Origin of the sequence: Streptomyces swartbergensis (genome assembly GCF_002148965.1) — a bacterium.
GTDB classification, from domain to species: domain Bacteria; phylum Actinomycetota; class Actinomycetes; order Streptomycetales; family Streptomycetaceae; genus Streptomyces; species Streptomyces swartbergensis.
This window is the reverse complement of record NZ_NGFN01000017.1, coordinates 1-48,653: the sequence shown is the minus strand read 5'-3', so window position 1 is coordinate 48,653 and position 48,653 is coordinate 1. Positions and strand designations below refer to the sequence as shown.

The following is a 48,653-nucleotide window of genomic DNA, read 5'->3' as shown; positions in this document are numbered from 1 at the left end:
GCAGTGGCCCAGGCCGTGCTGGGCTTCCACTGCGAGGCCCGCTGGCTGCGCTTCGCCCACGCCCACCTGCACGGGATGTTCCCGTACCTGCCGCAGCGCCCGGCCTACAACAAGCGGCTGCGAGCTGCTTTGCCCCTGGTCAAGCGGGCCATCCGGTCGCTGGCCGCAGATACCGACCTGTGGCTGGACGATGTATGGATCGTGGACTCCACCCCCGTCGAGTGCGCCCGCTCCCGCGAGACGGTCAAGCGCTCCGACCTGGCCGGCTGGGCCAACTACGGCTACTGCCGCTCCCACTCCCGCTTCTACTGGGGCCTGAAGCTGCACCTGGTGTGCACTCCGGCCGGCCTGCCCGTCACCTGGGCCCTGGCCGACCCCAAGATCGACGAACGGCAAGTCCTGGCCGCTCTGATCGACGACGAACCGCATCTGGCAGCCGCCCGGCCGGGCCTGCTGATCCTGGCGGACAAGGGCTACATCGCCGCCGACCTCGACCGCTTCCTCACCGCCCGCGGCATCCATCTGCTGCGGCCCTCCTACCGCAACCGCGGCACCCCACAGCCCGCAGAAGCCCTGCTCAAGACGGTGCGGCAGCTGATCGAGTCGGTCAACGACACCCTCAAAGGCCAACTCGACCTGGAACAGCACGGCGGCCGGACCATCGAAGGCGTCGGCGTCCGTGTCGCCCAGCGGATCCTGGCAATGACCTGCGCGATCTGGCACAACCGCACCATCGGCGCACCCATCACCAGGTCACTGACCGCCTACGACCACTGAGCCACATCGGAACTACTCGTCTAGTGCTGTGTCAGGCGACGTTCGCCCTGGTGACGATCCAGCGTAGGCGCTCGTCGGCGGGATGCGCCATCACCGCACGCGGCTCCACGGGACCGAGGCGCCATCATGGGGGACATCCGGGATAGTGGACCCCGGATAGTCCGTACAGCCGAACCAGGCAACGAGCAGATGCGGGCGGCGACCCCGCTGCTGGGTGCGCACCGGGACGGGTACTGGCTGCGGCGCTTCATGCAGGAGGCAGAAGCTGACGGCCACCCTCGAAATGACGAGAGCCGACGCTGATCGACCGCAGGGGCACTCATCCGTCGGTTGACTGGAACACGGTCGGGCTGCTTCTGCCGGACACACCCTGGGTGTTCCGGTGCTCCGATAGCGAGCCGGCCGTGCTGCAGTACGCGGCCCTTCTGGTCGGCCGGTGCTCACTCCATCTGCAATCGGCGTCATCCTCCCCCTGGACGACGCCGATTTCCGGCTCGCCGTGCGGGCGCTGCAGGAAGCCGCGTACGGCGAAGCGGGCTGAACCTCAGCCATCCTCGTGGCGCCACGCGCGGCATCCGGTGCACGACCTGTTGCTGGCGCTGTTCGGCGTCGGCGCCAAGCGGGCGACCTGCTCGTGGGCCGCCTGGCCGACCACTCCCTGCGGGACACGCTGTTCTGCGGCCTGACGTCGCTCGTCGCGGTGCGCTGTTTCCCTCCTGATGAACACGCAGTGGACCGCGGCTGTAGCAGTGATCCTCCTGGGCACGGCGTTCGTGACCGGTTCCCCGCTCCAGCTGATGGTCATGGAGAAGGCGCCGGCGACCCCGTCCCTGGCCTCCTCCGCCAACCAAGGCGTTCAACCTGGCGAACGCCGGGGGCGCGTGGATCGAGGGTCTCGCCCTGGCGGCGGACCTCGGGGCAATGTCCCCGGCGGTCGCCGGCGCGGGCCTGGCGGTGCTCGGTCCGGGGGGCGGGTACGACCGGCTGAGGTGGACCGGCATCGGGTTACTCCGGAAGGTGCACGGGAGTCGGTCGTCGCGACACACGTGCCTCAGCGGTCTGAGTCGCTGCGGTCCTGAGTGGCGTCCACGTCGGGACCGGTCCCGACGTGGACCTCTACACGGCACCCGTGGTGGAGCACAGCGGCCGCACCGAGTGTCGCCGTCGTCTGCTCCCCGGACGGGCTGCCAGAGGAACCGGCGACCCGTCATGAAGAATCAGACGAGTGGAAGCGGGAAGCACTCGAGGCCCGTGTTTGCGCCAAGCTGGAACTTCGTGCCACCAATCGTGGCATCTACCTCAACCTCGCCGTTGATGCAGGCGACATCCTGCTGGACGCGGACTTGTGTGTCCGGTCCCGTCGGGGCAGCGGCAGCGGTGGAGACGGACCCCAACGTGAACAGCGCGGCCATGAGCATGGTGGTGGTCACGGCGGCCGAGTTGCGGCGAGTGCGCATGGAGCCTCCCGGAATGGGTTGATGTCTGTTCTCCGGGCATGCCCGCGCGACTCGTAGGAATGTCGTGTGACCTAATAAACCAGCAGATCGAAGGAGACGTCGCACCTCTGTGCCCCCAACCCGCGCATGTCTGGGCTGGGGGCGGACGTCATCGACTCCCGGGCCACTCATGCGCCGGCCCGGAGCTGATCCGGCGAGGTGCTATGGGGGATCGCTCGGCGTGTGCGGCGCGGACGACCGGGCGCGGCCGCGCACGGTGAGGCAGGGCTGGCTCCGGCCCCGATCGCTGAGGGAACGGAGATGCCCGGTGACGAAGGTCGTGGACGACAGGACGGGCGAGCAGCTTGCCGAGGACCTGCTGCAGGGCGTTGGTTGCCCAGATCCGCGCGACGCTCGGGTGGATCTTCGAGTGCGGCGCGGCCTAAGGGGGCTGAGGGCCGGGTCCGGGCTGGACCGGCGCGTCTTCTCTTCGCCGACGCTCGAACCGGAACCAGCGCAAGGGAGTTCGGCCTCATGGGCACGCTGATGGACCTGATGCGCGACAGCGGCATCGGAGTCGTCCTCACCGTCCACGGCACCTGGGAGCCGCACCCGGCCGCCCGCTGGGAGGACGCCTTCCTCAGCACCCTGGTGCGGCCGGGCGGCGATCAGCCTCGCTGAACAGCAATCACTCGCAGAAGAGGAAGGAACTCTACGAAAAAGTCTCGGATTTTACCCCTGATCACGCTTGTCTCCGACACGCTCGGGCTGACAGCGGCAGGTGTGGCCCCTGCCTCCGCCGCATCCGACACGCCTTTGCGGGTCATGCCGTTGGGCGACTCGATCACCTGGGGTGTGGGAAGCAGTACGGGCAACGGCTACCGGGCGCCGTTGTGGGACAGGCTTGCGGCGGACGGGCCATCCATTGGACTTCGTGGGCACCGGGCGGACCGGTTCGATGTCCGACCCCGACAACGAAGGCCACTCGGGGTACCGCATCGACCAGATCGCCGCACTCGCCGACGCCTCGCTCATCCGCTACCGGCCCAATGTCGTGACGCTGCATATCGGCACCAACGACCTTCACGGAGCCTCCGAGGTCAACACCGCCATCGCCCGGCTGAAGTCGCTGGTCAACCAGGTCACCGCCGATGTCCCCGACGCAACCGTCCTCGTGGCCTCCCTGGTCGTGTCCACCAGCGGCTCGGAGGAGCAGTACCGTGCCGCGTACAACCAGGCCCCCCGCCAAATCGTCAGCGAGGCACAGGCCGCGGGAAAGCACGTCGCACACGTGGACATGAGCGGCCTGACCACGGCCGACCTGGCCGACACCCTGCATCCCAACGACTCGGGCTACCAGAAGATGGCTGACGCCTTCCACCGCGGCATCCAGGCCGCGGATGGCGCCGGGTGGCTGAGGAACCCCGCCCCCGCCCCGGCACGCGTGCAGTCCGGCATCGCCGGCAAGTGCCTGGACGTCAACGGCGCCGCCACCATCGTCGGGACCGCCGTCCAGACGTGGAGCTGCGGCGACACGGCCAACCAGTTCTGGTCCGCCTACACCGACGGCACCGTGCGCTCCATGGGCAAGTGCCTCGACGCCGCCGGCTGGGGCACCACCAACGGCACCAAGGTACAGACCTGGTCCTGCCACGGCGGCGCCAACCCCCTGGGCGTGGGGAAGGGGCCGACGTGCACGGCGAACATTCGAACACGGCCAGGGGACGGGCGAGGTCCACCCCGACCAGCCGAGCCATCGGCGCAGCTGCAGCCCATCAGGCGATGTCGTGGACGTTGCACTCGGTCAGGTCGGACGCGTGCCGGGCAACAGCACGGTGGTCGGCACCGCCGTATCGGGACAGAGGTCGGTGAACACCTTCGCCATCTCGTCGTACTCGTGCCCCTCCGGGCGTTGTTGTCGGATCTGCGATCGCAACGGCCACTCCGCATCAGTCCGGCAGGCGATGCCCGCTGGTCGGCGCGAAGCGCCGCGCGGTATGGCTCAGCCGCTGGTGGTTCGCGTGCCCAGAGCGTGCCCGTAGACACGGACAACCCCGGTCAACAGTGGTGCGAACGGGCCCGCGCAAACGGTACCGACACGACGAATCCATGCAGTTCAGCGGTCATTCAGTCACCCAAGCGCCGTCGCTTCCCAAGCTGAGAGCGCGGGTTCGATTCTCGTCACACGCTCGGTCGGTGACTGGGCGGCCCAGGCCGCCCGGCTCGGGGCCCTTATGGGCCACGGCCGTCGACGCCAAGGGGAACAGCGTCACCCAGGGCGCTACAACTCCTGCCGCACCACGAGGTGACCTGGAAAGAGTTCCAGGCTCACGGCAACCCTTTGCGCAGCCTGTGACCACAAGGAATGGGATCCGGCCAGTTCCGGTGGCCGGGATCCGAGTTTCCACGTTGCACAGCATGCAAGGAGAACGCCTCCCCATGAACAACCCCACGAACGGCGGGCGCCGCGGGCGTCACCGCCGCCGCTGGACCGCCACTGGTCTGGTGCTCGGCGTGCCTGCCGTCCTCGTGCCGTATCTCCTTTTCGCGCAGGAGGACTCGCAGGCCGCGACGGTCGACGACGATGCCTATTACCGGCTGGTTTCCGTGCGCAGCGGCAAGGTGCTGGACGTCAGTAGCTTCTCCACCGCCGACGGCACCCGTATCCAGCAGTGGACCGACGAGAACACCGCCAACCAGCAGTGGAGGCTGCGGCCCACGGGGGACGGCTACTACGAGCTGGTGAACCGCAACAGCGGCAAGGTGCTGGGTATAGCGGGCAATTCCACCGCTCAGGGGGCCGCCGCCGAGCAGCAGACCGACAGCTCCGCCACTTCCCAGGAGTGGCGGATCAGCGAGGTGAGCGGTTCCGACGCCGTCACCCTCACCTCCCGCAGGAGCGGCCAGGTCCTGGACGTCTCCGCGGGCTCCACGGCCCAGGGCGCGGCGGTCGTCCAGTATCCGAGCCGGGGCAGCTCCAACCAGCAGTGGAAGCTGGTGAAGACGGACCGGACCCCGGCGTCCGGGTCCGGCACCGCGCAGACCACGGTCGCGGCCGGACCGTACGTATGGAAGAACGCCCAGGTGGTGGGCGGCGGTTACGTCACCGGCCTGGTGTTCAACCCCCGTGAGAAGGGTCTGCTGTACGCGCGCACCGACATGGGCGGCGCCTATCGCTGGGACACCGGGGCCGAGCAGTGGATTCCGCTGACCGACTGGCTCGGCGAGAAGGACTGGAACCTGCTGGGCATCGATTCGGTGGCCACCGACCCCGTCGACCCCAAGCGGCTCTACCTCGGGGCGGGCACCTACACCAACGAGTGGGCGGGCAACGGCGCGATCCTGCGCTCCACGGACCGGGGCCGCACCTTCAAGCGCACCGATCTGCCCTTCAAGGTGGGCGGCAACGAGGACGGCCGCGGGGCGGGCGAGCGGCTCGTGGTCGACCCGGCCGACCACGGCACCTTGCTGCTGGGCACCCGCAAGAACGGCCTGTGGCGCAGCACCGACTTCGGCGTGACATGGCGGCAGGTCTCCTCGTTCCCCGTCAAGGACGGGGCGAGCAGCGGCGGGGGCATCTCCTTCGTGACGTACGGCCCGGCCGGCAGCAAGACGATCTATGTCGGTGTCAACGACAAGTCGACCTCCCTGTACCGCTCCACCGACGGCGGCAGCACCTGGCAGGCCGTCTCCGGGCAGCCCACCGGCCAGCTGCCGCAACACGGCGTGCTCTCCGGTGACGGCTCGCTGTACCTGACGTACACCAACGCCCTCGGACCCAACGGCGTGACGGGGGGCTCGGTGTGGAAGTACACGCCGGCCCGCGGGGCGTGGAAGAACATCTCCCCGTCCGACGGCAACTACGGGTTCTCCGGTCTGGCCGTCGACCCGCGCAAGCCCTCCACGGTGATGGTCACCACCCTCGGCCGCTGGTACCCCCAGGACGAGCTCTACCGCAGCACCGACGGCGGCACGACCTGGAAGGCGCTGGCCGACAAGTCGGTGCGCAACGCCTCCGCCGCTCCTTACGTCGGCACTCACACCGGGCACTGGATGACCGCCCTGGCCATCGATCCCTTCAACTCCGGGCACGTGCTGTACGGCACCGGCAACGGCATCTTGCGCAGCAAGGACGCGGGCGCATCCGACAGCGGCGGTACCAGCCACTGGAGCATGGGCGCCCGAGGGCTGGAGGAGACGGCGCTGTTGGACGCGATCGCCCCTCCCGGCGGCGCCACCGTCATCACCTCCATGGGCGACCAGGGCGGCTTCCGGCACGACGACCTGACCAAGGTGCCGTCCGGGCGGCTGAAGAACCCGATGATGACCAACAGCACCGATATCGACTTCGCCCAGTCCAAGCCCTCGATGATGGTCCGCGTCGGCCGGGGCGGCGCGCAGGACGGCGCCTACTCCACCGACGGCGGCAGCAGCTGGAACGGCTTCAAGGCAGAGCCGGTGGCCGGTGCCCAGGACGGCCGTGTCGCGCTCGCGGCGGACGGCTCCACCATCGTCTGGACCCAGGCCGGTCAGGCCCCGTACCGCTCGACCGACAACGGGGCGAGCTGGTCGAGGGTCAGCGACCTGGGCAACGACGCCGTGGTCGTCGCCGACCGCTCCGCGGCCAGGACCTTCTACTCACTGTCCGGCGGCACGCTCTACGCCAGCACCGACGGCGGCGCGACCTTCACCGCCCGCGCCACCGGCCTGCCCTCCGGCCGGCTCACAGCCGTTCCCGGGATCTCCGGGGACCTGTGGATCGCCGGCAGCACCAAGGGGCTGCTGCACTCCACCGACGGCGGCCGCACCTTCACCACGCTCAAGACGGTGCAGTCCGCCTCCGCCGTCGGCTTCGGCAAGGCCAAGCCGGGCACCAGCAACCAGGCCCTGTACCTGATCGGCACCGTCAAGGACGTCACCGGAGTCTTCCGCTCCACCGACAAGGGCGCCACCTGGCTCCGCGTCAACGACAAGGCCCACCAGTGGGGGGCCATCGGCGGCGTCGGCGTCATCACCGGCGACCCCGACACCTACGGTCGCGTCTACGTCGGCACCAACGGACGCGGCCTGCAGTACGGCGACCCGTCCTGACCCCGACACCCGAGCGGGGCCGCAGGCACAACCGCCTGCGGCCCCGCCACGGCTGAGGGACCTCGCGAGGCGTGGGCCGCGCCTCCCCGATCGAGTGAGAAACCGACGAGACCGTCCTGCCCTCAACCGATCGGGCGTCTCCCTGCGTGGTGGCAGGGCTGGCGGGTTACGGGAGCGTGGTCCACTTCTGGTTGTTCTGGCCGTTGCAGGTCCACAGGATGACCGGGGTCCCGTTGGCGGAGCCGGCCTCGTTGGCGTCGAGGCACAGCCCGGCGTGGACGTTGCGGATCGACCCGTCGGCTCGCATGGTCCACTTCTGGTTGTTCTGGCCGTTGCAGGGCCAGATGACGACCGGCGTGCCGTTGGTGGTGCCCTGGCCGGAGGCGTCCAGGCACTTGTCGCCGTAGACGCGGATCTCGCCTCCGGCCCACGTGGTCCAGAGCTGGTTGGCGGCGGTGTGGCAGTCCCAGAGCAGCGTCTTCGACCCGGCCGCGGTGGCGGCGCCGTCCACGTCCAGGCAGCGGCCGGACCCGCCACCGCGCAGGCGCCCGGTGGTCGAGGCCAGCGGGCTGCCGCCGGTCATCTTGTACACGGCGACCCCGTGGGCCGGGACGCTCGCGGAGATCTGCCCGGACGTGCTCGACGTGCCGCCGGTCCACAGGTCGGTGAGGGTGAACGACCCTCCGGTCAGGCCGACCTGCGCGGCCGTGGTCGTAACGGTCGCGGTACTGCTCCCGCGGTTGAACAGACCCACGGCGACCGAGCCGTCGGACAGGCGCTTGGCGAACACCTCGGTGCTGCCGTCGTCGCGCACCCTGCGCCCGCCCGCTCCCAGCGGGTCCTGGTTCACCGCCAGCAGCCGCGGGTTGCGCAGGATCGCGCTCACGTCGGCGGACATGGTGCGGATGTCGTTGCCGGCCATGAGGGGGGCCGAGAGCAGTGCCCACAGGGCGAAGTGGGAGCGGGACTCGGTCAGTGACAGACCGGGGCGGCCGACGACGAGCATGTCGGGGTCGTTCCAGTGCCCCGGGCCCGACTGCGCCGCCAGGGGCGCGGTGACGTCCAGGACGTTGCCTACGCCCATGGGGTAGCTGTTGGTGTTGCCGTTCTGCCAGATGTCGAGCAGGTCCTCGGTCGTCCGCCACAGGTCGGCGATCTCGCCCCAGTTGTACTTGTCGCCGGTGGGGGCGTGGAAGCTGTTGGGGTTGATGCTGTAGACGATCGGACGGCCGGTGGCGCGCAGGGCGTCGCGCATGGTCGTGAACTGTGCGATCTGCTCGTTGAGAGTGCCGCTGCCGGAGCACCAGTCGTACTTGAGGTAGTCCACGCCCCAGGAGGCGAACGTGGCGGCGTCCTGGGCCTCATGTCCCTTGCTGCCGGTGGAGCCGGGGTAGGTGCCCACGCCCTGGGCGCACGTTTTCTCGTTGGGTGCCTGGTAGATGCCGAACTTCAGGCCCTTGCCGTGGATGTAGTCCCCGAGCGCCTTCATCCCGCTGGGGAACTTGGCCGGATTGGCCCGCAGGTTGCCCGCCGCGTCGCGCTGGGGGTCGAACCAGCAGTCGTCGACGACCACGTACCGGTAGCCGGCGGCCCGCATGCCCGAGGACACCATCGCGTCGGCGGCCTGGCGGACCTGCGCCTCGGTGATCCCGCATCCGAAGCTGTTCCAGCTGTTCCAGCCGAGCGGCGGGGTGAGCGCGGGGCTGCCCGGCGCGGCCTGGGCGGTCGTGCCGGCGGAGGCGGTGACGCAGGCGCTGAGCGTCAGTGCGGTGGCCGTGAGGAGACGCAGCAGTCGTCTGTGCAGGGGAACCATGGGGGTTCCTTCCTGGCCCGCAAAGCGGAAGCCGCTTTGCGGGCCTGATCGGGGGGTCATGAGCCTGTGATCATGTGCGCGGGTCAGCGCTGCAGGGTGAGGAGACCCGGCCGGTACGGCAGTTTCAGGTAGTCGGTGCCGTCCGATGCGGGGGTCCTGCCCTGGTAGAGGAACTGCAGGTTGCAGGGGTCGACGGTCATGGTCTGGTCGGGGTTGGTGCGGACCAGGTCACCGTGGCTGATGTCGTTGGTCCAGGTGGCACCGCTGTTGGCCTTGCCGGCGAAGGGGCTGCTCTCGCTGCCGGCCTGGAGGGTCCACGGGCCGTTCAGGCTGGAGGCCGTGAACGAGCGGAAGTAGCGCCCGTTCGCACCCATCGCCTCAACGATCATGAGGTACTGGTTCTGGCCCTGGACCTTGTAGACCTCCGGCGCCTCGAACAGCTTTTCCTTCGTGTCGCTCATGACCGTGGTGTACGACGAGCCGAAGCTGCCCGGGAAGTTCCCGATCGGCATGGTCGACTTGTAGATTTTGCCGTTGTCATCGGCGAAGAACATGTACATGTTCTGGCCGTCGGCGATCATGGTCGGGTCGATCGGGCCGCCTTCGGGGAGGCTGCCGGTGAACAGCGGCTGCGGCGCGGACCAGCCGTTGGGGTTGGTGGGGTCGCTGGACGTGCGATAGACGAAGGGCCAGGCGGTACCCCACCCGTTCGAGGTCAGCACCCAGATGTTCTTGGGCGCGAAGTAGAACAGTTTGGGCGCCACCGCCGAGCCCTGGCTCATCCCGGTCTGGGTGGCCGTCGCCATGTCCGACCAGTTCGTGAAGGGACGGAACGCCATCGTGCCCCACGACGATCCGTCAGAGGTGGTCGCGTAGACCAGCTGCTTGCCGTTGTACGGCACGGTGGTGAAGTCCTTCAGCGCGACCCAGCCGTTCGACGGCTGCGCCAACGGGCCGGTCGACGCCCACCGGTATGTCGACGGAAGAGCACACGTGCCGCCCGGCGGTGCGGACAGGCCGGTCCACTTCTGGTTGCTGCCGCCGTTGCAGTTCCAGAGCTGCACCGCCGTGGCGTTGGCCGTAGCACCGCCGCTGACGTCCAGGCACAGCCCCGACTGCACGCCGACGATCGTGCCGTCGGAGTTCACCCGCCACTGCTGGTTCGTACCGCCGTTACAGGCCCAGATCTGCACCCGGGTCCCGGCCGTGGTGGCGTGGCCCGGTACATCCAGGCACTTGTTGCCGTACACGGTGAGCTGGTTGTTGTCCGTCAGCGTCCACTGCTGGTTGGTCCCGCCCGTGCAGTCCCAGATCTGCAGGTTCGTGCCGTCGGTCTGGCTGGCGTTCGGCACATCGAGACACCGGCCGGAACCAGCGCCGCGCAAGGCGCCGCTGGTGGCCGCCTGAGCCGGGTTGGCGACGAGCGTCGCCGCCGAAGCGACCAGGGTCGCGAGCACCACAGACAGATGCCTGCGGCTGAAACCACGTCTGCGCATGGGGGGTCTCATTCCTTGAGTAAGCGGTTCCGGCTGGCCCCGTCAGAGGCTGTCCGGACTGTTGATGCGCTGGGACCCGACCTTGACGTTCGGTATATCGAACGATGGTCGAAGTGTCGCGCAAGTGGGAGGGGGGAGATCGACCGCGATCTGCTTCCGGGAGGGCCTCAGTTCCTCACGACACGCCACCGGTTGTCGGCGGTGCCGTCGTCTGAGTCCTGGACCGCGAACGCGCCGACAGCGGTGGAGTTGTTCGCGATGGCGAGCAGCTTGCCGCTGTGCCCGTTGCGGATCTTGTAGGTCCCGTCTCCCTGGTCGAGCAGCGTCCAACGATGGTCGGCGGTGCCGTTGTCCGCCCACTGCAGGACGGTCGCGTTGTCCGCCGTGGACATGTCCTGGACACCGAGCACCTTGCCGCTGTGGGCGTTGCGGAAGCGGAACCCGTTTCCGTCGGGGATCATTTGCCAGTCGTGGTCGGCGGTGCCCGAGTCGTTCCACTGCAGAGCGCGGCCACCGTCGGCCGTGGACATGTTCTGGATGCCCAGCACGAGACCGCTGCCCACGTTGGCGAGACGGACGGTGCCGCTGGTGTTCCAGTAGACGGTGTAGTTGTGGCCGTGCGCGTCGTGGAACGGGCCCAGGTTGACGGTGGAGCCGTTGGCGGTGGCGGTGAAGGCGAGCGACGTGCTGCTGGTCCGTGTGATCGAGGACGTGTCCAGCGTCGGGAGGGAGTTGAGCGCGGAGTTGCCGTAGTTGCCGGACAGGACCACTGGGCCGTAGGTGATCGCGGCGACGTTCGCGTTGTCGTTGGCCGCTCGCATGACGACCCGCATGGGCAGGCGGACGGTGACCGTGTCGCCGGAGGTCCAGGAGCGGGTCAAGGTGGCGTAGCCGCCGGGTGTGGTGGTGATGTTCTGCGCCGCGCCGTTGACGCTGATGGTGGCCCCGGCGGTCCAGCTCGGGATGCGGATGCGCATCGCCCAGGTTCCGCTGACGTTCCCGGTGACCCGCAGGGTCGTGGTGTCGCTGACGGGGTAGGTCGTGGTCTGGGTGACCGTGATTCCGCGCTCCGACCAGTTGAGCACCGAGGGCACGAACATGTTCACGATCAGTGTGTTGTCACTGCGGTAGTAGATGGAGTCCATCAGCCTGGTGTGCATCTCCAGGCCCGTGCCCTGGCAGCACCAGAAGGTGCCGTAGTCGGTGCTCCAAGTGCCGCCGCCCCACGCCGGGCCCACACCGCGTCGGCCTCCCGGGTTGAGCGGGGTGAAATAGGTGACGTGGCCGTGGTCGTCTGCCGGGTTCTGCTGGCCGATCATCTGGTTCAGCCACGCCTGCTCGTAGTAGTCGAACAGGGCGGCCCGGTTCGGGTCCAGTGCGAACAGCTCCCGGGTGAGGGTGAGCATGTTGAAGGTGTTGCAGCTTTCGCACGTGTCGTTGTTCAGGTAGCCGGCGATGGCGTTCGGGGCGCGGAAGTGCTCTGCCTGGCTGTTGCCGCCGATGGCATAGGTGTGGTTGTTGACGCAGAAGGTCCAGGCATTGGTGGCGATGTCCCGGTACCGAGTGGTACCGGTGGCCTTGTACTCCCGGGCGGCGCCGATCCACTTGGGTACCTGGGTGTTGGCGTGCAGTCCGCTGAGCTGGTCCTGGTTGGACGCCAGGGGGTCGAACACCGCGGCGTGGTCGAACCGTTGGGCAACGGTGAGCCACCGCGCGTCGCCTGTCTGCTGGTAGAGATCGGTCAGCACGGTGTTCATGCCGCCGAACTCGGTTTGCAGCATGGCCTGCATCTGCTGGTTGCTCAGCCGGCCGGTGCGCCGGTCGACCCATCCCGCCAGGGCGAGCAGGACGTCACGGGCTTGTGTGCTGCCGATGTGGCGCCACACGTCCAGCAGGCCGGCAAGGGTCTTGTGGATGGTGTAGTACGGCACGTTGCCGTTGCTCAGGGTCCGCTGCTCGAGAGCGGTGAAGTCGGACTCGGGGTAGCCGGAGAGGTACCCGGCGCTGAAACCGGCGGCACTGTTGTTGGCCTGGCATTTGGCCAACTCCGCAACCATATGGGTTGCCTTGTCCCGGCAGGTGGTGTCCCCGGTCACCGCGTAGAGCTGTGCCCATGCCGTGAGGAAGTGCCCTTGGGCGTGGGTGCGGAAGGGGAACGTCGGCGCGTCCCAGCCGCCGTTGGCAGCCGCGCCGTTCGTGGACAGCCGGTGGTTGGCGCGGAAGTTGTACAGCAGCCGGTCGACATCGACGAACCGCAGGTAGCTCCGCGTACGGTCCTGGTTGTCCAGCCAGCGGCTCGCGGTGAGCCGGACCTGGTCGAGCGCGAAGGGGTGCGCGGACACCCCGATGTCGGCCCTTGCGGGAGGGACGGCCGCTTGGGCGGGGGACGCGCCGATGAAGGATCCGGTGGCAGAGGCGACGGCCGTGGCCCCGGCTCCTTGCAGGAGGCGCCGTCTGCTGACGGAGGAAGACATCTTGCACCTTTCGGTGGGGGGAGAGTGACTGCGTGGTCGTCGGTGCGTTCGCTCGCATGTCGGGCGGTCGGGTGCAGCACGTCACGGGCTTGTCTGCTGCCGATGTGGCGCCATACGTGGCAGGTCGGCGACGTCACAGCGGAGCTGTTGGTGGCGGCCACCGTCCCGGCCACCATGCCGGCGGGAACCGATGCGCGTGAGACTCCTCCGGCACTGCAGCTGTTCCTGTTCGCTCGTCGGAACTCCGTCCGGAGTCGGCGACTGTGGGCCAGGCGGCCGCTCTGCTGGGCAACGAGGCGTGGGATTCATAGGCGTCTCGGTCCCATCAGCCTTCTCCACTGACACATGGGATGGATTAACGGATACGAACGTTGCCTCTGTCTAGTCTCGCGACACGAAAGACTTGGATCCTTGTGGATGTGCGTCCGGCCCGCGCTCTGACGCCGAGTCAAACATGGGATTGCCGAGAAGGAGTGTGAGGAGTGCGAGAGCTGGATAACGTCAGCTTGAACTGTCGGCGGGGCTCCCGCCCCGTCTGCGCCGCTCCAGATGAACGCGCGGATACCGACATCAGCCCGTGCCCGCACGGACCATGTGTCCGGGCACTTGAGTAGAACCGAGGAATCCCCTTGTCCTACAGTGCCCGTGCAGGCGGCCTGGAACGGCACACTGCCGAAGAGGTCCTCCGCATCGAGCCCTGGGGACCGGACGCCGTCCGGGTCCGGGCCTCCTCGGGGACCATCGACCCCACCGCCCCGGGCGCGCTGGAGAGCCCTCCCTCGCCTTCCCCGCAGGCCGAAGTGTCCGTATCGGATGACGGCTGTGCCCGACTGCTCAACGGCCGCCTCATCGTCGAGGCCTCGTCCGACGGTCGGCTGAGGTTCCGCCACGCCGTCTCGGGCCGTGAACTCCTCGCGGACAAGGACCCCTACACGCATCACGCGGGCCCGCGCGTCCACGCGGCGGGCGGCCGGACGGAGCAGCACTTCGAGGCGTACGACGGGGAACGGCTGCACGGCCTCGGGCAGCATCTGCACGGGCGCCTGGACCAGAAGGGCTGTGTGATCGACCTCGTTCAGGGCAACACCGTGGCCGCCCTCCCCTTCCTGCACTCCTCGCGCGGCTACGGACTGCTGTGGAACAACCCCGCCACCGGCCGCGTCGAACTCGGCGCCGACACCACCCGGTGGACCGCCGACGCCGGCGGGCGCGTCGATTACTGGGTCACCGCCGGCGACACCCCGGCCCAGATCCTCGATGCCTACACCCTGGTCACCGGACGCCCGCCCCTCCTCCCGAGTGGGCGTCCGGTTTCTGGCAGTCGAAACTGCGGTACCGCACCCAGGACGAACTCCTCGCGGTGGCACGGCAGCACAAGGAGCGCGGACTGCCGCTGTCCGTCATCATCTGCGACTTCTTTCTTCCCTGTCCGAAGATGGGCGACTGGCGTTTCGAGGAGAGCGAGTGGCCCGAGCCCGCGGCCATGGCCGAGGAGTTGGCCGGCCTCGGGGTGAAGCACGCCGTCTCGGTGTGGCCGACCGTCGAACCCGGCAGCGACACCTACGACGAGCTGCGCACCTCCGGACGCCTCGTTCGGGACGCGGACGGCGGTCTGCTCACCTTCGCGTGGCCGTCCCGGGAGGCCGGGGAGGCGCTGACGCTCCCGATGGCGTACTACGACGCCACCCACCCCGGAGCTCGGCCGCGCTGTGGCAGCGACTGAACGACAACTACCGGTCAGTGGGCGTGGGTTGCTTCTGGCTTGACGCTTGCGAGCCCGATCTGTCCCGGCGGTCGCCGACCGCGCCGTCTACGCGGCCGGACCGGCCGCCGAGGTCGCGAACCTCTACCCCCTGTTGCACACCCGCGCGGTGGCCGACGGCCTGCGCGCGGCGGGTGAGGACCGGCCGCTGTCGCTGGTCTGCTCCGCGTGGGCGGGCAGCCGGCGTCACGGGGCCCTGCTGTGGTCCGGTGACATCCCCACCACCTCTTCGACTCCCTCGCGCGCCAGATAAGGGCAGGACTGAACGTCGCGATGAGCGGCATCCCCTGGTGGAACACCGACATCGGCGGCTCGGCGGCGGCGACCCGGACGACCCCGCGTACCGCGAGCTGCTGATCCGCGGGTTCCCGTACGGCACCTTCAGCCCCGTCATGCGGCTGCACGGAGACCGAAAGCCCAACCAGCCCACATTCTCCGCGGACATGGCCGGCGGTCCGACGAAGTCTGGTCCTACGGAGAAGAGGCATACCGCATCCTCCGCGACCACCTGATGCTCCGCGAGCGGCTGCGCCCGTAGCTGATGCGGCTGTCCGAGGAGGCCCACCACACCGGCGCCCCGGCGATGCGTCCGCTGTTCTTCGACTTCCCCGAGGACGAACAGGCATGGGACGTGGACGACCAGTTCCTGCTCGGCCCCGATGTGCTGGCGGCACCCGTGTACGAGGCGGGCGTGCGGGCCCGCGTGTATCTGCCGGTCGGCGCGCGGTGGATCGACGTGGTCACCGGACGCGTGCTGGAGGGCGGTACGCGGCTGGACGCGGAGACCTCACTGGAACGGATCCCCGTGTTCATACGGGAAGGGGCCGACGTCACAGACTGGCTCAGCTGACGTCCTTCGAGTACGGGCGATCTGCGGTTCATCGCGCGGCCGGCCCAGGCCGGGATTCACCGGCCCCGACACGCGTGGGCGGCGCAGCGCGGGCGTGGGCCGCAGCTCCTTCAACCAGATGATGCCGCGAGCGGCATTCCGCGGCAGACTCTGTGGCGTTCCCGCTCCCGCGCTTCCACGGCCGGCGAAGGCCATCCAACTCGCCGTCGAATACGACCCCGAGCCGCCCTTCGGCCCTTCAGATGCTGCCAGGCGGGACACTGACATTTTGCGAGCTGGCCGCCGTGTGATCGCCTGCGCCGCGCTGTAGTGCGGCTCCCTCAGTCGCGGTGAGGGACAGCGGTCCGAGACCTCCGGTGTCAAGGGGCGGGTAAGCAGTTGTCAAGAGTTGCGGACCGGTCGCAGGCCGTTGCCCGGCGCACGGCACCCTGATCACGAGGCTGCGGGCATCGGTTGCGTCCGTCACCGGTGTCTGCGGCGCTTTCTGGCCACACGGTCGTCGCCAGGAGGGGACGTAGCATCGCGGCCGTGAAGGTGAAAGGGCTGGTGCTGGTCGTTGACGATGACGCGGCCATCCGGCGTTCCCTGGAGCGTGGCCTGCGGCTGAACGGCTTCTCCGTTGTGCCGGCCGAGAGCGGCCGTGCGGCTCTGGAGGCGGTGCGCGACCGGGTGCCGGACGTGGTGGTGCTGGACATCTCCATGGATGGCCTGAGCGGCATCGAGGTGTGTCGCAGGCTCCGGGACGACGGCAACGACGTCCCCGTGCTGATGCTCTCCGCCCTCGACGAGGTCGCCGACCGGATCACCGGACTCCAGGCGGGCGGTGACGACTATCTCGTCAAGCCCTTCGCCCTCCAGGAACTGGTGCTGCGGCTGAGCGCGCTGCTGCGCCGCCGCCCGCCCGCCACCGACGACCGGGTACGCGTCGGGCCCCTGGTCCTGGCACCGGCCGCCCGCGAGGCGCACATCGACGGGGAACCGCTGAAGCTCACCCGGCGCGAGTTCGAGCTGCTGGAGGTCCTGGCCCGCAACGCCGGGATCGTACTGACACGGGATCAGCTTCTGGATCTGGTGTGGGGTTACGACTTCGAGGTGCGCACCGACGCGGTGGACACCTTCGTCAGTTACCTGCGCCGCAAGCTGGAGGCCGACGGGCGGCCCCGGATGCTGCACACCGTGCGCGGGGTCGGCTTCGTCCTTCGGCTGCCCCGGGACGGCACGCCATGAGGCTGTCCACGCGGATGGCGATCGCTGTCGGCGTCACGGTGCCGCTGCTGGTCCTCGCCTCGGGCCTGCTGCTGCTGGGACTGGTCGCCAAGGACCTGCACCAGCAGCAGGACGCCCAGCTGCACGACCGGGCCGCAGCCGTCACCCCGGACGCCAAGGCGCTGCTGCGGGCCGCCGCGTCGGACCGGCCCCCGTCCGTCGAGCATGCCCGCGAGCGGCGGCTGTTCGCGGCAGCGCTCGACGTGGGCGTACGGCTGACGGACCCCGCGGGCACGGTGACCGCCGGCGGACCCCAGCCGGACGCGTCCGTGCCGCTGCCGCCGAACGCCGCCACGCCCGTCACCGTACGAGCGGCCGACGGCGCGAGCTGGCGGGTGCTGTCGGTGCCGGTGGCCGTCAATCGCCCAGTGATGGACGGCACCCTGTGGTTGTTCTCCCCGGACACCGCCAAGCAGGCGCAGATCAGGCTGGTGCGCGGCCGGGTGGTGACCGTCGCGATGCTCGCCGCCCCGCTCGCCGGGGCCGTGGGGTGGGCCGCCGCGGCCGGTGCCGCGCGGCCCCTGCGGCGTCTGCAGCGCCGTACCAGCGGCCTCGACCCGAGGACGAGCGCCGCCCGCCTGGATCACACCCCCACCGGGATCGCCGAGGTGGACGACCTGGCCCGGACGATCCGTACCGTGCTGGAGCGCTACGACCAGCAGGCAGCGCGTACCGTGGAGGCGCTGGAGGTGGCCCGCTCGTTTTCCGCGGCCGCTTCGCACGAGTTGCGCACGCCGCTGATGAGCATGCGGACCAACCTGGACATTCTCGCCGAGCATCCTGATCTGGCGGATCCGGACCGCGCTGAGGTGCTGGCGGACCTGCGGCGCGAGCACACGCGGCTGCTGGGGCTGCTGGTGATGCTCCGGGCGCTGGCCCAGGGCGACCTGGTCGAGGCGGACGCCTTCGGCCCGGTCGATCTGGCCGAGGTGGTGGACGCGTCGGTCGCCGGCCTGCGCCGCGGACACCCGGACGTGGAGGTGACGGTGACGGGCTCCCCGGGTCTGTGGACGCACGGCTGGGAGCAGGGGCTGCGATCCGCGGTGGACAACCTGTTGACCAACGCCTGTATCCACGGGCGGTTCGAAGACCGGCCGGCCCGCATCGACGTGGCCCTCTGCCAGGAGGGGCAGGCAGCGGTGCTCATGGTGGACGACCACGGGCCGGGCATCCCCCCTGAACGGCGGGATGTCGTGTTCCAGCGATTCCACCGCCGTCCCAGCAGTCCCGGGTCGGGGCTGGGGCTCACTCTCGTCGCCCAGCAGATCGCGCTGCACCGGGGCACCGTCTCGGCTGTGGACCGCCCGGACGGGCGGCACGGCGCGCGGTTCGTAGTGCGCCTTCCGACGACGGCGGATTACACCCTGCGGCCGCTGCGCGGGGACTGGCTGTCGGCACCCGGGACGTCACAAGGTTTCCACAAAGAGGGCTCCTAGCTTCCTTCCCGTCAGCAGGACGCCGCATAGGAAGGAACGCATCATGCGACCCAGGAAGATCGTTGTCATCTCTGTGGCGGTGGCCGCCCTACTGGGCGTTGCCGGGACCGCCGCAGCGGAGAGCAGCAGCACGGCCGCGTCCCACAAGCCCGCCACCACCACTGCTGCGAAGGACGGCGCGAACAAGCTGTGCAAGCGCGCTCCGAAGACCGAGCAGCGGATCGAGCGGAAGCTCAAGCGGTTGGAGGGGTCGGGGAAGGGCTCCATCGCCCAGCTGGAGAAGCGGGCCGCCAAGACCAAGGCGGACGGGCAGGCGGCCGTCGCGAAATACCTCGACGACGAACTGGCCTTCCGCAAGTCCCTCGTGCCGTCACTCCAGCAGCGTGAGAAGGACCTGGCCAAGGTGCGGAGCTGGTGCGCGACCGTCAAGGACGGGCACTCCGCCTGACCAGTACCGGAAAGGCCCCTGAACCCGCCCCCGCAGGGCCGCGCGCTGCGGGAGGGCCGCGCGCCCGGCCGACGGCATCGGCACGCACGGCAGCATCCACCGGACGTCGCGGCGCTGCTCCGGCCGGTTCAGGGGCCGGGCGACGAGCGGGCCAAGACGGCTGTTCCGGCGGCTCGACAAGGTGGCCACCGACCCGACCGCCGTAATGGCCGGCAACGCCTCGCTGCTGGAGAACCAGGCGTCCGCCGTGTTCCTTTCGGTGGCCGGCCGGACCATCTCGGTGGCGTCGAGCGCTGCGGCATAGGCTTCGCCCGCGCTCTCGGTCAGGTATGGGGACAAGCGCAGCAGAATCCGCCCTTCGAGGTGGGTGCTCGGCGTGGGCCGGTGAGCGGGAGGCGGAGGCGTGCAGGCGCACGGCGCGAGTGTGGGCGGCATCAAGCACCGGGAAACGCCTCGATCGCGCCGCCGAGATGGACGCTGCCGGGATCGGGTGCGGTGACCGTGCCACCGTCGATCCGGCGGTCCTCGATGGTCAGCTTGCGGCGGTAGCCGCCCTGTGCCCCCAGGAGCCCGTCCGGATCCGCGTGGCGGTCGGGCGACCGTCACCGACGAGGCCGAAACCGTCTTCCGCCTCGTCGAGGGCGCAGGACTCCCCGTGGAGAAGGCGGTCCTCTGCGGTGCCGGTGTACCGGTCCTGATGGTGCCCGGCGCTGAACGGCAGAGGGACCGGCTCCTCAGGGAGAGCCGAGAGCACGATGGTGACCAGCATTCCGGCGCTGGCCAGGACCGCGGTCGTGCGCAGATGCTGCAGGGCGCTCCGCCTCGGGGATCGGCCGATGTTCGGCATCACTACTCCAGCTCTCACCGAGGGTGCGGCGGGCCGGCTCGCAAGGGGCGCCGCCCCGCCGCGTGGTCCGGGTCGGTCAGAGGTCGAACTCGTGCGGCGGCAGATCGAGGGCGCAGCACGCCTCGCGCACGATGGCCTGCTCGTCCTTGTCGAAATCACCGTCGGCACCGCCGATGACGATGCCGATCTACGGGTTCGTGGAATCCTGGCGCGGTTGCGGAAGGAACCCAAGGGGCATTCGGTCTGTTCACCGGGATTCTGTAGTGGTTCGCGGTCATCACGGACGGGCCAAAGTTCTGGGCATCCGTCCACAGGTGTCGACGGCCGCCCCGACGGACGCGGGACTTGAGGCCATGGCCACCTGAAATTCCGGCGGTCTCTGCCTCTCGTCGATGCTGGGCTACCCGCCGGACGGCCGAGCTCGAAGCTGAGGCTGTCGCCCGAGGAGTTCAGCCAGGCCCTGTCGGGTGGTGGCGAGGACCACGCGGTCCTCGGGGCGCAGGACGTAGCCGGGGTGGAGGTCCGTCTGAGTCCGGTGGTCGGTCTGCGCCGCCGTGGGCTGGGGTGATGGAAAGGTCGGGATGCCGGTCGTTTGGTTCTGTGTCCAGGGCGATGACACGCCAGGCGCCGGCCCGGAACGATTCGGCGATCGTGCGTCCTTCGAGGCGGAGGTGCCCGGCGACGTTGAGGGCGGCGAAGACAGTATGCGGCGTTCGACCGGGATGGCTCCAAGGATCTGGCGGCCCACAGGCGACCGCCCCTAAAGCGTGAGCTTGAACCCTTCGTGGCTGCGTGCGAAGCCCAGTGCGGCATAGAAGCGGTGTGCGTCCTGACGCTGTTTGTTGCTGGTCAGCTGCACCAGCGCGCAGCCACGCGAACGTGCCCTCGTGATCGCGCGCGCCATCAAGGTCCGGCCGATCTGAACCAATACCGGGAATCAGGCGGCGACGAGCTCCTGCTCGCGGTCCGGCGTCTTGACCTTGGGCTTCTTGTTCGGCAGCGAGAGCCTGAAGACCTTGTGCCACGCGGAGAACACCTGCTTGGGCAGCGGCCCGGTGACGTACTCCAGCTCGTACTTCTCGAACAGCGCGCGCACCTTCACCGCGACCTCGGCGTACCGGTTGCTCGGCAGGTCCGGGAACAGGTGGTGCTCGATCTGGTGTGACAGGTTGCCGGTCATGAAGTGCATGGCCTTGCTGCCACTGATGTTCGCCGAGCCCATCATCTGGCGCAGGTACCACTGGCCGCGCGTCTCGCCCTTGATCGACCGGCGCTCGAAGACCTGTACGCCCTCGGGGAAGTGTCCGCACATGATCACCGAGTGGGTCCAGATGTTGCGGACCAGGTTCGCGGTGAACGTGGCGGCGAGCGTGGGGAGGAACGACGGGCCCGACAGCAGCGGGTGGATCACGTAGTCCTTGAGCACCTGCTTGCGGATCTTGCGGCCCACGGCCTTGGCCCGCGCGCGGAACTCTGGGTTCTTGCGGCGGCGCTTGTGCAGGTTCTTGCCGAGCTCCAGATCGTACGCTGCGATGCCGTACTCGAAGAAGCAGGCGTTGATGAAGTTCCACAGCGGCTGGCCGAGGTGGAACGGGTGCCACTTCTGGTCCTCGTCGACGCGCATGATGCCGTAGCCGAGGTCGTTGTCCTTGCCGATCACGTTGGTGTACGTGTGGTGCAGCTCGTTGTGCGAGTGCTTCCACTGATCGGCCGGCGAGACGTGATCCCACTCCCAGGTGGTGGAGTGGATCTTCGGGTCCCGCATCCAGTCCCACTGGCCGTGCAGGATGTTGTGGCCGATCTCCATGTTGTCCATGATCTTCGCCACGGACAGACCGGCGGTGCCGATCAGCCACGCGGGCGGGAAGATCGAGAACAGCAGCACGCCCCTGCTGACCAGCTCGAGCTTGCGCTGCGCCGAGATGACCTTACGGATGTAGGCGGCGTCTTTCTCGCCGCGGCCGGCGATCACCTCGTCGCGGATCGCGTCCAGCTCCCGGCCAAGCTCCTCGATCTGCTCCGCGGTCAGGTGGGCGGTGGGGTCGATGGCGCTCAAGGTGCTCCTACCGTTCGATGTCGCAGGGGCCCGCCGCGGCGGACACGCAGGTCTGGATGAGGACGCCCGGCTCGGCCTCGGTGATCTCGCCGGTGCGCAGGTCGCGGACGGCGCCCGTCTTGAGCGGCGTGATGCAGCCGAAGCAGATGCCCATGCGGCACCCGGAGGGCATGAGCACGCCGGCCTCCTCGCCGATGTCCAGCAACGGCGTGGCGCCGTCTGCGTCGACGGTCTTGCCGGTGGCGCTGAACGTGACCTCGCCGCCGTCGCCGGCGACGACGATACTGGGGCGGAAGCGTTCGGTGTGCAGGCGCTCTTGGACGCCGTGCTCGGTCCAGTGCTCTTCGGCGGCGTCGAGCAGGCCCGCGGGCCCGCAGGCCCAGGTCTCGCGCTCGGCCCAGTCGGGCACGAGTTCGTCGAGACGGGCGATGTCGAGCATGCCGTCGGTGTCGGTGTGCACCTCGGTGAGCCGCAGCTTCTTGTCCGCGACCAGGTCGTGCAGTTCGTTGCGGAAGATCACGTCTTGCGGCTGTGGCGCGCAGTGGACCATGACGACGTCGTCGAACTCGGTGTCGCGCAGCATGCCCATCACGGGCGTGATGCCGCTGCCGGCCGTCAGGTAGAGCACCTTGGCGGGCTTGGCCTGCGGCAGCACGAAGTCACCGGTCGGCTGGTCGAGCTGGATCAGCGTGCCCGGTTTCGCCCTGCGGACCAGGTGGTTGCTGACCTTGCCGTCCGGGATCGCCTTCACGGTGATTGTGACGCGGCCGTCCTGGCGGTTTGTCGGCGAGGTGATGGAGTAGGCACGCCACAGGCGCACCCCGTCGACGTCGACCCCGATCCGCACGTACTGACCGGCTGTGTGGCCGCGCCAGCCCCGTCCCGGCCTGATCACGATGGTCGCGGCGTCACCCGTCTCGGGGTGCACGGCCTCGATGCGCCCACGCAGGTCAGCGCCCGCACGCAGCGGGCTGACCAGGTCGAGGTAGTCCGACGGCAGCAGCGGCGTCGTGACCATCTCCAGCAGTTTCCACGCCCTGCTGCGCAGGGCTGCACTCGTCATGACTCCAGCTTGCTGCGCCTCAAGGCGTAAAGTCCTGACCACAGGACGTAAATCTGGCTGGCTGAATTGTTCGCAGGGAATAGAAACGTGAGCCATGCAATCCAGAGGGCCAGCGAACTGGCCCTGGATGAGACGACGGTCACCGCACTGCGGGCCGCGCTGAAGACCACCGCCGACGAGGTCGTCCAGGCGATCATCGACGAGGTCCCTCCCTACGCCAACGCCCTTTCGGGCCACATGGGCGCCACCATCCGCCGAGCCGTCCGCACCGCCCTGGGGCACTACCTGGACCTCGCGAGCGGGAACGCCACAGGCGGCGACGCCGGTGACGCGGCCTACGAGCTGGGCCGCGGCGAGGTGCGCGACGGCCGTTCGATGGACGCCCTGCTCAGCGCCTACCGCGTCGGCGCCCGCGTGGCCTGGCGATGCCTGGCAGCGGGTGCCGTACCCGCAGGTCTGCCCGCTGCCGAGGTCGCCAAGTTCGCCGAGCTGACCTTCGCATACATCGACGAGCTCTCCGCCGCGAGCGCCGCGGGCCACGCCGACGAACTGGCCGCCCGGGGCAGGGCCCACGAGCGCCACCTGGAACACCTGGCCCGCGACCTCCTCGCCGGCGCGAGCCCGGACGTGCTCCTGGCCTCCGCTCAACGGGCCGGGTGGCAGCCTCCGGTCTCACTGACCGCGGTCCTGCTGCCCGCCGACCAGGCCCGGCCTGCCTATCGCACGCTCGACCCGAGCACCCTCGTCCTCGACGATCTGCCGGACGCCACCGGGGTGCTGCTCGTCCCCGATGCCGACCGATCACATCTCTTGCGGCAGCTGACCGACCGCACCGCCGTGGTCGGCCCGGCCCGGCCATGGACTCGTGCGTCCGCCTCGTACGCACGAGCCGCACGCGCGCGCTCCCTCTCCTCCGATATCCGCGACACCGAGGACCACCTGCCCGAGCTGGTGCTGAGCGCCGACGTGGACGCGTTCGCAGACCTGCGAGCCCGAGCCCTCGCACCGTTGCGAACCTTGCCTGTCGCGACCGCACGGCGGCTGGAGGAGACGTTGCGGGCGTGGTTGCTGCACCAGGGCAGGCGGGACGAGGTGGCGGCGGCGTTGTTCGTCCATCCCCAGACAGTCCGGTACCGGATGTCGCAGCTGCGGGAGCTGTTTCCGGATCTCGCATCGCCACACCGGGTGCTTGAACTGACGCTGGCGGTCGGTCTTCGGGGCAGCTGATGCGTACTTCGACCGTCCACGACCGTGTCCGCGAGCGGTCCAGGAATCGTGCCTCGTTCTCGGTGCCATCAGCTGGCGCTCATGCGGCCCGGGGAAGAGCGGTATGAGTCAGCTGAAACCGGGGGTTGATGTGAGGACCAGACAACGACTGGATCCGGTGGACGATGCGCACCGGCCCGCTCGTCGACGCGCTCATCGAGCATCTGATCGGTGATATGGGCCGCTATGCCCTAAAAACAGCTTTCATGTCGTCGTGGAGGGCGCTGTCCTGGCATGAACTGACCCACGGGCGCGCGGCGGGCTGCAGCTGGGTGACCGGCGGGGCGGCCAGGCCGGGTCACCAGAGGCGGGGGGCCAGGCCGCTCGCGCCGGGGACCACCGTGGTTCTGCGACGGCCCCGTGCCTCCCTTCCGACAGGTCGGCCGGACGACCGACCGGGCCGGCCTGGCACACCGCGCGAGGGATGATGCGGATGGAATGACGGAACGTGAGGTCAGGAGCTAAGTCGGCCGGCCTTGTCGTAGACGTGGTTTCGTTCGGTGGTGTCCCCTGCGGTGCCGTTGTGGTGGACGATCTGCCCGTGCGTGGAGTAGTCCACGCACGGGCAGCAGGATCGTTCCGTCCGAGTCACGGGTATAGAGGCGGGCGGTGTCCTCGCCGACCTCGTTGAAACTGAGGTTCAGGGTTTACTGGTCGGTCTCTCGCCCAGAGCCACCACAGCAGCAGCATCATCACCGCGGCGAACACCGCGTTGACCGCAGCAGGCCGTACCTGCGAGATCTCCAGCAGCACGCGGACCCGCCACCAGGGCACGGTCCGGACGTCGGGCCCCTTGTGCTCAAGACGTCCGTCCGTGCCGGGACGGCTGAAATGTCGGGCGGCTTCGGCCAGCGCCGCGTACGACAGGTCCAGATGCTGCGCTTGGTCTGCCGACGGCTCGAGCACGGGGAGCTGTGGCTGGAGTGGCGTCGGTCTGTCCAACAGCCCGTGCCGGACGGCGGCCTCCGCGTCGCGGCGACGCACCTGGTCGGATCGCGTGGGGAGCACCCGGACCAGATACTTCCCGCCCGGTGGCGCGATGACCCCACCGGTTCGGGGGTCTTCGGCCCACCACAGCACTCCTCGGGGTTCGGGGTTGGCCAGGTGGTACCGCGGCGCCACGGTGCGCACGGACAGCGCGATCAAAGTTCCTTCCGCTGGATGGCGCAGCACCACCCGTGGCGGCCCCTGGCTCGGCGGGATGGCGACAGCACTGCAAGCCATCCATGCATGCGTGGCCACGGCAAGCCCGATACGGCGGGAGTTGACGAGCGCGGCCACCCCGACGGCGCCGGCGACGGGACCGCAGCCGACACAGAACACAGCGAGTGCGCGGAGCCGGCCGATGCCGGCCTCGTCCGCGCCCGGTCCGACGGCCAGCCCGACGACCACGGCCGTGATCCCGGTACCTAGCCAGCACCAGGCCCGTCGACGGTGGTCGGCGACTGCGCGCGTTGTCGAGGGAAGGGCGAGAGCGGTCGTCATGTACGTGCCGGGGTGTGTGTCAGACATGCGGGCACCGTCTCTTCACTACGTCTCCTGGTTCGGAGATGTCGCGCCGGGCGTGCTCGGGAGGGCTTCGGTGCGGAACCGCGCGAGGAGCCGGCAGCCGGTGAATGGACCGGTTGCCAGGACCGGCAGTGCCGTCTGCCCAAATCCCCCAGGGCGGGGCCCGGCGGCTCGATGCCGCGCGGGCCCTTGTGCAGGCTGCCTGCTCTCAGCCGATCTGGATCTTTCCGTTGGCCTCGGCGGCGGCCGGTGTGGTCGAGGGCTGGACGTCACCGTTGCGCTGGGTGATGCTCTTCAGCAGCTCGGCGAGATCGACTCCCGTGGTCGAGCTGAGGAGTTCGACGCCCTGGGCCACGTTGTCGGCGACGGTGCGGGACAGCTGGCTCGCGCCGTCGGTGGAGATGACCGTCATCTTGTCCACCGCGCTGAGCGGCTCGGACGCCTTCGCGACCACCTGCGGCAGCACCTCGACGAGCATCTGCAGCACGGCCGCATCGCCGTACTGGGCGAAGGAGTCGGCCTTCTTCCGCATCGCCTCGGCCTCGGCCGCACCCTTCGCGCCGATCGCCGCCGCCTCGGCCTCGCCCTCCAGCCGCACCGCCTCGGCGATCGCCGCACGCCGGGACCGCTCGGCCTCGCCCTGCTTGAGACCCTCGATCGCGTGCGCCTCGGCCAGCGCGCTGCGCTGCTGCTTCTCGCCCTCACCCGTGAGCCGGGACCGCTCGGCCTCCGCCTGCGCGGCGGCGATGGCGGCCAGCCGCTCCGCCTCGGCCTGCTTCACGCGGGCCACGCGCTTGGCCTCCGCCTCCTGCTCGGCGGCGTACCGCTGGGCGTCGGCGGGCTTGCGGACCTGGGTGTCGAGCTGGCGGTCAGTCAGTTCGGCCTGCCGCTCGGCGACCTTCTCCTGCTGGGCGAGGATCTCCTGCTGACGTGCGGCCTCCGCGAGCGGGCCGGCGGCCGCCGCCCGGGCCGCGGCCTCGTCGGTCTCGGCCTTGATCTCGGCCTGCTTGAGGTAGAAGGTCCGCTGCGCGATCGCGATCTCCTCCTCGGCCTTCAGCCGCGCCTGCTCGGCGGCCCGCCGGGCGACCGCCTCGGCGATGTCGGCTTCCTGCTTGGCGCGGGCGGCCTCGGGCCGGCCGAGGTCCTCCAGGTAGGAGCCTTCGGTGGTGATGTCCTGGATCTGGAAGGCGTCCAGCACCAGGCCCTGCCCGGACAGGCTCGCCTCCGCCTCCTCCGCCACCTGTCCGGCGAACGCGGCCCGGTCCCGGATGATGTCCTCCACCGACATCCGGCCCACAATGGCGCGCAGCGCCCCGGAGAGCACCTCCTGGGTGAAGCCGACGATGCCGTCCTGCTGCATCAGGAACCGCTGGGCGGCGGCGCGGATGGCGTCCTCGGCGCCGCCGACCTTGACGATGGCGACGCCCTCCAGGTTGGCCTTCACCCCGCGCAGGGTGACAGCGCCGCGCACCGCCACGGGGATGTGCCGCGAGGACAGGTCGAGGGTGAACCTCTGCTGCACGAACGGCACGACGAACACGCCGCCGCCGACCACGACCTTCTGGCCGCTGTTGTCGGTGAACACCCGCCCGGTCTCCGGATCGGTGGACTTCTTGCCGCGCCGCCCGGTGACGATGAACGCCTCGCTGGGGCCAGCGACCTTGTACCGGCTGACGACGACCAGCGCGAGCAGCACGAGGAGTACGACGACTCCTCCCACCGCGATGGCAACAGAACTCATGGTGATGTCCCCTCAGCCCTCCCTGAGGACGGCATTCGGTAAAGGATGTGTGGATGAGAACGGCACCTCGGCCAGGTGCTGGAAATGGAGGACCGTTTCGCCGGGTCAGCGTTCGACCGGGCGTACGGACACCGCCGACTGCGACAGCGCCTGCTCGACCCAGACGTCGGCTCCCCGGGCCACGGCCACCGGGCTCTTGGCCGCGAACTTCCTCGGCTGCCCGGCCACGTGCACCAGCACCTCGCCGTAGCCCTCGGCGGGGATCGCGGTCACCACCGAGCCGGATGCGCCGATCAAGTCGGCGTCACGCGGAGCGGCGCCGGAGGAGTCATGCATCAGAGCCCGGCTGAGCCGGTAGGCGAACCAGCCGGTGAGGACACCGGCCGGCACCCCGATCACCGTGGCTCCCACCGGGCCCAGTCCGGTTGCCCCCATGACGATCGCCCCCGAGAAACCGAGCATGGACAAGAACCCGGCGATCACCGGCAGCGACAGCAGCCCGTCGAGCAGGCCGTCCGCAACGGCGACTCCGTCGAGCAGTCCTTCGAGTACGCCGTCAAGGACGAACGACAGGGCAAGGAGGACGACCCCCGCTATGCCGAGCCCCAGAAACCAGGCCATCCGCGCACACCGCCTCTCCTTGCCCTTCCCCCGTTGTCGCAGGCATCGTCACACGCGGACAACGGGCGAGACATTGCCTGATTCCGGCAATCTTTACGCGGCTTTAATGCCGCACCCCGAACAGTCGGACGGTCGGCGGGCGAGGCCTTGCCGACGCTCTGTGTCACCGCGTCAGGAACCTGTACGGTTCCCAGCGGTGTGCCGGGAAGTCTGGTCGGCGATCTTGACGGAAGAAGGCGGAGAAGCTTCGCCGAACGGGGGTCCCGACGTGGTGCTCATGACGGTCTTCAGAGTCGTCCTTGGTGCGGTACGCGCCCCTGGGCGGCCTCTCCTCCGCCCGAGCCGGGGGTGCCGTACGTCATGATCACGTCGTGCCTTCAGCCCGCTCCTGGCGTGCCGCGTCCGGGGCACATGATCGTGTGTGGGGACGACGCGCTCGCCGAGCGGCTGGCCGCCGAGCTCGCCACGGTGTGCCGGGAGCGGGTCACTCTGGTCGTACCGCCCTCGCGGCGGCGGCCCGGCGCCACCACCGGAAGGGCGCGCACCGCCGCGCTGCTCGGCCGGATACAGGCCGCCATGAACCGCACGGAGGACTCGACCGATTCGGGCGCGACCGGCACAGCCCGCATCGTCGAGACCGTCGTCCTCGACGAAGCCGCCCTGGCCGAGATGGGCGTGCGCGAGGCCGCCGCGCTGGCGCTCGTGCATGACGACGACGAGACCAACATCCACGCCGCGCCGGCCGCCCGCCGTCTCAACCCCCGGCTGCGCCTGGTCATCCGGCTCTACGACCGCAAGTTCGGCCAGCATCTGGAGGAACTCCTCGACCAGGCCGCCGCCCTCGCCGTCCCCGGCCTGGACCCCGAGGCTCTGGACACCTCCACCACCGTTGGCCGTCACCAGTCACGACACCACCAACCTCGAATCCGCCCTGTGCGCACGCTCCGTCAAACCGGACCTGCGGGTGGCCCTGCGCCTGTGCGACGACGCCTTCGCCACCGCCGTCTACCGCACCCTGCGCACCGCCCACCCGCGCGCCCTCACCCGCAGCCCGCAGTGTCTCCACTCTCGCGGCCCCCGCCTTCGCCGGGGCCATGATGGGCCGCCAGATCCTCGGGGCCATACCCGTCGAACGCCGCGTACTCCTCTTCGCCGCCCTCGGTGTCGCCGGGCACCCGTAGTTGGAAGGCCGCACCATCGCCGAGTCGTTCCGTCCAGGCAAGTGGCGTGTTCTGGCGCTGGACACGGCCGAACCGGGCGAGCGGCTGCCGGACCTCGCCGCCACACCGGCGCACCGCGGCGCCGACCGCCCCGGCGGACTCGTATGGGACCTGCACCCCGGCTATGTCCTTCGGCCCGAAGACCGCGTGGTACTCGCCGCGACGCGCCAGGGCCTGGCCGAACTCCTCGGCCGGCAGTCACGGCTGGGGGCGCGAACCACTGAGGTCTGGTGCTCCAGTCTGGGTTGCGCTCTTGTGTCGGGCCCGGCTGGGAACGGGTGTGCCCACCGCGTGATCATCAGGGGTTGTGTGACTCCTGAAGTTAGCGCAGACCGTGCCCGTTTGAAGTTAGCGCAGACCCTGCCCGTCGTGGTGATGGTGCGGATCGCGGGGCGGTCAGGCGAGTTGAGCTCCGGGTCTCAGCCCGTGCCTGGGCCGAGGCAAGCAACAGAGCCGGATCGAGGCTTGACCACATACGAAAATGATGGCGCGTCGGATGGCACCGGCCACCTGCTCGTGTAGGGGACGGTTGTCCGCAGTGTTCAGCCTCAGCAGCATGGTGCTGAAGACGATGGCACTGAAGGTTCGAAGCGGCTGCCCTGCTGGAACTGGGTTCCGGCGGCGGTCCGCGAGCCGACGACGGCGGACGTCTTCGGTGAGCAGGCAGCCGCAGGTGCCGTTGACGGCGCCCGCCAACTCGACTCGCCAAGTGCGACGGCAGCCCGGGCATAGACCGGTAGCACCGTGTCGGCACCGGTGAGCGACATAATCTGCCGCATCCTCGGCGGCGCACCGGCCAGCACCAGGAATCCCCCTCCGCGAGCCGTCTGCTTGCTCAACCGCAGCAGTTCGTTGAGCCCCGATGAGTCGAGGAAGTCCACACGAGCTCCAGCACCAGACGCCGACCGGGCGGATCAAGCAGTCCGTCGGCAGAAATCGGGGCCGGTGAGGTAGTCCATCGTCCCGTTCACCGCGGCGATCACACAGTCTGGCCTGGACCTGCTGCTTCCTCGGTCGTCACGGACGCCACCGCAGACGCCATGCACACACCTACGGGAACCCCAACCACTCCGTACTCCCGCGCTCGCCGAGGCCGTCGGGGTGTTGACGGCCCCGTCGCCGTCAAGGCGCCCGGCTGCGGGGGAGTCGCCTGCCGACGTCGGCCTGGGCTTCTGGCTTGCTGCTGCCCTGGGGTTACGGGCCCTCCGTTCCGCGAAGTGTGTGGCGCTGGACGATCCGGGAGATGTCGTGCGCGGTGATGATGCCGGCCAGGTGCTGCCCGTCGGTGACGAGGATGGGAAGGCCGCGGCCTGGGGAGAGCTTTTCGAGCACCTCTGCCAGCAGGTCGTCGGGGGCGCAGGTGGTACACCGTGTCCAAGGGGTCGCCACGTCACGCACGCGCAGGGTCTCCCGCTGCGGGGCGGGGACCCTCGCGAGGTGCGGGAGGTGGAGCAGGCCGCTGGGGCGTCCTTCGAAGTCGATCAGAGCCAGGGTGGAGTGGCGGGTCCGCACAGCCACGTCATCGACGCAGCGTCGTACGGTCAGCCAGTCCTGGCAGGTCTCCACCGGACTCGACATGGCATCGGCCGCCCGCAACCCGCGCAGGGCGGGGGCCAGCCTTGCGCTCCGGTGTTCCGCGCTGGCGACGACCATGACGAAGAAGCCGATGACCGCCAGCCACAGGCCGCTCAGGGCGCCGCGCAGGACCGCGATCCACCCGACGCCGATGAGCAGGACGCCGAGGACCTGCCCGCCGCGTGCGGCCGCTCGCTCGGCGCGGTCCTGGTCTCCCGTACGCCACCACGTCAGCGCCTGCACCACCCGCCCTCCATCCAGTGGGGCGGCCGGCAGCAGATTGAACACGGCCAGGACGAGGTTCACCCAGCCGAGCCAGAGCAGGACGGCTGCGGGCACGGACCAGCCGGACAACGTGTCCAGCCCGATGCCCGCCGCGAGCGCCACCGCACCGACGACCAGACTGGTGAACGGCCCGCTGACGGCGATCAGGAAGGCCGCGCCGGCCGTGCGTGGCTTGCCCATCTGCGTCATTCCACCCAAGGCCCACAGGGTGATGCTCTGGACCTGGATGCCCTTCCTGCGGGCCGTCACCGCGTGGGCCGCCTCGTGAGCCAGCAGGCTCACAAGGAGGAGCAGGGCCCCGGCCAGGCCGGCGACCGTGTAGGTGGCGCCTGGCTGGTCCGGAATCCTCGCCGGGAGGGTCTGACTGCCCAGGCTGTATCCGAAGAGCATCACGAGCAGGGGCACGGTCCAGTGGATGCGCAGCGACACCCCGAGAACACGTCCCATTCGTACCGAGCTTTTCATCGCCATCTCCTGAGGACCGGGGCAGGTGTCCCTGCGGCGAACCCGACCCGCCGGGGTGCCCGCGGGAACGGATCGGCACAGAGTCCGCCCACTGCCAGTCTCGCTCCGCGAGCGCAGGTGACGAGGAAGACGACGCATGCGACGTTCCTGGCCATGGGTGGATGACCCGTCGTGTGCTTCATGAGTCGGCAGATCTGCCGCCGTTGTGACCGTGTCGGTCCGGATCTTGAGTCCGCGGCTCCGTGGTCGGCCGCGGTGAAGTCGAGTCGGCCTGTTGGTAGATGTCGGGGATGCCGTCGGCGTTCTCGTCGCGGTTCTCCTCCGCGTACAGCCGCCGGTACTTGTTGTTCCGCAGTCTGAGCAGCACGCAGGCCAGCAGCGCGGAGGCCAGGGAGCCGAGAAGGACGGCGGCCTTGATGTGCTCCAGGTCTGCGGGATCCGGATAGGTGAGTTCGCCGATCAGCAGCGAGACGGTGAAGCCGATGCCCGCCAGCGTGGCCACTGCGAACACGTCCGCCCAGGCGAGCGCCGGGTTGAGCCTGGCCCGGGTGAAGCGGACGGCGATATAGGAGCCGCCGAAGACGCCCACAACCTTGCCGGCGGCCAGGCCGAGCGCCACGCCCAGCGGCTCGGGTTCGCTGACCACAGCCCCGAGCGTGTCGCCGGAGACGCTGACGCCGGCCGAGAACAGCGCGAAGAGGGGGACGGCCACTCCAGCGGAGACGGGGCGGACGAGGTGCGCGATCTGCTCGGCTGGACGCCGGCCTCTCTCACCGTCCTTCGCCACCCGCAGCAGCAGTCCCATGGCGACTCCGGCCACGGTGGCATGGATGCCGCTGGCGTACGTCAGGCCCCAGATCACCACGGCGAGCGGCAGATACCAGTACCAGCCGTGCACACGCCGCCGGTCGTGCAGATGGAAGAACAACCCCAGCCCGAGTACGGCGCCGATGAGCGCCGGAAGGTGGATGGTCGAGGTGTAGACGAGGGCGATGACGACGACGGCCCCCAGGTCGTCGACCACCGCCAGCGTCAGCAGGAAGGCACGCAGCGCCGAGGGCAGATGGGTGCCGATCACCGCGAGCACACCCAGGGCGAAGGCGATGTCGGTGGCCATGGGGACGGCCCAGCCGTTCCACGTTCCGCCCATGCTCGTGGTGACAAGCCCATAGACCAAGGCCGGTACCGCCATGCCGCAGAACGCCGCGATCACCGGCAGCACCGCCGTTCCCGGGTGACGCAGCTCGCCGACCACCAGCTCACGCTTGAGTTCCGCGCCGGCGACGAAGAAGAAGATGGCCAGCAGCCCGTCGGCCGTCCAGTGGGCCAGGGAGAGCTCCAGGCCCAGCGCCTCGATGCCGAAGTGGAAGTCCCGTATGGACTCGTACGCGCTGCTCAACGGGGTGTTGGCCCACACCAGCGCCACGGCAGCCGCAACGAGCAGCACCATGCCGCCGACCGTCTCGGTGCGCAGGGCGTCCGCCACGAACGTCCGCTCGGGCAGCGGGAGACGGCCGAGGAAGGTGCGGTTCCTGCGGCTGCGTCCGGGCATGTGGCCGACCTTTCGATGACCGGGAGCGGTCTCCCGGGCACGGTGAACCGGTGCGCCGCCTCACGTCTGGAGGAGCTGGTGCAGCAGGTGGGCTGCCGTGACGACGCCGAGGAGGCGGTCCGGGCCGCCGGCGCCCCGGTCGGCAACCGCGCCGAGGGGACTCCGGGTGTGGCCCATCAGTTCCGCGATCTCCAGGGCCGGGCAGTCGGGAGCGGCCTTGGGCGACGGCGCGAGATCATGTGCGCGCATGAGGCTCCCCTCTCGGAAGGCCGGTGGATGGTCGGTGACGCCCGGCCGGCGTTGGCTTGGTGCCCGCCCGGGGCCGGGTGCCCCTGCCCTGGATATGGACGGACACGACCGGCGCACGGCTGTTCGGCGGTCCGTGGTTGTCGTCGGTCGAGGGCGATCTGCTGAAGACCGCCATGAGGGTCAGGCCCAGCACCAGCACGAGGGCGAACGCCACGATGGCCTTCCAGCGCCAGTCAAGCCGTTTCCCGTCGTCGTTCCGGCTGCCGGTCTCCTCCTTCGGATCGGGGAACTGGTGGTTGAGCGCGTCCAGCAGCGCGGCCAGCTCGGGATCGTCCCGGGCCAGGCGCCGCTCGATCTCGGCGAGGATGCGCCGGTCGTCCATCGAGGGGTTCATACCGATCACCTGTGCGCGTCCTGTGGGCCGACCGTGACGCGGCGGCCGTCCCGCTCGGTGAGCAGGGCATCCCGGGACGGCGCCACGAGATCGACGACGTCGATCCGCACCGCCTCCCGGTCGGACACTGCCCTGCCGTCGCGGACCATGTTTCGCATGGCTCTCACGGGGCGTTTTACTCACGGATTACCCGTGCGGATCAGCGGGACCCCTGCCGAGCCTGCACAAACACGGCCGTCTCGACCCGGCGCACTTTGCCGTCCTTCGGCAAAATGGGGCCATGGCGGCGGGAAAGCGTTCCCAAGATCCGGTTGCGGTGGCTCCGGCTGCCGGAGTCGCCGCGCCGCATGCCGCGACCGTGCCTGAGAACAGACCTACGGCGGCGGCCTGGGACCGGCACCTGAAGCAGCTCGCCAGCACCTGCCTCGACAGGCGGCGACTGCCTGATGAGGACCTTGAGGGGCTGCGGCAGCTCGCCGCCACAGCGGCCGGCCGCGGAACGGCCCTGCGGTTCCTGGTCGCCGAGTATCTGACCTCGGTCTGCCGTGTGTGGACAGACCTCTCGGGCGCCGGCCCGGCCTTGGAGCCCGACGATCTCAGAGAGGTCGGCTCGTCTCTGATCAGGGCGATCGGTGAGGCGACGGTGGCTCTGACGGAGGGCTACGAAACCGCCCATCGCGCGGCCATCCGAGGCGAAGAGGCGATGCGACGCGAGTTCGTCGACGACCTCCTCGACGGCCGGACAGGTCTGGGCCGGCTTGCCGAGCGGGCCGAACGATTCGAGCTACGGCTGGTGGGGCCGCACAGCGTGGCCGTCGCCCGGGCGGGCAAGCCCTTCCGTGCGGGCGACGACACCTCGCGCTATGTCGAAGAGGCACTGGCCGCCCGGTTCAGCACCCAGGACGTACTCATCACCACCAAGGACAGCCTGCTCGTGTGTGTATCGCCCGGCGCGGTACCGGAGGTCACGGACTTCTTCGCCGGCGCGGTGCGCCATGCCGTCGACGCACGGTGCAGGATCGCCGTCAGCCGCCCCCGGCCTGGCCCCAGCGGCATCGTCCGTTCCTACCAGGAGGCACGCAGCACCCTCGACCTCGCCACCCAGCTCGGTCTGACCGCGTCGTGCGTGCACGCCTCGGACCTGCTGGTGTTCCAGGTCCTCGGCAGGGACCGCGCCGCCATCACCGACCTGGTGGCCACCGTCCTGGGCGGCCTCGAAGGCGCAACGTGGCGGGCCGAGGACACTCCTGGAAACCCTCACCGCGTTCTTCGCCTGCGGCTGCCTGAACACCACCACGGCCCGCCGACTCGGGGTGAGCGTGCGCACCGTCACCTATCGGCTCGGGCGCATCCGGCACCTCACCGGCCACGACCCCACCGATCCCGACCAGCGGTACATCCTGCAGACCGCCGCCCTCGGCGCCCGCCTCCTGGACTGGCCGGCCCGGCCGCTGCAGCCCTCCGAGTGATCCGGTCCGCCCCCGGTGGGTACAGAGTCACGCATGAACGAGTGGTCGCCGGCGCCACATGAGGGATACCTGCCGATCGAGGACCACGGCCTGATCGGCGACGGCCGGGGGTGCGCCCTGGTGGGCCGCGACGGCGCCATCAGCTTCATGTGCGTTCCCCGGTTCGACGCCCCGCCCCTGTTCTGCTCCCTGCTCGACCGCCACCGCGGCGGCTCGTTCCTGCTGAGACCGGACACGCTACGGCTGAGCCGCCAGCACTACATCGAGGACACCGGCGTCCTCGTGACAGAACTGCGTGCGGACACCGGAGTCGTCGAGATCACCGATGCGTTCCTCCTGCAACCAGGGGCGCGGTTGGAGGTGGACGCCCCCGTCGGCACAGGAGAGCTGGTCCGGCACGCGCGCGTCACACAGGGCTCTGTCGATCTGGCAGTGGCGGTACAGCCGCGGGGTGAGACCCACGTCGAGCGTCAGGCCGCGGGCTGGCACCTGACGTGTCCCCGGCAAGCCCTGAAGCTGCGCCTGACCGCCTCGCGGCCACTGCCCGGTCCCCGGTGCACCCTGTCCCTGAACCAGGGCGAGGACGTCTGGTTCCGAATGCGCTGGAGTGAACGACGGGGCGCCAACTCGGGACGATCAGTTTCCCAGTGCGTCGACGACACCGTACGGGCGTGGCGCCGCTGGTCGGCTTTCGTAGTGGACGACACTCCCCGCACTGACCTGGTGCGCCGCTCGGTCATCACCCTGAAGCTTCTCGACTACGTCGAAAACGGCGCCATCGTCGCCGCCCCGACGTCCTCCCTGCCCGAACGCATCGGAGGCGACCGGAACTGGGACTACCGCTACGCGTGGATTCGCGACGCGGCGTACACCGTCTTCGCCCTGCGCCGCATCGGCCTTCCCGACGAAGCCGGAGGCTTCCTCCACTGGGCGCTGTCCGCCGCCTGGCGGGACGGACGAATGCGCGTGCTGTACGACGTGGACGGCCGGCCACCGCCGCCGGAAGTGATCGACGAAGAACTGGAAGGCTACCGCCGCTCCGCACCCGTACGGTGGGGAAACGCCGCCGCCGAACAGCTTCAGCACGACGTCTATGGAGAACTTCTCGACTGCGCCTTCCAATGGGCAGCCACAGGCCGAACGTTGAGCGCCGGCCTGTGGCACCGACTGGCAGGCCTGGCCGAGCAGGCCCGCACCGCTTGGAGAAGACCGGATCACGGCATCTGGGAAGTACGCACCCACGGACGCCCGTTCACGTACTCGGCAGCGATGTGCCAGGTGGCGCTCGACCGCGCCGCACGACTCGCCACCCGCCTGAATCTCCCAGGCAACGCCACCACGTGGGCTGCGGAGGCCCGCCACCTCACCGGACGGATCATCCACGACGCCTGGGACGAGCACACGCACTCCTTCACAGAGCACCTCGGCGCAAGAGGCGGCCTGGACGCCTCCCTGCTCGCCCTGCCCCTCAGACGCGTCCTTCCCGCCGACCACCCCCGCATGATCGCCACCACGCAGGCGATCACCGAACGCCTCGGCGCGGGCGACGGCCTGCTGTACCGCTACCTGCCGCAGGACTCACCCGACGGACTCCAGGAGCCCGAGGGCGCCTTCCTGCTGTGCAGTTTCTGGCTTGTGGACAACCTCGCGGGCCAGGGCCGCGTCGACGAAGCTTCCGAGCTGTTCGAGCAGCTGTGCTCCTACGCCAGCACCCTCGGCCTGTTCGCCGAACAGATCGACCCCGCAGACCGCTCCTTCCTCGGCAACTTCCCCCAGGCACTCAGCCACGTCGGGCTGCTGTCCAGCGCCGTCGTCCTCGCCCGCACGCAGCGCGGCGTACGCCCGGAGCTCTCCACCCACGCGTGGTTTCGGTGAGGGCAGCGGGTCCGGGGGCCCTGGCATCGGCTCAGGCATGTGTCCGATGCACGTATCCCGGTCTCCGGATAACGGATTGATATCGCTCGCTGGCACTTTCCCTCATCACCGACGGTTATGTGATCTGCGTTACTAAAGGTCTCGCAAAGTCCGTGGTAGAACAACGCAACTCCGCAGGTGGTACTACTCCTCGCCGCACTGCGGAGTGGTCGGCATGCACCGGCAACATGCTCAGGGCGATCACGGTCCGCATCCGTGGGCCGCGTTCCCAAGGCCGGCGTTCAGCCGTCGGCGTCCACTCCCACCAACCGCACATCAACCGGCAGCACTCACCCCGTGCTCCGGTCCTGCGCCATCGAGGTAGCCACCGTGTCACTCGACTCCGTCACCCAGTCCGTCGACCAAGCCGTCAGCGGGTTCTTCGAACCCATAGCCACGTGGCTCGGGGAAGTCGTCTTCTACTCCGTTTCCGTCGGCGGAGCGGAGCTGCCGCTGATCGTGGCCTGGCTCGTCGTCGCCGGCCTGGTCTTCACCGGCTGGTTCGGATTCGTGCAGATCCGCAAGTTCAGACTCGCCGTCGACGTGGTGCGGGGAAAGTACGACGAGAAGGGCTCGGCCGGTGAGGTCAACCACTTCCAGGCGCTGACCGCCGCCGTCTCCGGCACGGTCGGCCTCGGGAACATCGCCGGTGTGGCCGTAGCCGTGTCCATCGGTGGCCCGGGCGCGACGTTCTGGATGATCCTGTGCGGCCTGCTCGGCATGGCCACCAAGTTCGTCGAGGTCACCCTCGGCGTGAAGTACCGCGAGGTGCACGCCGACGGCACCGTTTCCGGCGGCCCGATGCACTACCTGCCCAAGGGCCTCGCCGAACGCTTCGGCGCGGGCGGCAAGAAGCTCGGCAAGGTCCTCGCGGTCCTCGCCTCCTTCATGGTCCTGTTCTTCGGCCTGTTCGGCGGCAACCTCTTCCAGATCAACCAGTCCTACGCCCAGCTGGTCTCCGTCACCGGCGGCGAGGACGGCCTGATGGGCTCCTCCGCCGGCGCGCTGTTCTTCGGCATCCTCATCGCCGCGCTCGTCGGCATCGTGCTGCTCGGCGGCATCCGTTCCATCGCCACCGTGACCAGCAGGCTCGTGCCGGCCATGGCAGGCATCTACATCGCGGCCTGCCTGGTCGTCATCCTGGTGCACGTCACCGCCGTCCCGGCCGCCATCGGTACGATCATCGAAGGCGCCTTCAACCCGGAGGGTGTCGCCGGTGGTGTGCTCGGTGCGTTGATCATCGGCTTCAAGCGGGCCGCGTTCTCCAACGAGGCGGGTCTCGGATCCGCCCCGATCGCCCACTCAGCGGTGAAGACGAAGCACCCCGCCAGCGAGGGCCTCGTCGCCCTGCTGGAGCCGTTCATCGACACCGTCGTCATCTGCACGATGACCGCGCTGACCATCGTCATCGCCAACCCGGCCAGCTGGGCCGAGGCCCGCAAGGACCCCGAGTCCATCGGCGGTGTCACGATCACCTCCGACGCCTTCGAGACGGTCCTGCCCTGGTTCCCGTACATCCTCACCGTCGCGGTGCTGCTGTTCGCCATCTCCACCGTGCTGACGTGGGGTTACTACGGCCTCAAGGCCTGGACGCACCTCTTCGGCCGCAGCAGGACCAGCGAGCTGACCTACAAGGTCGTGTACACGCTGTTCGCGATCACCGGTTCGCTGCTGACGCTGCAGACCCTGATCGACATGGCCGACGCGGTGCTCTTCATGCTCGCCGTCATCAACATCATCGGCCTGTATCTCCTCGCACCGGTCGTCAAGCGCGAGCTCAACTCCTTCCTGGAGTTCGTCCGCGCCCGTAACGCGGGTGAGACCGCCGAGGGCGACGAAGACCAGGAGTCGGTGAAGACCACCGTCTGACCGTCCCCCCCGGCGGCCCGGCTCCTGAACGGGCCCGTGCACACCTTGCGCCTTGGTGAGCACGGGCCCGTTCCTCTGCCGGCTGCACCGTCTCTACCCCTTGGTGACGAGCGGTGATGCGGGTCGTCCCGGGGCCGGGGCGGCAGTCCCCGTGGGGACTTGGTCCAAGACATCGTCCGACTGCGTCGAGACCGTATCGCCGGGCCTGTTGACGCCGCTGCCGGAGCCGCTGGAGAGCTGGGACATCGCTCCCAGGACCACGACGATCGCCGTAGCCAGCCCGAGGACTCGACCGATGAGCCGGCGTCTGGCTCGGGCATCCATGTCCTGCCACGCCGGCCCCTGCCACGGGTCCTCCGGGTCATACAGCTCGCCGACACCCCGACCGTCTTCTCCCGCACCAGGCGCCAGGTCGTAGAGGCTGGATGGCTCGAGGAATCCGAGCGGCTCGCGCACATCAGCTATTACCGGCTCAGTGCGAAGTGCACCGGCGAGGACGTCGTCGTCCCTCTGCGTCGAGCAACCTGAGCGGCTCCGAGACCAGAACTCATGTACGTGAGGTCAATGAGTACCGATCCCAGGATCGGTACTCATTGACCTCACGTACATGACGGCCCGGCGCCTCCGGCAACGGGCGAGCAGTCAGACGACCCGGTCGCCCCTTCTCTGTGGACACCGAGTGCTTCGCCTGAACTCGGGGACGCGCTACGTGATCATGGCGCACTGCGGGAGAGATAGAGGCCCACCCAGTCGATGCCGTACGCGTCCTCAGTCACGATCACCTGCGCCCACCAGTTCCACTACAAGCCGCCTGCGCGACATGGCCGCCGCCGAAGAACCGGCCCTCTAACAGCGCTGTACGCCGCTGTGCGGCCCGTTCCGCCCGGCGCTCCGGGTACCCCCCGGCCCGGGGGGTGATCGCCCCACAGCAGCCCACGCAGCCAATCATGAACGGAGAGCCCCATGGGCATCGTYGSAGACGGCCTCGASCGMGCCGTMCAGMRGGCGTTCACCCGCCCCATCCCCAAGTCGGCCGGCGCGCAGATGCGCTACCTCGTCAAGCARCTSCACGGCACCCGCCCCGTGGCCGACGYCCTCGGCATCTCGCAGCGCACCGTCGAGCGGTACGTGAAGGACCAGATGCGCCGGCCTCGCGCCGACCTCGCGCAGCGCCTGGAGGACGCGGTACGCGAGCGCTGGCAGCCCCGCATCCGGGCTCAGGCCAGGAAGAAGCAGGCGGCCGCCAGCACCGGCCTGGTCATCGACACCGCGCCCGGTTCGGCTTCACCGCCGCACCCGGCAGCACCGACGACGCCCGGCTGCGCCACCTGACCATCGCCCTGCCCCCGCAGTACGCGGCCCGCCTGTTCGACGCCCAAGAGGCCGGCGCCAGCGAGCAGCGCAGCCGCCCAGGGTGGCGACGGCGCCGCTCGGGAGCAGGCGGCAGCAGCGGGGCCACCCGCTCCCACAGGTCGTCAGGAACAAGATCAGCACGCACCCCGGACACCCTGCCGACCAAGATCGTCGAGCACAAGACCCGCAGCTCGGGTCACCATGCTCATCGTCACCCGCGAGGGTGACCGCCGCTGCAAACTCCCGCCGCACCAGCGTGCTCTGATCGATCTGGTGTACCTGCGTCGGCACGACACCCTCACGCAGCTCGCCGCCGGCTTCGGTATCTCCGTCGGCACCGCCCACGCCTACACGGCCGCGGTGATCGGCCTGCTCGCCGACCGCGCGCCCGGCCTGCTGCGCACGCTGCGCGAAGCCGATCCCGACTACGTCCTGCTGGACGGCACCCTCGCCGAGTGCGACCGAGTCGGTGACAGCCGGGCCGACTACTCCCACAAGCACCACAGGCATGGCGTGCAGGTGGTGACCGACCCGGCGGGGCGGCTGCTGTGGATCTCGCCCGCACTGCCCGGCCGCACCCACGACCTGACGGCGGCCCGCACCCACCGGATCATCCGCATCTGTGAGCGCCAGGGCGTCCCCATCCTCGCCGACCGCGCCTACATGGGAGCCAGTACGTGGGTGACGACACCCCTCAGACGCCCGCCGGGCCGCGAGCTCACACCGACCCAGCAAACCGTCAACCGTGCACTGTCCGCGGCACGGGCACCGGTCGAACGCGGCGTGGCACGACTGAAGTCCTGGCGCATCTTCCGCAGATCCCGATCCAGCCCGAATCGAATGACGTCAATCGCCGCAGCCGTCCTCACCCTGGAACGGCAACGCTGAAAGAGCTCAGTAAAGCACCGCCCAGGTGGCATCAAGTATCTCCCCATTCTGGGCATCCCCTCTGAGGGCTCAGCTGCGGTGGACGAAGAGGACTCATACCGTCAGTGTGCCCTCGTCTACTCACAATGCCGCAGTCGTTGCGGTTGCCCGGCACAGCCAAGACCAACGAGGACGCTGGCCCGATGGCCGCCCGTGTGGAGGATGGCGGACGATCCTAAGTTCCGCCTCGGTGGAATCGGGAATGCAACTCGAGATGGCGGCCAGGTGGAGGCCTTGGCGGGCGATGGCAACTCCGTCGGTCGATGTGCTGCAGTCGAAGAGGCAGGCGCACCCCGTCCGCTCAACGCCCTCCCGGCTGAGCGCTGTTGGCCATGAACTGGCTGACAGTTCACTAGCAGTCGACGGCGTCCCCGGCGGCGTGGGCCACGGCGGGTGCCGCCGCGGGTGCAGCAAGCAGGGGTCGATCGTGGCGCGCACCTCTCCCGGCCCGGACCACCCCGGCGGATGCGGGGAGGAGGCCGCCTGGGCTGTCCGGGGCCGTGGCTTGGGGCCATCCCCGCGGGTGCGGGGAGCGGGTCAACCTGCGGCGCCTCGCCGCGTCGCGGTTGGGATCATCCCCGCAGGCGCGGGGAGCGGGCTCCGTCAGCGGGTTCGCGTACGCGCCGCAGCTCGCCGACCTGCCGGCCCAGAAGAGAGAGCACATCATCGTCTTTACCGGCATGGCGCGCGTCGGTGGGCTCACCGACCTGTCCTGATCGGCCCTGGGATGCACGGCAGTTGGGCCGCTGACGTCCCGCACCTGTATCAGGCACCCGCCGGAGACGTCGAGGCCCTGCTGATCGTGCGCTACCCGCAGTGAAGCGACATCGGCGCCGCTGGGCCGACAGCGGTCAGCGCCTGCTGCCGCAGGCGCGAGGAGGCTGGGTGATCTCGGCGATCGCCTCCGGCGAGGGATGGAAGTACTTCCGGGCATTCTCCGGCTTCTTGTGTCGGGACTTCGTCATCAGCATGAGCAGGCTCGCCCCGGCCGCGCCGAGGTGGGTGAGGCCGGAGTGCCGCCACTCGTGCAGGTCCCAGCCCGTTCCCGGTACACCGCCGACGGCCGTGTGCTCGTCTAGCAGGGCGCGGCGCGCCCATGATCATGCCACGAGCCCTTACTGACGGTGGTCTTCTTCTCCTGCGGCTCGGCAGCTGGCTCACGGCCACCGCAGGCCTGGTCACGGCTGCCTTTGTCTCCGGCCATGTACGCGAGCCGGGCGGTCGTGTAACTGTTTCACCTTGTTGGGCATACCGGGCCCGCTGACTGACCCGACAGGTATGCCGTCCGTTCCTCTGGGGTGAGGTCGCGGTTGACGGCGCGGCAGATTTTCTTGATCGCTTCGGAAGGTTGGGGGAGAGTCACGTCAGACAGCCGCGCGGTGTAGTCGACACTGCCGGTGGCGAGGGTGCGGCCGTCGGGGCTGAAGGCCACCGACGTCACCGTGTCGTTGTGACCGGACAGGGTGGCGACGGCCTTGCCGGCGGCTACGTCCCACAGCCGTATGGTCGGGGCGTTACTGGCGGTGGCGAGGGTGCGGCCGTCGGGGCTGAAGGCCACCGACGTCACCGCGCCATCGTGCCCGGTCAGAGTGGTGCTGGTCTTGCCGGTGGCGACGTCCCACAGCCGTACGGTCGCGTCGTCACTGGCGGTGGCGAGGGTGTGACCGTCGGGGCTGAAGGCCACCGACCGCACCCAGCTATCGTGCCCTCTCAGGGTGGCGCGGGTCTTGCCGCTGGTCATGTCCCACAGCCGCGCGGTGCCGTCGATGCTGGCGGTGGCCAGGGTGCGGCCGTCGGGGCTGAAGGCCACCGAATTCACTGTGCCAGCGTGCCCTGTCAGGGTAGTGCGGGTCTTGGCGGTGGCGACGTCCCACAACCGTACGGTCGCGTCGTTGCTGGCGGTGGCGAGGGTGCGGCCGTCGGGGCTGAAGGCCACCGACCACACCGGGCTATCGTGCCCTCTCAGGGTGGCGCGGGTCTTGCCGCTGGTCATGTCCCACAGCCGCGCGGTGCCGTCGATGCTGGCGGTGGCGAGGGTGCGGCCGTCGGGGCTGAAGGCCACCGACCACACCGCGCCATCGTGCCCGGTCAGAGTGGCGCGGGTCTTGCGGGTCGCGACGTCCCACAGCCGTACGGTCGCGTCGAAACCGCCGGTGGCGAGGGTACGGCCGTCGGGGCTGAAGGCCACAGAATCCACCTCGTGGGTGTGCCCTGACAGGGACGTGCGGGTCACACTGGTGGTCACGTTCCACATCCGTACGGTCGCGTCGACACCGCCGGTGGCGAGGGTGCGGCCGTCGGGGCTGAAGGCCACCGACCACACCGCGCCAGCGTGCCCTCTCAGGGTGGCGCGGGTCTTGCCGCTGGCGACGTCCCACAGCCGTACAGTCGCGTCGAAACCGCCGGTGGCAAGGGTACGGCCGTCAGGGCTGAAGGCCAGCGACATCACTGCGCCATCGTGCCCTTTCAGGGTGGTGCGGGTCTTGCGGGCGGCGACGTCCCACAGCCGCACGGTCCCGTCCTCGCTGGCGGTGGCGAGGGTGCGGCCGTCCGGGCTGAAGGCCACCAACCACACCGGGCTATCGTGCCCTTTCAGGGTGGTGCGGGTCTTGGCGGTGGCGACGTCCCACAGCCGTACGGTCGCGTCCTCGCTGGCGGTGGCGAGGATGCGGCCGTCGGGGCTGAAGGCCACCGACCACACCGGGCTATCGTGCCCTTTCAGGGTGGTGCGGGTCTTGCCGCTGGCGACGTCCCACAGCCGCACGGTCGCATCGAAACCGCCGGTGGCGAGGGTGCGGCCGTCGAGGCTGAAGGCAACAGAATCCACATCGTCGGTGTGCCCTTTCAGGGTGGTGCGGGTCTTGGCGGTGGCGACGTCCCACAGCCGTACGGTCGCGTCCTCGCTGGCGGTGGCGAGGGTGCGGCCGTCCGGGCTGAAGGCCACCGACCACACCGCGCCAGCGTGCCCTCTCAGGGTGGCGCGGGTCTTGCCGCTGGCGACGTCCCACAGCCGTACGGTCGCGTCGTTGCTGACGGTGGCGAGGGTGCGGCCGTCCGGGCTGAAGGCCACCAAATTCACATCGTCGGTGTGCCCGGTCAGACGGCGATGCAGGGGGAGGGCCGCAGCCGTCCGCAGGCTTTCGATGGACTCGGGAGTGTGGCTGGTGCGGTATGCCTGGACGGCCAGCAGTGAGGCGAGTTCAGGGTTTGTGCGGAAGAGCGTGTCGGATTGGGAGGCGAGCTGCCTGGACTGCGCTGCTTGCCGTTGGGCGATTGCTGTCCGCCACTGCCACAACACACCCCCCGCCGCCACAAGCGCCAGCACCAGCAACCCCCCGAGAAACCCGTTGAGCACCCGGCTCCGCCGGATCGCCGCCCGCTGGCGCTCCTTGCTTGCGGTCAGGAACTCCGTGATGTCCGAAGGCAGCCGCCGCTGCTGGGACCACTCCACGCCTTCCGCCAGTGCCGTTCCGCCGAGCAGGTCACCCGGGTCCTTCTGGTCGGCCCAGCGGTGCCGTCGCTCGCGGGTGCGGTCGAGCCACTCCTGAAATCGGTGGTCCTGGTCGACCCACGCCCGTAGCGCGCCCCAGTCGCGGATCAGCGCCTCGTGGATCAGCTCGGCCACCGGTTCGCCGGGAGGGGCGCCGGGGCGTTGCGGGGCGCGGAGCGACTGGGTGGTGATGATGCGGCGGTGGGCAAGCGCGGCGATGACGGTGTCGACGGCCGTCTTCTCGCCGTTGGGAGTGTCGTCGCTGGGGTCGGCCGCCAGATCGCGCAGTTCGTCGAGCGGCACCTGCGTGCGCACGGCCGTGATGTTGTGGCTGGGGTCGGCCGGGTGCACGAGCGAGGTCAGCGCCCGCCGGGCGATGACCTGCTGTTCGGAGGAGAGCTCGTCGAGCGCGCTGTCGCACCAGGTGGTCACGCTTCCGCTGACCCCGCCGATGCGCCGGTACGCCTCGTGGGTGAGGTATCCGTCCTTGCGCCTGTCCCACAGCTGCCGGAGTGTCATCTCCAATAGGGGCAGCACGGTGACGGGTGCTTGGCGGGTGAGGGAGGCTTCGGGTGTGGTTTCCAGGACGTCGCTGATGATCTGCTCCGGCAGCCCGGGCTGGAAGTGCAGACCCACGTCCTCGGCGGGCAGCATGATGATGTCGTGGAGGTCCTGCAGGCTGAGCGTGCCCGGCACGTTGAGTAGTCCCGGCATCGCGGCTTCCAACAGCCTGGGGGCCAGCGCGGCCAGTTGAGGATAGAAGTCGTCACGCATGATCAGGACCACGGTGATCTTCGTGTACGCGTCGGCGGCCGTCGTCACCTCGTCGATGCCCCCCAGCAGCTCCCGCAGGCGGCCGTTGGACGTCTGCATCAGGAGCTCTTCGAACTGGTCGATGACCAGCAGGACCCGCTGATACGAGGGTTCGGCCCTCAGCCTGCGGTTGACCGCCGCAACGATCCCGTCGCTCTTCGCTCCCGGCAAACCCGCCCGCTCGATCTCCGCCAGCATGTCCTGCCGAGGCCGGGTAAGCACGGGCAGCCACCGGTCGCTCCCCGGCAGTTCTCCCTCCGCCAGTGCCCGCAGCACCCCCGCCTGGATCAGCGACGACTTGCCCGACCCCGACGGCCCGAGCAGCAGCGTCAGCCCCCGTCGCTGGGCCAGGTTCGTCAGGACCTGCTGCACCGCGTCCGTTCGGCCTTCGAACCACCGCGCGTGTTCCGCGGTGAACGGCTCCAGGCCCCGGTAGGGGCACACTTCCCGCTCAGCCAGTTCCGGATGGATCTCCCGCAGCACCTGTGTCGGGGTGACGTACGCAATGCCCTGCCCGCGTTCGTACGCGTCAGGGGCGGTGATCTCGGTCAGCATGCCGATGACGAGGCCGGTGACCTCGTCCAGGACCGGCCCGCCGCTGAAGCCCGTGGTGAGGTCGTTGGCGTCGGTGAGCTGCAGGTGCGTGCGCCTGCCGGCCACGGCCGGGAGGAGGTCGCCGGTCACGCCGTAGCCGAAGTGTCCTTCGGGCGGAGCCTGGGCGGGGAAACCGAACGAGCACACGTGGTGGCCACGGCTCCCCTCCGCGGAGCCCAGCGGGAGTGGCCGCATGTCGGGTGCCGTGCGGCTGAGCCGGACGAAGGCGACGTCCTCGTCCTCGGCCGGGCGCCACAGCTCGGCCGTGACGTGTCCCTCCACCCGGCCCGCGTCGGCCACATGCGGGAAGGACAGCACGATGTCCGTCCCCGGTCCGCCGCCGGCCGCTTCAACGACATGTGCGCAGGTGACCACGACAGCCTCGGCCACGAGGAAGCCCGCTCCGGCCACCGTGCCACCCGGTCCCAGGATCCGGGCCACGGCTGCCGGCAGATCCGGAGCGATTCCGTCGGCCGGTTGCCTGTCCGCGGTCATCACTATCAGTCCCGCACGACAGGACGACCGGTATCGTCCCTGCTCCACGCCATGGTCACCTTCAGATGGCAACTGGCCTGGGTCTTGGTGATGACGGCCCCGGCCTCCAACGCGAGATCGATGCCGAACTCCACGGTGATCGCGTCGGGCCGGGCCTTGCGCAGCTGCTCAAGCGTGGCCTGCGCGGCCTGGGTGACCGGTTCCAGGGCGCCTTGCAGGGTCACCGGTATGTCATGGACGGCGTCGCCAAGGCGGCCGGCCTTCACCGGCCCGTCGAGGGCGGCCGGTGCCTCGACTAGCACGGAGCCCCCGCCCTCCAGCGGAATCCTGGTCAGAGGTGCCAAAGTGTCTCCTCCACCGGCAGGTGCGATCGACGGTCGTGCGCTTGCCCCGCCCGCTCAAGGGTCTTAGCCAGCGTCATCGACTCCGTGCGCTGATCGCATGCCGACGTGGGCTGTCCGTGTTACGCGGTCACCAGGGCGGCGCACCACTTCTGCTGGCGCGGCTCTTTGTACACCGAAATCGCTACGGCGCTCGCGTGCGCCCCCAGCACTGCCGAGTTCCTCATCTTGCGTGGGCTGTTGAGGGGCGGTGGTGCCGGGCCGCGGGGTGACCTGCCCCCAGATAATCACGGCTACAACTACCATCGCTGCCAACCGCACTCGGAGGCCAGCCACCGATCAGCCGTGTGAACAACGCTGCGGGTCAATTGCCACCTTGGCTTCATGTCAAGCAATGAGAAGCCTCGCCTCATCCCGACCGGCAAGTGCTGGTGCGGCTGCGGGAAGGACGTCGGCCTGGGCAAGTTCTTCGCCGCCGGCCACGACAAGATCGCCGAAGCAGCGCTCATGGCCCTCAAGCACCATTCCGTCCGCCACGCCGCCGTCATCCATATCCGGACTGCTCGTGGGAGAAGTGCGCACGACTGCAATTACAGCGGCGCCCCTGCCAGCATCGCCAACCACCGCAAGAAGGATCATCCCGACCGGCATGTCCTCGCCCAGGCGATTCGCACCCTCGGCGGCACCTGGGATCCGCAGCGCGCCATCAATGCTCTGGGCGACCACGGTCACACGAGCCGACCGTGACGTAGAGGGACTCTGGCTGGCCGCCGGTGGTGCCGCCTTCGGCTGTGGCGCTGAGATCGTCCAGGTCGTACGGCTTGTCGGTGCCGTTGCTGACGGTGAACGTGACGCGGAAGGGAATATGGCCCGCTTCGGGGCGGCTGTCGTACTCGCCGAACCGGGTGATCTGGCGGATGCTGTCGAGTGCATCCGCGAGGACGGATGTGCACGCGGGCCACTCCCCGCGCCTCTGGTGGCGGTAGGAGCCGGAGTGGTCGGGGCAAGTGCCGGCGCCCTGGGGGCCAGCCGTCCCACCTGGGAGCTCATCGAGAAGATCGCCTTGGCTACTGACCTTCAAGGCGGGGTGTCGTAGGGGCTGACGTCTCGTGATCCCTGCGGTATGCCGACCGCATGAGGTATGCGCAAGGGGGCGGGCTGACCGACGAACGGCGGGCCTTCGGGAGCAGTTGCGGTTGGAGGCGGCTGAGCGGTTCAGGCGGGGCGACGAGAACACGGTCATCGCCCGCGATCTGCGAGTTAGCGTCTGGTCGGTACAGCGTTGGCGCAGGGCGTGGTCGCAGGACGGGCCGAGAGCCCTGGCCTCGAAGGGCCCGGCGTCGCTGCCGCTGCTCAGCGACGAACTGTTTGCCGTGCTGGAGCGTGAGCTGGACAAGGGGCCGGTGGCACATGGGTGGCCGGAGCAGACCTGGACCCTGTCGCGGATCAGGACGCTGATCGGTCGCCGCTTCCACAAGAGGTGCACCGTGCAAGGGGTGGCCGCGCTGCTCAAGCGGCACGGCTGGAGCTGCCAGGTCCCCGCCCGGCGGGCGATCGAGCGGGACGAGAACCTGGTGGCCGGCTGGATGAAGGAGACCTGGCCCCAGGTGGAAGGACCGTGGCGGCGCTCGACGTCTGGCTCGTCTTCGAGGACGAAGCCGGATTCTCGATGACGCCGCCGACCACCCGCACCTGG

General features: G+C 69.5%; 35 protein-coding genes and 12 pseudogenes. 25 read left to right on the top strand and 22 right to left on the bottom strand.

Translation table 11 applies throughout. The features are described from left to right. Together CA983_RS05190 and CA983_RS47635 are read left to right on the top strand one after the other, a co-directional pair. The coding region (locus tag CA983_RS05190; protein ID WP_086599696.1) for an IS982 family transposase at positions 1 to 777 on the top strand (777 nt) is incomplete at its 5' end. Positions 778 to 1,364: 587 nt separating this feature from the next. Continuing rightward, positions 1,365 to 1,856 (top strand): annotated as a pseudogene (locus CA983_RS47635) (MFS transporter); the annotation flags it as partial. 138 nt (positions 1,857 to 1,994) lie between these two features. On the opposite strand, the gene CA983_RS05180 reads toward CA983_RS47635, so the two are convergent. Next, positions 1,995 to 2,234 (bottom strand): hypothetical protein, encoded by a 240-nt coding sequence (locus tag CA983_RS05180; protein ID WP_086599691.1) that lies wholly within the window; start codon positions 2,232 to 2,234, stop codon positions 1,995 to 1,997. A 513-nt stretch (positions 2,235 to 2,747) separates the two neighbouring features. Between CA983_RS05180 and CA983_RS46125 the strand changes: the two genes are divergently transcribed. The 3 genes and pseudogenes from CA983_RS46125 (at position 2,748) to CA983_RS05170 (ending at position 7,304) form a co-directional block, all read left to right on the top strand. Beyond that, positions 2,748 to 2,894, top strand: a complete 147-nt coding sequence (locus CA983_RS46125) for a hypothetical protein (RefSeq protein ID WP_158101829.1) — start codon at positions 2,748 to 2,750, stop codon at positions 2,892 to 2,894. Between the two features lie 174 nt (positions 2,895 to 3,068). Next, a pseudogene (locus CA983_RS05175) lies at positions 3,069 to 3,879 on the top strand (GDSL-type esterase/lipase family protein); the annotation flags it as partial. Between the two features lie 773 nt (positions 3,880 to 4,652). Further along, a complete protein-coding gene (locus CA983_RS05170) occupies positions 4,653 to 7,304 on the top strand; it encodes an RICIN domain-containing protein (RefSeq protein ID WP_086599690.1) in 2,652 nt (883 codons plus the stop codon). Positions 7,305 to 7,470: 166 nt separating this feature from the next. On the opposite strand, the gene CA983_RS05165 is transcribed toward CA983_RS05170, so the two are convergent. The 3 genes from CA983_RS05165 to CA983_RS05155 form a co-directional block, all read right to left on the bottom strand. Further along, positions 7,471 to 9,117: a glycoside hydrolase family 27 protein gene (locus tag CA983_RS05165; RefSeq protein ID WP_086599689.1), complete on the bottom strand. Its 1,647-nt coding sequence runs from the start codon at positions 9,115 to 9,117 to the stop codon at positions 7,471 to 7,473. Between the two features lie 83 nt (positions 9,118 to 9,200). Beyond that, entirely contained in the window at positions 9,201 to 10,613 is a 1,413-nt protein-coding gene (locus CA983_RS05160; RefSeq protein WP_086599688.1) for a non-reducing end alpha-L-arabinofuranosidase family hydrolase, read from the bottom strand. Between the two features lie 167 nt (positions 10,614 to 10,780). Beyond that, on the bottom strand, positions 10,781 to 13,087 hold the full coding sequence (locus CA983_RS05155; RefSeq protein WP_086599687.1) for a beta-L-arabinofuranosidase domain-containing protein: 2,307 nt from the start codon (positions 13,085 to 13,087) through the stop codon (positions 10,781 to 10,783). Between the two features lie 629 nt (positions 13,088 to 13,716). Here CA983_RS05155 and CA983_RS49125 point away from each other — a divergent pair. The 9 genes and pseudogenes from CA983_RS49125 to CA983_RS48855 all read left to right on the top strand — a co-directional run. Next, a pseudogene (locus tag CA983_RS49125) lies at positions 13,717 to 14,190 on the top strand (glycoside hydrolase family 31 protein); the annotation flags it as partial. Positions 14,191 to 14,222: 32 nt separating this feature from the next. Next, entirely contained in the window at positions 14,223 to 14,810 is a 588-nt protein-coding gene (locus tag CA983_RS49120) for a TIM-barrel domain-containing protein (protein WP_341866643.1), read from the top strand. A 46-nt stretch (positions 14,811 to 14,856) separates the two neighbouring features. Next, a complete protein-coding gene (locus tag CA983_RS49115) occupies positions 14,857 to 15,102 on the top strand; it encodes a TIM-barrel domain-containing protein (protein ID WP_341866641.1) in 246 nt (81 codons plus the stop codon). Between the two features lie 37 nt (positions 15,103 to 15,139). Continuing rightward, positions 15,140 to 15,361, top strand: a complete 222-nt coding sequence (locus tag CA983_RS49110; protein ID WP_341866640.1) for a hypothetical protein — start codon at positions 15,140 to 15,142, stop codon at positions 15,359 to 15,361. 29 nt (positions 15,362 to 15,390) lie between these two features. Further along, a complete protein-coding gene (locus CA983_RS49105; RefSeq protein WP_341866639.1) occupies positions 15,391 to 15,699 on the top strand; it encodes a hypothetical protein in 309 nt (102 codons plus the stop codon). Positions 15,700 to 16,233: 534 nt separating this feature from the next. Then, positions 16,234 to 16,926 carry a response regulator transcription factor gene (locus CA983_RS05145; protein WP_086599695.1) on the top strand — a complete coding sequence of 231 codons (693 nt, stop codon included), beginning with the start codon at positions 16,234 to 16,236 and terminating at the stop codon, positions 16,924 to 16,926. Beyond that, positions 16,923 to 18,401, top strand: a complete 1,479-nt coding sequence (locus CA983_RS05140; RefSeq protein WP_086599686.1) for a sensor histidine kinase — start codon at positions 16,923 to 16,925, stop codon at positions 18,399 to 18,401. Before CA983_RS05145 ends, CA983_RS05140 begins: the two co-directional genes overlap by 4 nt. Before the next feature lie 43 nt (positions 18,402 to 18,444). After that, entirely contained in the window at positions 18,445 to 18,849 is a 405-nt protein-coding gene (locus CA983_RS05135) for a hypothetical protein (RefSeq protein WP_086599685.1), read from the top strand. Positions 18,850 to 19,030: 181 nt separating this feature from the next. After that, the gene (locus CA983_RS48855) at positions 19,031 to 19,153 is read left to right on the top strand and encodes a hypothetical protein (protein WP_279628420.1); all 123 of its coding nucleotides are present in this window, start codon (positions 19,031 to 19,033) and stop codon (positions 19,151 to 19,153) included. Between the two features lie 619 nt (positions 19,154 to 19,772). Here CA983_RS48855 and CA983_RS05125 read toward each other — a convergent pair. The 5 genes and pseudogenes from CA983_RS05125 to CA983_RS05105 all read right to left on the bottom strand — a co-directional run. Then, positions 19,773 to 19,883 (bottom strand): annotated as a pseudogene (locus CA983_RS05125) (TerB family tellurite resistance protein); the annotation flags it as partial. 213 nt (positions 19,884 to 20,096) lie between these two features. Further along, positions 20,097 to 20,444, bottom strand: a pseudogene (locus tag CA983_RS47630) (potassium transporter TrkA); the annotation flags it as partial. Between the two features lie 12 nt (positions 20,445 to 20,456). After that, positions 20,457 to 20,615, bottom strand: a pseudogene (locus CA983_RS05115) (GNAT family N-acetyltransferase); the annotation flags it as partial. An 18-nt stretch (positions 20,616 to 20,633) separates the two neighbouring features. Beyond that, on the bottom strand, positions 20,634 to 21,752 hold the full coding sequence (locus CA983_RS05110) for a fatty acid desaturase family protein (RefSeq protein WP_086599683.1): 1,119 nt from the start codon (positions 21,750 to 21,752) through the stop codon (positions 20,634 to 20,636). Positions 21,753 to 21,759: 7 nt separating this feature from the next. After that, on the bottom strand, positions 21,760 to 22,815 hold the full coding sequence (locus CA983_RS05105; RefSeq protein ID WP_086599682.1) for a ferredoxin reductase: 1,056 nt from the start codon (positions 22,813 to 22,815) through the stop codon (positions 21,760 to 21,762). Between the two features lie 87 nt (positions 22,816 to 22,902). Here CA983_RS05105 and CA983_RS05100 point away from each other — a divergent pair, with 87 nt between their 5' ends. Beyond that, complete coding sequence (locus CA983_RS05100; protein ID WP_086599681.1) at positions 22,903 to 24,042, top strand: PucR-like N-terminal domain-containing protein; 1,140 nt, start codon at positions 22,903 to 22,905, stop codon at positions 24,040 to 24,042. A gap of 627 nt (positions 24,043 to 24,669) precedes the next feature. On the opposite strand, the gene CA983_RS45750 is transcribed toward CA983_RS05100, so the two are convergent. From CA983_RS45750 to CA983_RS05085, 3 genes are all read right to left on the bottom strand, one after another. Continuing rightward, positions 24,670 to 25,593, bottom strand: a complete 924-nt coding sequence (locus tag CA983_RS45750; protein WP_143645450.1) for a hypothetical protein — start codon at positions 25,591 to 25,593, stop codon at positions 24,670 to 24,672. A gap of 205 nt (positions 25,594 to 25,798) precedes the next feature. Further along, positions 25,799 to 27,331, bottom strand: coding sequence for an SPFH domain-containing protein (locus CA983_RS05090; RefSeq protein ID WP_086599679.1), 1,533 nt, complete (start codon positions 27,329 to 27,331; stop codon positions 25,799 to 25,801). 105 nt (positions 27,332 to 27,436) lie between these two features. Next, positions 27,437 to 27,952 carry a hypothetical protein gene (locus tag CA983_RS05085; RefSeq protein WP_086599678.1) on the bottom strand — a complete coding sequence of 172 codons (516 nt, stop codon included), beginning with the start codon at positions 27,950 to 27,952 and terminating at the stop codon, positions 27,437 to 27,439. A 360-nt stretch (positions 27,953 to 28,312) separates the two neighbouring features. On the opposite strand from CA983_RS05085, the pseudogene CA983_RS49390 reads away from it, so the two are divergent. Together CA983_RS49390 and CA983_RS49385 are read left to right on the top strand one after the other, a co-directional pair. Beyond that, positions 28,313 to 28,714, top strand: a pseudogene (locus tag CA983_RS49390) (potassium transporter TrkA); the annotation flags it as partial. Positions 28,715 to 28,841: 127 nt separating this feature from the next. After that, positions 28,842 to 29,376, top strand: a pseudogene (locus tag CA983_RS49385) (potassium transporter TrkA); the annotation flags it as partial. A gap of 279 nt (positions 29,377 to 29,655) precedes the next feature. Here the strand turns inward: CA983_RS49385 and CA983_RS47625 are convergent. The 7 genes and pseudogenes from CA983_RS47625 to CA983_RS46120 form a co-directional block, all read right to left on the bottom strand. Beyond that, a pseudogene (locus CA983_RS47625) lies at positions 29,656 to 29,730 on the bottom strand (GntR family transcriptional regulator); the annotation flags it as partial. Next, on the bottom strand, positions 29,721 to 30,053 hold the full coding sequence (locus CA983_RS49380; RefSeq protein WP_086599677.1) for an STAS domain-containing protein: 333 nt from the start codon (positions 30,051 to 30,053) through the stop codon (positions 29,721 to 29,723). The gene CA983_RS49380 and the pseudogene CA983_RS47625, both read right to left, overlap by 10 nt. A 313-nt stretch (positions 30,054 to 30,366) precedes the next feature. Further along, a complete protein-coding gene (locus CA983_RS05070; RefSeq protein WP_086599676.1) occupies positions 30,367 to 31,497 on the bottom strand; it encodes a site-2 protease family protein in 1,131 nt (376 codons plus the stop codon). Positions 31,498 to 31,675: 178 nt separating this feature from the next. Beyond that, positions 31,676 to 33,049, bottom strand: coding sequence for a Na+/H+ antiporter NhaA (gene nhaA, locus CA983_RS05065; protein WP_086599675.1), 1,374 nt, complete (start codon positions 33,047 to 33,049; stop codon positions 31,676 to 31,678). A 60-nt stretch (positions 33,050 to 33,109) separates the two neighbouring features. Further along, entirely contained in the window at positions 33,110 to 33,298 is a 189-nt protein-coding gene (locus CA983_RS05060; protein WP_086599674.1) for a CBS domain-containing protein, read from the bottom strand. Beyond that, a complete protein-coding gene (locus CA983_RS05055) occupies positions 33,285 to 33,692 on the bottom strand; it encodes a DUF3040 domain-containing protein (RefSeq protein WP_143645449.1) in 408 nt (135 codons plus the stop codon). The genes CA983_RS05060 and CA983_RS05055 overlap by 14 nt, the downstream gene beginning before the upstream one ends. 5 nt (positions 33,693 to 33,697) lie before the next feature. Further along, a complete protein-coding gene (locus CA983_RS46120) occupies positions 33,698 to 33,859 on the bottom strand; it encodes a Clp protease/crotonase-like domain-containing protein (protein ID WP_208636890.1) in 162 nt (53 codons plus the stop codon). A 191-nt stretch (positions 33,860 to 34,050) separates the two neighbouring features. Here CA983_RS46120 and CA983_RS49375 point away from each other — a divergent pair, with 191 nt between their 5' ends. The 6 genes and pseudogenes from CA983_RS49375 to CA983_RS05025 all read left to right on the top strand — a co-directional run bounded on the left by CA983_RS49375 (position 34,051) and on the right by CA983_RS05025 (position 41,185). Further along, positions 34,051 to 35,223, top strand: coding sequence for a PucR family transcriptional regulator (locus CA983_RS49375; RefSeq protein WP_425276418.1), 1,173 nt, complete (start codon positions 34,051 to 34,053; stop codon positions 35,221 to 35,223). Beyond that, on the top strand, positions 35,195 to 37,036 hold the full coding sequence (locus CA983_RS05045; protein ID WP_086599672.1) for a glycoside hydrolase family 15 protein: 1,842 nt from the start codon (positions 35,195 to 35,197) through the stop codon (positions 37,034 to 37,036). Before CA983_RS49375 ends, CA983_RS05045 begins: the two co-directional genes overlap by 29 nt. Positions 37,037 to 37,405: 369 nt before the next feature. Further along, the gene (locus tag CA983_RS05040) at positions 37,406 to 38,944 is read left to right on the top strand and encodes an alanine/glycine:cation symporter family protein (RefSeq protein ID WP_086599694.1); all 1,539 of its coding nucleotides are present in this window, start codon (positions 37,406 to 37,408) and stop codon (positions 38,942 to 38,944) included. A gap of 381 nt (positions 38,945 to 39,325) precedes the next feature. Continuing rightward, a pseudogene (locus CA983_RS49095) lies at positions 39,326 to 39,472 on the top strand (replication initiation protein, RepL2); the annotation flags it as partial. A 435-nt stretch (positions 39,473 to 39,907) separates the two neighbouring features. After that, positions 39,908 to 40,347, top strand: a pseudogene (tpg, locus tag CA983_RS05030) (telomere-protecting terminal protein Tpg); the annotation flags it as partial. 151 nt (positions 40,348 to 40,498) lie between these two features. Beyond that, a complete protein-coding gene (locus CA983_RS05025) occupies positions 40,499 to 41,185 on the top strand; it encodes a transposase family protein (RefSeq protein WP_086599671.1) in 687 nt (228 codons plus the stop codon). Positions 41,186 to 42,458: 1,273 nt separating this feature from the next. Here the strand turns inward: CA983_RS05025 and CA983_RS05015 are convergent. Together CA983_RS05015 and CA983_RS05010 are read right to left on the bottom strand one after the other, a co-directional pair. Further along, positions 42,459 to 46,688 (bottom strand): nSTAND1 domain-containing NTPase, encoded by a 4,230-nt coding sequence (locus tag CA983_RS05015; RefSeq protein WP_244206647.1) that lies wholly within the window; start codon positions 46,686 to 46,688, stop codon positions 42,459 to 42,461. After that, positions 46,622 to 46,960, bottom strand: a complete 339-nt coding sequence (locus CA983_RS05010) for a CU044_2847 family protein (RefSeq protein WP_086599669.1) — start codon at positions 46,958 to 46,960, stop codon at positions 46,622 to 46,624. The genes CA983_RS05015 and CA983_RS05010 overlap by 67 nt, the downstream gene beginning before the upstream one ends. Positions 46,961 to 47,341: 381 nt before the next feature. Between CA983_RS05010 and CA983_RS45740 the strand changes: the two genes are divergently transcribed. Next, positions 47,342 to 47,704, top strand: a complete 363-nt coding sequence (locus CA983_RS45740; protein WP_143645448.1) for a hypothetical protein — start codon at positions 47,342 to 47,344, stop codon at positions 47,702 to 47,704. Here CA983_RS45740 and CA983_RS05000 read toward each other — a convergent pair. After that, the gene (locus tag CA983_RS05000; RefSeq protein ID WP_086599667.1) at positions 47,664 to 48,038 is read right to left on the bottom strand and encodes a hypothetical protein; all 375 of its coding nucleotides are present in this window, start codon (positions 48,036 to 48,038) and stop codon (positions 47,664 to 47,666) included. The genes CA983_RS45740 and CA983_RS05000 overlap by 41 nt on opposite strands. A 53-nt stretch (positions 48,039 to 48,091) precedes the next feature. On the opposite strand from CA983_RS05000, the pseudogene CA983_RS04995 reads away from it, so the two are divergent. Continuing rightward, positions 48,092 to 48,653: pseudogene (locus CA983_RS04995) on the top strand (winged helix-turn-helix domain-containing protein); the annotation flags it as partial.

Excerpts from the sequence above, each read along its gene's own strand:
- CA983_RS05180 (WP_086599691.1), bottom strand. The coding sequence starts at position 2,234 with ATGCGCACTCGCCGCAACTCGGCCGCCGTGACCACCACCATGCTCATG.
- CA983_RS46125 (WP_158101829.1), top strand. The coding sequence starts at position 2,748 with ATGGGCACGCTGATGGACCTGATGCGCGACAGCGGCATCGGAGTCGTC.
- CA983_RS05170 (WP_086599690.1), top strand. The coding sequence starts at position 4,653 with ATGAACAACCCCACGAACGGCGGGCGCCGCGGGCGTCACCGCCGCCGC.
- CA983_RS05165 (WP_086599689.1), bottom strand. The coding sequence starts at position 9,117 with ATGGTTCCCCTGCACAGACGACTGCTGCGTCTCCTCACGGCCACCGCA.
- CA983_RS05160 (WP_086599688.1), bottom strand. The coding sequence starts at position 10,613 with ATGCGCAGACGTGGTTTCAGCCGCAGGCATCTGTCTGTGGTGCTCGCG.
- CA983_RS05155 (WP_086599687.1), bottom strand. The coding sequence starts at position 13,087 with ATGTCTTCCTCCGTCAGCAGACGGCGCCTCCTGCAAGGAGCCGGGGCC.
- CA983_RS49105 (WP_341866639.1), top strand. The coding sequence starts at position 15,391 with ATGCGGCTGTCCGAGGAGGCCCACCACACCGGCGCCCCGGCGATGCGT.
- CA983_RS05140 (WP_086599686.1), top strand. The coding sequence starts at position 16,923 with ATGAGGCTGTCCACGCGGATGGCGATCGCTGTCGGCGTCACGGTGCCG.
- CA983_RS05135 (WP_086599685.1), top strand. The coding sequence starts at position 18,445 with ATGCGACCCAGGAAGATCGTTGTCATCTCTGTGGCGGTGGCCGCCCTA.
- CA983_RS05105 (WP_086599682.1), bottom strand. The coding sequence starts at position 22,815 with ATGACGAGTGCAGCCCTGCGCAGCAGGGCGTGGAAACTGCTGGAGATG.
- CA983_RS45750 (WP_143645450.1), bottom strand. The coding sequence starts at position 25,593 with ATGTCTGACACACACCCCGGCACGTACATGACGACCGCTCTCGCCCTT.
- CA983_RS05090 (WP_086599679.1), bottom strand. The coding sequence starts at position 27,331 with ATGAGTTCTGTTGCCATCGCGGTGGGAGGAGTCGTCGTACTCCTCGTG.
- CA983_RS05085 (WP_086599678.1), bottom strand. The coding sequence starts at position 27,952 with ATGGCCTGGTTTCTGGGGCTCGGCATAGCGGGGGTCGTCCTCCTTGCC.
- CA983_RS05070 (WP_086599676.1), bottom strand. The coding sequence starts at position 31,497 with ATGAAAAGCTCGGTACGAATGGGACGTGTTCTCGGGGTGTCGCTGCGC.
- nhaA (WP_086599675.1), bottom strand. The coding sequence starts at position 33,049 with ATGCCCGGACGCAGCCGCAGGAACCGCACCTTCCTCGGCCGTCTCCCG.
- CA983_RS05060 (WP_086599674.1), bottom strand. The coding sequence starts at position 33,298 with ATGCGCGCACATGATCTCGCGCCGTCGCCCAAGGCCGCTCCCGACTGC.
- CA983_RS05055 (WP_143645449.1), bottom strand. The coding sequence starts at position 33,692 with ATGAACCCCTCGATGGACGACCGGCGCATCCTCGCCGAGATCGAGCGG.
- CA983_RS05045 (WP_086599672.1), top strand. The coding sequence starts at position 35,195 with ATGAACGAGTGGTCGCCGGCGCCACATGAGGGATACCTGCCGATCGAG.
- CA983_RS05025 (WP_086599671.1), top strand. The coding sequence starts at position 40,499 with ATGCTCATCGTCACCCGCGAGGGTGACCGCCGCTGCAAACTCCCGCCG.
- CA983_RS45740 (WP_143645448.1), top strand. The coding sequence starts at position 47,342 with ATGTCAAGCAATGAGAAGCCTCGCCTCATCCCGACCGGCAAGTGCTGG.